Source organism: Clostridium cibarium, assembly GCF_014836335.1.
GTDB lineage: Bacteria > Bacillota > Clostridia > Clostridiales > Clostridiaceae > Clostridium > Clostridium cibarium.
The window spans coordinates 1-57,671 of record NZ_JACSRA010000026.1 but is presented as its reverse complement, the minus strand read 5'-3'; the positions used below and the strand labels follow the sequence as shown (position 1 = coordinate 57,671).

Genomic DNA, 57,671 nt, shown 5'->3' with positions numbered 1-57,671 from the left:
AATGCTTCATAAGCAAGATCTGTAATTATTACAGCTGCTACCATATTACCAAAAAGTCGTAGTGCTAAGGAAAAAGGTACAACAACTCTTTCCATAAGGTTTAGTGGTAACATAAATATACTAGGTGATGCTAAACCTTTTAAGAAACCTAACAAACCATTTCTTTTCAATGCATTTGCATTGATAACAACAAATGTTGATATTGCAAGACCGGCTGTTACACCTAAGCATGCTGTTGGTGGTTTAACTCCTACTAATCCTGTTAGGTTCAAAGCCACTAGAAAAACTATAAGTGTTCCTACATAAGGTATATACCCAACATAGTTTTCACCCATATTGCCTTTAACAAGATTTTCAACAGCCCTATATAAAGATTCAAGTGCTATTTGAACTTTACCAGGTTCTCTTTTTAAGTTTCTTGTTAAAAGAAAAGACACTACTGCTAAAATTAGCATTATTATCCACTGCCATATAACCTGTTTACCGATTATAGCTGTGAATCCACCAATGTCAAAAGAAAAAATAGGTTCTACTGCTTCCAACTCTTACCACTTCCCTCCTTCGATATTATACAATAGCCTAATACTATAAAATGTATCATATAGCCAACTAAATATGATATTATTAGTTCGAAATTATGTATAAATGGAAAAACACAAATGAGTATAAAAAAAATTCTAGCTATCCTAGAAATAACTAGCATAAAAGAACTTTTCCCCAACCATTTTGTTGTTTCAAACACACTTATTATAAAGTTGACCACTGATACAAATATTCCTAGTAAAAAAACTAATGCAACTTGTTGATTAAAGATCAGTCCAATAATTAAAGACATAAATAATCCACAAATCATATCATATTTTGCTACAATTGAAATAAGCTTATTCATCTCTTTACTCATCTGACAATCTTCATCCTTTCGACCTAGTAATTATATCTCCAGCTGAATTATTAAGAAAACCTTAATTATAAGCAAATCTACTTAAAAATGACCATTTTTTAAAAATAATTACCATTATTGCCTGATATCTTAAGTAAAGTTCTCCACAGTTCGTTTTGCATGAATTTGCTATCAAAAAATCATTTTTTTAAATATTCTGAAATATCATTTTTCTACAAAATATATGTGATAACATTTTCATTCTCATTATTTTATAATTTGCTTAAATAACTTGTCGAAATTTTTTCATATCGTTACTTTTATTGCTTATAAATCAATTCCCTCATAATTTATGCTACAAACAATTGACACTTCTTTATAGAATTTATTCATAAAATTCACTATAAAATCACTTTAAAATCTCGTCAAATGTTTGGTTTATCTCATAAATACTAGCCTTTAAGTACTCTTTATCCTTTCCTTAAACCTAATTAATTATTCATATTACTTAATATAAAAAAGTTCAGTAATAATCAACATTATTACTGAACTTGAATTTAAAATAGTATTAAACTCTTTCTACTATAAGTGCTGTTCCCATTCCGCCACCTATACATAAAGTAGCTAACCCTCTCTTAGCATCTCTCTTTTGCATTTCATAAAGTAAAGTAGTAAGAATTCTTGCTCCTGATGCTCCAACTGGATGCCCTAAAGCAATAGCTCCACCATTAACATTTACTTTTTCCATATCAAATTTAAGATCCTTAGCAACAGCTAAACTTTGTGCAGCAAATGCTTCATTTGCTTCAATTAAATCTAAATCTTCAACAGTTAAGTTCGCAGCTTCTAAAGCTTTCTTTGTTGCATGGAATGGACCATAACCCATTATTGCAGGATCTAATCCCTTAGAACCATAAGATACTATCTTAGCTAATGGCTTAACACCTAATTCTTTAGCTTTTTCAGCGCTCATAACAACGAAAGCTGCAGCTCCATCATTAATTCCTGATGCATTACCAGCAGTAACTGTACCATCTTTAATAAATGCTGGTCTAAGTTTTGCTAAAGTTTCTGCTGTTGTCCCGAATCTTGGGAATTCATCAGTATCAAATACCTTTGGTTCACCTTTTCTTTGAGGAATAACAACTGGAACTATTTCATCCTTAAATCTTCCTTCTTTTATAGCTTTTTCAGCTTTTTGTTGAGAAGCTGCTGAGAAAGCATCTTGTTCTTCTCTAGTAAGATTCCATTCCTTAGCTATATTCTCTGCAGTAACCCCCATATGATAGTTATTAAACGCATCCCATAAAGCATCCTTAATCATTGTATCAACTAGCTTTCCGTCTCCCATTCTTTGACCCCATCTAGCTTTATCTAAAACATAAGGTGCTGCTGACATGTTTTCCATACCACCTGCAACTACTATGTCTGCATCTCCAGCTTTAATGATTTGGGCTGCTAATGCAACTGTTCTTAATCCTGAACCACATACTTTATTTATTGTCATAGCTGGAACTTCATTTGGTAGCCCTGCTTTTATAGTTGCTTGTCTCGCTACATTTTGACCAAGCCCTGCTTGAATAACATTTCCCATAACTACTTCTTCAACTAGTTCTGGTTTAATACCAGCTCTATTTACTGCTTCTTTAATAACTAGTGCTCCTAAATCTGCTGCTGGAACATCCTTTAATGATCCTCCGAATGAACCAAGTGCTGTTCTTGCTGCACTTGCAATAACTACTTCTCTCATTATTAACATCCTCCTAAATTGCAAAATTTATACTTACGTGTTCGTTAAACAATTAACATACTTTTATTATACCATTTTTTATATATTTTACAATAGGATTTTGTTAAATTTTAAACAAACTATCTAAGAAATTCTTCAACTTCTTTATCACTTAATTCAAAATATTTTAATATTGCATCTGCAATTCTTTCTGAAGCCTTACCATCTCCGTATGGATTAACAGCTTTGCTCATTTTTTCATAAGCCAATTTATTGTTTAACAACAAATTAGCCTCCTCTACAATCTTCTCTATATCTGTTCCTACTAATTTCACAGTTCCATACTCAACAGCTTCAGGTCTTTCTGTTACATCTCGAAGCACTAATACAGGTTTACCTAAATGTGGTGCTTCTTCTTGTAATCCGCCTGAATCAGTCATAACCATAAATGACTTATTCATTAAGTTATGAGTTTCTTGAGTATCTAATGGAGGTAATAGATGAATTCTATCATTACCTCCTAATTTTTCATGCACTACATCTTTTACTACAGGATTTAAATGAACAAGATATACTAATTCAACATCTTTATTTGCTTCTACTATTCTGTTTAATGATTCACAAATATTTTCTATACCTTCTCCCCAATTTTCTCTTCTATGGGCAGTTATCATAATTACTTTTTTCTTCTCAAAATCAATTTTGTTTAATTCATCATTTTCAAAAACATAATCTTCTTTTACCGTATGAAGCATAGCATCTATTACAGTATTTCCAGTTATGTATATATGGCCTTCATTTACCCCTTCTCTTAACAAGTTTTCTTTTGACCCTTTAGTCGGTGCAAAGTGTAAATCAGCCAAAGATCCTGTTAACTTTCTATTCATCTCCTCTGGAAACGGAAAGTATTTATCAAAAGTTCTAAGTCCAGCTTCCACATGCCCTACTTTAATTTGTTGATAGAATGCCGCTAGCGCTCCACCAAATGTAGTCGTAGTATCTCCATGAACTAATATCATATCTGGTTTTTCTTCTTGAAATACACTTTCCAAACCTTCTAAAACTCTATTAGTTATTCCTGTTAATGTTTGCTTACTCTTCATTATATTCAAATCATAATCTGGTGTTATACTAAAATATTCTAGTACTTGGTCAAGCATTTCCCTATGTTGAGCTGTGACACAAACCTTAGATTCAATTTCCTCACGTCTTTCTAACTCCTTTACTAAAGGCGCCATTTTAATAGCTTCTGGCCTTGTGCCAAAGATTGTCAATATCTTTTTTTTCAAAAGTACTACCTCCTAATGTTATCCTTATATATGTATGTTTTATTAAATATACACTTCTATATTAAATATTATACCATTAATATCCTAAATCAGAACTTAAAGAATCATCATCTTCAATCCAATCACAAACATTTATAATTCTGTACTCACTTTTTGTATCTCTAATTATTACTCTTTCTATTCCAGAATTTATAATAAGCCTTTTGCACATTGTACATGAATTTGCATCTTTAACTAATTCCTTAGTCTTCATCTCTCTTCCAACCAAATATAAAGTTGCCCCTATCATATCCCTACGAGAAGCGCTTATTATAGCATTAGCTTCTGAATGAACAGAACGACATAACTCATATTGTGTACCTCTAGGAACATTTAATTTTTCTCTCTTACAGAAACCCAAATCATTACAATTCTTTCTTCCTCTCGGTGCTCCTGTATATCCAGTTGAAATTATTTCATCATTCTTCACTATAATCGATCCATAATTTCTTCTGAGGCATGTTCCTCTTTCTAAGACAGTTTCTGCTATATCTAAATAATAATTTATCTTATCTCTTCTATCCATGTCATAACTCTCCTAAATCATGTATTTATATTATTATACTATCTCTTTCTAATAAATACTAGATTTCTAAGATGTACATATTTAAAGGGATTAGAAAGAATACATTATTCTTTTTAATCCCCTCAATTTTCATAAAACTATTTAGTACCAAATAGTCTGTCTCCTGCATCCCCAAGTCCAGGAACAATATATCCATTTTCATTTAATTTTTCATCTATTGATGCAATATAAATATCAACATCTGGATGAGCCTTTTGTATTGCTTCTATTCCTTCTGGAGCACCTATTAGACAAGCAAGTCTCAAATTCTTAGCTCCTCTTTTCTTTAGCATTGTTAATGCATCAATTGCTGATCCACCCGTTGCAAGCATTGGATCTACAACAATAATTTCTCTTTCAGCTATATCTTCTGGTAACTTACAGAAATATTCTACTGGTTTTAGTGTAGTTTCATCTCTATATAATCCAATATGTCCAACCTTTGCTGCTGGAACTAACTTAAGCATGCCATCAACCATTCCAAGACCTGCTCTTAATATTGGCACTATAGCTAGTTTCTTTCCTTCTAGCATCTTACATTTTGTCTTACAAATTGGAGTTTCTATTTCTACTTCTTCCATACTTAGATTTCTTGTTACCTCATAAGCTAAAAGCGTAGAAACTTCACTAACTAGGTCTCTAAATTCCTTTGATCCTGTTTCCTTATTTCTTATAAATGCAAGCTTATGTAAAACTAATGGATGATTCACTTCAACTACTTTACTCATTATGACCCCTCCGTCTATTTATTATATTTCTTTTCAATCTCTGTTATTTTATTAATTCTTTTAATGTGTCTATCGCCTTCAAATTTAGTTTCTAAAAATGTTTTAACAATATCTATTGCTAGCCCAGCACCAACTACTCTTTGCCCCATTGTTAATATATTCGCATCATTATGTTCTCTTGTAGCATGTGCGCTAAATGTATCTGAACATAAAGCAGCTCTTATTCCTGGAACTTTATTTGCTGCTATACCAATACCAATACCTGTTCCACATATTAATATACCAAATTCAAATTCCTTATTAGCTACAGCTTCTGCAACCTTTAATGAATAATCAGGATAATCACAGGATTCAGCTGAAAAAGTTCCAAAATCCTTTACTTCATATCCATTTTCTTTAAGATACTTATTTATCTCTTCTTTTAATTCATAACCACCATGGTCCGCTCCTAAAGCAATTTTCATTTTTGCACCTCCTAAAGTTACTTAATAGATACACTAGCTTATTATACGCAATAATAAAGACACCAGCTCTTTAAATTATCATCTATGAAGATAATATCATTGTTTAGTAATTTTTACTTTTAAACTACTTAACAAAATTTAAAAAGAGCAACTGCCTCACATATAATAATATAACTTGGTTTTATATACTAGTCTATTTTTATGTTTTTTTATTATGCATTTTATATCCCTATAGGGTTTAATTAAACAGTTAGCATTAAGTTCTTCTATTTTAAATTCAATATAACTAAATAGTTTTTTCATTTCTAACTCCTTAACAAATGCTTAATATATCGTATCCAGCAGCTTTCTTCAATCTGTTCATTACTGCTATCCCCACGCCTTTTTCTTCAAAGGCTTCTGAAAGTATTATATCTACTCCCATATCATCAAAACTTCTAAGTGACTCAAATAAATTTTGAGCGACATCTTCAAGTTTAGAAACACTACCTATGACTATAATTTCTCCGGCTTTATATCTATTCCTATTCTCATCTGATGATAAAATTCCTACCTTTTTCCCATCATCTATATAATTGTGTACTAATTCATTAATTTTTTCAATAGTTTTTTCTCTATCTCCTGAAACTATTTTTACTTTTGCCTTTGGTGAATAGTGTTTATATTTCATCCCAGGTGCTTTTGGCTTAAAATCCCCTGTTGGTTTTTCCATAATAGCACTATCTAATTCAATTCTATCATCTAACTGTCGCAACATCTCTAAGGTTATTCCACCTGGTCTCAAAATTACAGGAGGATTTACTGTACAATCTACTATAGTTGATTCTACTCCAACCTTACTTCTCTCTCCACCAATAATATAATCTACTTTTCCCGATAAATCTTCAACACATCTTTCAACTTCTGTTGGACTTGGTCTTCCACTTATATTAGCTGAGGGTCCTGCTATAGGAGTATTAGATAACTCAATTAATTTCAATGCTATTTCATTATCTGGCATTCTTATTCCAATACTGCTTAAATTAGCACTAGTTACATTAGGAATTATATCTTTCTTTTTTAAAATTATTGTAAGTGGGCCTGGCCAAAACCTATCGATCATGTTTTGTGCTATATCTGGAACTTCTTCCACTAGTCCACTTATATCTTTTGAAGCCACATGAACTATCAATGGATTATCTTGAGGCCTCCCTTTAGCAATAAAAATTGCTTTAACTGCCTCTTCATTTAATGCATCTGCTCCTAATCCATAAACCGTTTCTGTTGGAAATACTACAGTTTTTCCTTCTCTAATTTCATTTGCTGCTTCCTTAATGAATTTTAAATCCTGATCTATATTCTTAACTATAGCTATTTTTGTATCCAAACTTAACTCCCTCTTTCCTCATACCAATGTTTGCCCTCTAGCTATTTTTATGTTTTGTATCCCCTCTGCTGTATAAACTGCTTTTACACAATTTTTGTATATTGTGTCTAATAATATGTACTTATTTAAGCCACCTCTTCTTATTATTTGATAATAATATATTCCTTGATTATTTTCTTTGATTTTTAAATAATCCTTTGTAAGTAATGGATGCCTCTTTAAAAATGATTTCACTATTGGTTTTAATGATCTATTTTTAAAGTTTACTGACGTTACTATTATTATTTCCATATCTTCTTCAATTTTCTCAGTATGTACAAGAACCACTTTATCACAAAAAATCAAACTTTCTTTTCCAAACAATCCACCTTTTATCTTTAACCTATTGTTACTACAAAAATAAGAAAGCCTAGTACTATTTATTTTGCTTATTGCACTGAGTAGTATTAACACCTCTATAAACAACAAATAACTTAAATAAAGAGGCGTGTCTAATCCCGTCAAGAACACAGCTAATGGTAATATTATAGCTATTGATGCCATAGTAATATAAAACATCTTGTGGAATTTTTTTTCACGTTTAAGTGCTTTATATATATTCACTGTGCCTCCCCCCTTTATGATGATATCTAAATATAAATATTCAAATTTAAAGCCCTACATTTCAAATGCAAGGCTTTAGATAAAGTCTTAATCAATAGTATTTCCCATATTTTTCATCTTTTCAGCTTGATCAGCTGTGATTAATGCATTTAAAATTTCATCTATATCTCCATCTAAGAAAGTTTCTAGTTTGTATAAAGTTAACCCAATTCTATGGTCTGTAACCCTTCCTTGAGGATAGTTGTAAGTTCTTATTCTTTCACTTCTATCTCCAGTACCAACTTGACTCTTTCTATCTTCAGCTATACCTGCATTTCTTTCTGCTTCAGCTTTTTCGAAAAGCCTTGCCCTTAAAACTTTAAGTGCTTTTTCCTTATTTTTCAACTGTGATTTTTCATCTTGACATGAAACCACAAGTCCAGTAGGTATATGTGTCATTCTTACTGCTGAATCGGTAGTATTTACGCATTGTCCACCATTTCCAGAAGCCCTAAACACATCAATTTTTAAATCTTTTTCATTTATTTCTATTTCAACATCATCCACTTCTGGAAGTACTGCAACAGTTGCAGTTGATGTATGTATTCTACCACTTGATTCAGTATCTGGAACTCTCTGTACTCTATGAACACCACTTTCATACTTAAGCTTTGAGTAAGCTCCACTTCCCTTAATCATGAAAACAACTTCTTTAAATCCACCAATATCTGTTTCATTTGCACTCATAAGTTCTACAGACCATCTATTGTTTTCTGCATATCTTGTGTACATTCTGAAAAGATTTGCTGCAAATAGAGCTGCTTCTTCACCACCAGCTCCCCCTCTAATTTCCACAAAAACGTTCTTATCGTCGTTAGGATCTTTAGGTAGCAATAATATTTGAATTTCTTTTTCCAACTCTTCTTCTCTAGCTGTTAAATCAGAGATTTCTTCTTGCATCATCTCTCTCATTTCTTTATCACTTTCTTCAGCTAGCATCTCTTTATTTGCTTGTAATTCTTCAATAACATTCTTGTAATCTCTATAAGCATTAACTATTACCTCAAGATCAGCATGCTCTTTACAAAGCTTTCTCCATTCATTTTGATTTGCCATAATTGAAGGATCACTAATCTTAACAGATAATTCATCGTATTTATTTTCTATAAAAGCTAATTTATCTAATAACATGATATCACTCCGTATTTCTTTTTTTCATATCTTTGTATTATATCACAAGTTATTAACCATAATCAACAAGGAAGCTTTCCCAACACAACTCTATCGTGGCCAGCTAGATCTTTTATTACTTTTATATCCTGATATCCTTCTGCTTCCATAAGTTCTTTTACACTTTCTCCTTGATCATACCCAATTTCAAACGAAAGTATTCCACCATCTAATAACACTAATTTGCTTTCTTCGATTATTCTCCTATAGAATACAAGGCCATCATCACCTCCACTTAAAGCTGTATGAGGTTCATATTCTTTAACATCTTCCATTAAATTGTTTATATCCTCATCTTTAATATAAGGCGGATTTGATACTATAATATGATATCTCTTCCCATTCTTAATTGCCTCACCAAGTAAATCACTCTTTATAAAATCAACTCTATCCTCTAGTCCATTTCTTTCAATGTTCTTTTTGGTTACCTTTTCCGGGATATCATAATAATCTATTGAATCTACCTTTATGTTTTTCCTATAATGAGCAAGTGAAATTCCTATAGCTCCACTTCCCGAACATAAATCACATACCATAATATTATCTTCTTCATCTATAAGTTTTAATACCTCTTCCACCAATACTTCCGTATCACTTCTTGGTATTAATACACCTTCTTCTATATAAAAATCTAATCCCATAAAATCACATTCTCCAAGAATATATTTTATTGGCATCTTCTCTTTTCTCATATTTATTAATTTTATAAATTCTTTTTTATCTTCATTCTTTACTTTTTCATCTTTATTAGTCATTAGGTAAATTTTATCTTTACTTATAACTTTCCCTAAAAGGAGTTGGGAATCTAACCTTGCAGTATCAATTTTCACTTCCGACAAAATTCTACTACCTGTATTAATCAATTCACCTATGTTTTTTTCTTCTTCTTCCAATCCTTCTGCAGCCATTAAAGATGCTATCGCTACTTCAATTTGTTCTCCATCTGGTTCCCTAGTTGTTAACTTTTGAAGCTGTAGCCCCGGATATGCAATGATTTTTGCCATAATACTATCACTTTTCCCAAGCCATTTAATTACTTCATAAGTTATTCCTGAAATAATTGGAATTAAGATTATCCTTAAAACCAATCTTTCTAAGAAACTCCCCCATCCAGTAAATGAAATTATAAATACACTTACAAACATAATTAAAAACAAAAAGTTAGTACCACACCTTGGATGAAATCTTGAAAATTGTCTTACATTTTCAACTGTTAATGGTTTTTCTGATTCATAACAGAATATTGTCTTATGTTCAGCTCCATGATATTGAAAAACTCTATAAATATCATCAAGTTTACTTATTCCCCATATATAAAGTATAAGTATAATTATTCTTATCATAGCCTCTATTAAGTTTAAACCTACTGGTGAAAACCCATATTCTCCAAAGAGAGTTGCAGCTGCTGTAGGTATACCAACAAATAATCCTACCGCTATTATAAAAGCAAACACCATGGTAATTCCTATAATTACATCATTAGCTTTTTCTCCAAACTTTCCTCTAAGCCAATCTTCAAACTTTGAAGGTTCTGTATCCTCAAACAAAGATGCAGAATAGTTTAAAGAATTAATTCCTATTCTTAGCGAATCTATCAATACAAATATCCCTCTTACTAAAGGGATATTTAACATTTTATATCTTTTCGTAATAGGTACAACTTTTTGAAAATCTATAACTATTTCCCCATCTTCTTTTCTTACAGCTGTTGCCAGTCCTTTAGTGCCTCTCATCATAACTCCCTCGATAACAGCCTGACCGCCTACATCACTTTTTTTCATTCACTCATCCCTTCCAAATTATTCTTCTTGTTTATACTTATAGTAACATTTACCACACAACGATTCATACTCCACATTATCTATATTATCTATAGCTACTTGTTCTCCAGCAAACACAAACTTATTATTTATTTTTCGCGCATTCAATATAGCCTTGCTTCCACATTTACAAATAGTTTTCATCTCTTCTATACTATGAGCTAATAATAGTAATCTTGTACTTCCTTCAAATCCTTCCATAAGAAAGTCTGTCCTTAATCCATAGCATATTACAGGAATATTTAATTTTACTGCTATTTCAAACAATTGATCTATTTGATATTCTTTAAAAAACTGAACTTCATCAACTAATATGCAATCTAAGTTTTCTGCTTTTTTTAATTCCTCTTGAATCATTTCAAAAATATTATCTTCACGTTTTATCAACATGTCTACTTTTCTAGTAACTCCTAGCCTTGAAACAAGCTTATTTCCACCCTTTTTATCTGTAGCTGGTTTTAAAAGTATAACCTTCAATCCTCTTTCTTCATAATTATACGCAACCTGCATAAGATGTGTAGATTTGCCCGAATTCATAGCTCCATATCTAAAGTATAGTTTACTCATTTATTTTTCTCTCTCCTTAAAGTCTTATTACCCATGATTATAGCATTATAACAATATCTAAAAAAGTGTTTTTTCTTTTTGAATTTCTTGACTGGAAATAGGTGCTATGATATACTCTAGTAGTTATAAAGAAGTATACAAAGTATACTATCGAAAGAGGTGAATTAAATGAGAGAAGGCATACATCCTGAATACCATCACGACGCAGTGGTTAAGTGTGCATGTGGAAATACTTTTACAACTGGTTCTGTTAAAGAAGAACTAAAAGTAGAAATATGCTCTAAATGCCACCCATTCTTCACTGGTAAGCAAAAAATCATGGACGTCGGCGGTAGAGTTGATAAGTTCAATAAGAGATTTAACCTTAACCAAGGTAAGTAAGAATAAATGGGAAAGACTTAGTCTTTCCCATTTTCTTTATCTAAATTATAAAAATTTTAGATTAAAAATTAAAATAGTGTTAAACTATACTATATATTATTTTAATAGAAGTGAGTGGATTGAATGAAAAAAGTTTTAATCTTGACTACCTCAACAGGCCAAGGTCATAACCAAGCTGCCAATTCATTAATTGAAGCTTTAACCGATGCAGGCTTTGAGTGTGTTAAACACGATTTTTTGGCTAGTGATAATAAATTTATAAACAAAATCGTAGTTTGGAGTTATGAATTTTTTGCCGCAAAAATTCCGCATATTTATGGATTCTTCTATAAATTAACCGATAATAAATACATAAATAATTTAAGTAGCATTTTCTTTTCAAGTGTTAGATGGAAAATATCAAAATTTATAGAAAACGAAAAACCAGATTTAATAATTGGAACTCATCCTTTTACAGTTAACATAATTACAAAATTAAAAGTTAAAGGAATGTCGATTCCTTTCATTGCTGTAGTTACTGATTTTAAAGCTCATTACACCTATATTAGCCCTTTAGTTGATGCATATGTTACAGGAAGTAAAAATACTAAGGACTTTTTAATATCTGTAGGTATCAAACCCCAAATAATCTATCCTATTGGGATACCGATTAAAGAAAGTTTTTTTGAAAAAGATATAAATATTCCTTCTATAAAAGATGATGAATATTTTAGTCTTTTGCTAATGAGCGGTAGCATGGGTCTTACAAGTATCTCATATGTTTTAGATGAACTACTAAAAAATGAGCACAAACTTAGAATAACTGTAGTTTGCGGTAATAATGAAAATTTAAGAAAATCTTTATTAAAAAAATGTGAAAACGGTTATCCAAATAAGAAAATTCATATTTTCGGGTTCTCAAATGATATAGCATCATTTATGGAATACTCTGACATAATAATTTCTAAACCTGGCGGACTTACAGTTACTGAGGCAATAATTAAAAACTTACCTCTTATAATACCATTTGTAATTCCTGGTCAAGAAAAAGATAATGCTGATTTTCTAGCATCCAATGGTTATGCATATTATGTCCATGATATTAAATCTATTAACTCCATAGTTGATAAAATTATTGAAAATCCAGAACTTTTAAGTGAAATGAAAAAAAACTTAAAAGATCTTTCTTCAACCTATTCTAGCAAAGCTATAATAGATATATCCAATAATCTTATAAATACGAATGGCAAATAACACCTTAAATTATATTAACTATAAAAAAGCAGTAAATAGCTTATCTAATGCAAGCTATTTACTGCTTTTGTCTTATATTTCTAATAAGTAATTATTTAAATATTATAGATTATTTTCTACCTATATTCGTTTTTTCAAATGTTCTTACAAACTCAACATTATTTTTAGTTTTATGAAGCATATTGATAAGATTTTCAGTTATATTTTCTATATTACCATCTCTATACATTGTCTTTCTAATTGAATATGATACTTCTTTTTCCTCATCTGAAAGCAATAAATCTTCTTTTCTTGTTCCTGATTTATAAATATCGATGGCTGGGAAAATTCTTCTTTCTTGAAGTTTTCTATCTAGGTGCACTTCCATGTTCCCAGTTCCCTTAAATTCCTCAAATATCATATCATCCATTCTTGATCCAGTTTCAACAAGGGCAGTTGCAAGTATTGTTAAACTTCCGCCTTCTTCTATATTTCTAGCTGCTCCAAAGAATTTTTTAGGCATTATTAAAGCTCCTGGATCTAACCCTCCTGAAAGAGTTCTTCCTGTAGGAGTAATTGTTAAATTATATGCTCTAGACAATCTTGTTAAACTATCTAATAATATAACAACATCCTTGCCTTGTTCTACTATTCTTTTAGCTCTCTCTAATACTATTTGAGAAACTTTTGCATGATTTTGTGGTTCTTCATCAAATGTAGAATAGATAACTTCTCCTGCAATGCTTCTTTGCATATCAGTTACTTCTTCTGGTCTTTCATCAATTAGTAGTACGATTAAAACTACTTCTGGATGATTTTTAGTTATACTCTGTGCTACCTTCTTAAGTAATGTAGTTTTTCCAGCTTTAGGTGGAGCTACAATTAATCCTCTCTGTCCTTTTCCAATTGGACAAATTATATCCATTAATCTAGATGAAAGGTCAGAAGAATTATTTGTTTCAAGTTTTAACCTTTCTGTAGGATATATTGGAACAAGATTTTCAAAAGCTTTTCTTCCTATAGCTTTCTCCGGACTCTCTCCATTTACTCTTTCTACAAAAAGTAATGCTTTAAATTTCTCCCCCTCTTTAGCCTCTCTAACCTTACCTACAACTTCATCTCCAGTTTTAAGATTAAATCTTCTAATTTGAGAAGGTGATACATATATATCTTCGCTACTCGTTAAATAATTTTTACACCTTAAAAATCCAAAGTTATTGTTTTCAAGAATCTCTAAAATTCCCCTAGTGCTATTGGAATCATTTATCATAGCCTTTAACTGTTCTTTTTTTTCAGCAGTTTTTTCTGCCGGCCTTGCTGTTTCACTAATTCTATTATTTGATGGTTTAGGAGCTATTTTTTCCCTAAGAACTACTCCATCTTTTTCTATACTATTTGATTTTTTCGAAACTATCTCTTCAATTAATTCATTCTTCTTAAATTTTGATATATTTTTTATACCTAACTCCTTAGCAATTTCCTTTAATTCTGCTAAGGTCATTTCTTCATATTTTTCCTTTGTCAAAATGACACCTCCAAAAACTTTTATATTTCTAAACAATGAAAATATAAATCGAATGCATTTGAAATGAAACTAGACATGTGTTTTCATGACTTCTGTTATAATTATAGCTTTAATTGTTTATTTTAACAAGCTTTCTTCTATCTCGAAAAACTTGTCTCTAAATTCTTTATTAATTAACAACTTCTCTTCTGCTTTCTTTATATTATTGGAAATACTCTTTTTACTCTTATAATTGAGGATGCACATTAAAGTTTTTTCATCCATACATTTATATTTCTTTAATAATAACAAAAGAAGATATTTATTCTCTTTTTCTCTTAAAAGCAATATAAAATTTTCTTCATCAATTCCATAATACAGAGAAATAGTTCTTAATATCTTTAAATACCTGTCTCCAAGCATATTCCCTGATACCACCTTTGCCTTAAATATTTCTATATTAAAAGTATTTCCACATAATATAATATATAAACCTCATAAATAATTAATAAGAAAAAAAACTATCAACGATAGATTCATTGATAGTTACTTATCTTTACTGAGTTCTTATTTTTAATGATAAACTAGTATCCAAAGGCAGTTGTCCTGCAACTCCTAAAGAATAATCAATCTTTAATTCTCCTCCATCCTCATTCATGTCAACAGTAAGTTCTTTTGTATTAATGCTTATCTCTAACATTCCATAAGGAGTTTGATACATAGAAACTGAAGGTTCCGCTTTATTAAACTGCATCTTTGTTGTTGTTGTACCTTCTCTTTCTAAAATAACTTCTTTATCTTGTATTGTTAATGTAGTTGTTGTCCCATCCATACCAGATATTTCTGTCTCTTCATAAACAGCTTTATATCCATTATCTAATTTTATATATTTACCTGGTGAAACTACTTCAATAACATCACCATCATCCATACTTGCATTGCTAATTATACTGATAATAGCTTTTTTATCCATAATATCCTCCTATGACTACTTACCTTGAATCAAATATTCATTAATTTCTTCATCTGTAGCTGGTTTTATATCAAATATATCTTTAAATTCCGTTCCAAATTTTCCTGATTTAATAGTAACCACATCTGCATCTTTTCCTTTGCTATATCTAGCAGTTATTCTAGCTGCTATTATTGCATCTTCCTCCGATGCTTGTCCTTGGATTACTCCTAATGCACCCATATGACTTGAAGGTAAAAATACTGTATCTTCTTTATTAAGAGCTTTCTTAATAATTTCACCCTCTTCTCCTGTTCTTGAAACTATGATTTTTGTCCCTGATTTAGTTAAAAAATGTCTTCCAAATCTTAATAAATATATTTCTTTTGCTGTTAAATCACCGTTCCTATCTAGAGCTTCTTTAAGACGTACCGAATAATTTGGCTCTGTTAGCTTACATCCTCCTGCTGGTGATGGATAATCTGTAATATTCCATTTCTCAGCTAATTCCATTTGTGCTTTTCTACTTCTTCCAGATATATCAAGTAACTTATTTCTATCAACAAGTCCTGAAAGTTCCATTTCTGTAGGTTCTAAATTTAAAGCACATAATGGTCTTAAAATTTTATCACTAAAACCAGATTCATTCTTTACAGTATTTAGTGCTTGTTTATTCTGAGACATAGGTCTTTGGTTTAGCACTTCTCCTGTAAGAATAAAATCAGCGTCAAATTTCTTTAATAATTCTCCAGAATACCTCATCATCATAGCATGACAATCTATACAAGGATTCATATTTTTGCCTCTACCATGCTTAGGATTCTTCACCATTTCAAAATGTTCTACTGAAAAATCTATAACTTCAAGTCTTATTCCAATTTGTTTACACATTCTCTTAGCATTATCTTCACCAAAGAAATAAGATTTAAAACATATTCCTATAACCTCTATATTTTGATCTTTTATAAGCTTTGCTGCCAAAGTACTATCCAATCCCCCTGACATCATAGCCAATGCTCTAGTCATATCTTTACCTCCAAATATTCTTGCGTTATATTTTATAGTTTATGGTTTTTATTATTATTAATCAAGTAGAAATTTATAATAACATTGGATTTTAACTGAAAATATCTTTGAAAACTTCTACAATTTTAAACTTAACCTTAGGACTTTCTTCCCCCTTAGTATTCTTGCTCTTGTCTATCTCTTGATCCAATTCTTCCTTGCTCTTTTCTTCTTCTACGTTTCCTTTTGTTACATCTATAAAGCAAAGTGGCGGAAACATTACACACCACCAGTTTTGACCTTGTCCATTCCCAATTATAACTCTAAAAGCTTCATAATTACCTTGAGGAAGTGTTATATTCCCATAAGACTTTTCCGGAAAATTCTCATGTGATAATTCTACCTTTACCGGATATGAATAACCATTATTCTTAATTACTCTTAGTGCAATACTTCTAACATCATCTTCTTTTGATTTTATTATATTTCTAGACTCATCTAAAGATTTTGATTGTTTTAAATAAGGGTATAAATAATTTATAACTTCATCTCTAACCTTTAATTTTAAGCTTTGATCCGCATCTGTATCACTATTTGCTATAACATGAAACCTTATTAATATATCTTTCACATCATCATAATTATATATGTTATTTTTCTGTATATTCGGAATGCTTGTACACCCAATAAACAAAACATTTATTAATAATATAGTAACCATTAGAAATCTTATATTTTTCCTCATAAAAAACCTCCTTGTATAGTAAGATTATTACCACAAGAAGATTTTCTATTCACAAAATTAAATTGTTCTAGTTAAAAATACATCATCATACTTATTTTTCATCTCATCATAGCACTTTAAAGCAACTTGCATATCATCAAAAAATGCAAATACTGTAGGTCCACTGCCACTCATCATTGAACCAACAGCTCCTCTGGCTACTAAGTTCTCTTTAATATTATATATCATCTTATGTTTTCTTACTGTAACATTCTCTAATAAATTTTTCATATTACTTGCCACATAATACAAATCATTCTCTTCCATCTTTTTTATAAGACTTTCCGTATTAGGATGAATCCTTGCTTTATTGATATCAAAAATCTTATAAACCTCTTTCGTCGATACTCCAAAAGGTGGTTTTATTAAAATTAGTATATGATCTTTAAATGACTTTAACGCAGTTATTTTCTCCCCAATTCCTTCACATAATGCAGTACCACCTTTTATACAATAAGGAACATCTGCTCCTAATTTAACTCCTAAATCCATTAATTCCGTCTCTGACGCATTTATGTTAAACATTTTATTTAACATTTTCAAAACTGTAGCACAATCTGCACTTCCACCAGCTAATCCAGCTGCTACTGGTATATTCTTTACTATATCAATAAATACTCCTGATTTTATTTCATAAGTTTCAAGGAATAATTTCGCTGCCTTATATGCAAGATTTCTTTCATCTGTAGGTATAAAAGGTTTGTTGCATTTTATTTTTATACCACTAGATATCTTTTCTATTCTTATTTCATCATATAGCTCAATATTTTGCATTATCATTTTTAATAGATGATACCCATCTTCTCTTTTCCCTACTATATCTAAAGATATATTAATCTTTGCATATGCTTTCCCCTTCATGTAATTCTATCCTTTCCACATCATTTATTATATTATTCATAATTTTAGCATAGCCCTACTAATTAATAAAGGATGAGTATAAAAATACATAAAAAAGATTTGCTTTTGTTCTATTTGTAAAAAAAGTATCAAAAACAGAAATTTATAGTTTCTATTTTTGATACTCACCTCGCATTACAAACTTGCTATATTTAACCCTTCATTAATGTTATTATATTCTTTTATCTTTTCTAATAAAGGCTCTAACTTCTCATAAAATACAATTACATAATCGCCTGGTTTACCAAACTTAATAGCTTCTTCGAAAGCTTCAACTTCATTTAAACAAATTTTATAGCTCTCACTTTTCCCTTTTATTACACCTTTTTCTAAAACAGCTGCAATTTCTCCTTCTCTTCTTCCTCTTCTATCCAGGTCTTCTTTAATAATTATTCTATCCATAGCTTTTGAGCACATATAACCTATGGATTCAGCCATTTTATCATCTCTATCACCTGGTATACCTATGACTCCAATAATCTTCTCTTTCTTTATCTTAGAAAAACAATTTAATACCGCTCTATACCCTTCTATATTATGTCCATAATCCAATATTATTTTAACCCCATTAATATCAAAAATATTGAACCTTCCTGAATTGCATTTTTCATCTAATTCAAAAGTCTTAAACCCATTAGAAATCATACAATAATCTATTCTCATTCCAACGAGTATTCCACATGCCGCCATTGCATTTTCTATATTGAATTCTAAAATTCCTCCTAATGTAATAGGTATATTATCAATATCTAAAATTTTATACTTTTTTCTATCATTTGTTACATATAATGTATTATCATCTATATAAACAGCAATTCCTCCATTTTCAATATTATTAACTATATAATCATTCTTCTTATCCTTCGAAAAGAATATTTTCTTAGCTTTTATTCTGTCTAATATACTAATACTCCATTTATCATCAGCATTAATCACTACATAGCCATCTTTTTTAACTTCTTCTGCAACTAGTGATTTAACTTTTGCTAACTCTTCCATAGAATTAACTTCATCTATTCCTATATGATCTTCCGTAATATTGGTTATTGCTGCAACATCAGCTAAGTCATATGCTAACCCTTTTCTTATTAATCCTCCCCTAGCAGTCTCTAATACAGCTACTTCTACATCTTTATTAAGGAGAACCGATTTTGCACTATAATAACCAGTATCATCTCCTTTATCTATACACTCACCATCTATATATATACCATCAGTACAAGTCATTCCTACCTTATGACCCATGGATCTTAATACATGAGATACTAGCCTAGTAGTTGTGGTTTTGCCATTAGTTCCTGTTATTGATACTACCGGAATGTTTGTTGGATTACCATTATACTGTAATTTCAATATAGCTTCTCCAACATCTCTACTCTTACCTTTGCAAGGATACATATGCATTCTTATTCCTGGAGCTGCATTTACTTCCATAACTACTCCATTTGTATAAATAGATTTACTTATGTCAGAAGCTTTTATATCTATTCCACAGATATCTAATCCAATAGCTTTTGCAACCTTTGTACAAACTTTCTTATTCTCCTCAGATATCTCATCAGTGCAGTCAATTGCCATTCCTCCTGTAGATAAATTGGCCTTTTCTCTTAAGCTTATCTTATCTCCTTTTTTAGGAATAGTATTTAATGATAACCCTTGGTTATCTAAAAAATTTATTAAATCATTATCTATTTTAACCTTTGTCAAAGGTTTTTCATGATCAAAGCCTCTACTTGAATTTTCATTTAATTCTCTAATTAACTCTTTTAAATTATTCTTTCCATCACCTATAACGAAAGGAGGTATTCTTAAAGCTACAGCAACTACTTCATAATTTACAACACAAACCCTATAATCATTTCCTGTTATATACTTCTCAATGATTATATTAGAGTATTTACTTTTCATGCTGTTAAAGTCTTTTACTAGTTCCTTTTCACTTTTTATATTGAGTACAACCCCTTCGCCCTTATTACCATACCTTGGCTTCAAAACTAATGGATATCCTATCTTTTCCCCTGCTCGTAAAAGGTCTATTATATTACACACTTCCCTACCTTCTGGCACAGGAATATTTTGACCTATAAGCAATTGTTTAGTTAACTCTTTATCTGAAGCTATATCTGCTGCAACGCAACTAGTCTTATTTCCTATTGTAGCTTCTATAATTCTTCCTTGCTTTCCATAACCTATCTGGTAAAATCCATTGTCGCCAATAGGAAATACTGGCATTCCATATCTTTCTGCAGCATCTTTTATCCCCTTTGTACTTGGACCTATTGATTCTTTACATAGAACCTCTTCTAATATTTTCATTCTTCTATCTAAATTTAGTTCTTCTTCATCAATTAATGAATTTATAATATCCACAGCTAATCTAGCTGTCTCTATAGCAAAATGCTCGTATTCATATTCGAAAATAATATAATATAAATCCCCCTGCTTCTCCCTAGCTTTTCCATAACATACGTCTACACCAAAAAAATTTTGTATTGCTATAATTATATGCTCACAAATATGAGCCAAATATGTCCCTTCTTCAAGCCTTTTAACAAAGCCACCTTCTTCATCTATTCCACACCTGTGTTTTTTTAGTTCTGGAATCATACTAACTAATCTAGAATTAAAATCCTTGATATCTTTACTTGGTATTTCACAATATCCACATAAATCAACATCTAGTCTAATACACTTTCTATGAGAGTATATGTTTCTACCTCTAAACACTGTTTGTTTTTCAATTTTCATTTTTCGACTTTTCCTCCTCAAAAGGTAACTTTCTTATAAGATCAAATTTATTTCCCTCTTTTAATACATGTAGCCTAACATTGAATATACTAAGGACTTCATCTGAATGTTGCTCAGATACATTTGTATAAGAAATTTGGCTTCCATCTACAAAATATACAGCCCCAACTCCTGCAACTTCTGCAATTCCATCTGCATTTACAATAATTGCTGTATTTTCATCTATTCCAACCCCTAACACCTGAGGATTTTGAGCTACGCCTGTTAACAATCTTCCTATTCTCCCTCTTTGGGCAAAATGTTGATCTATAATGACATTCTCTATAAATCCTATTCCAGGCGACATCTTTAAAGCGCATTTTCTAGGAGCTTCTTCTTCAACTCCCTCTACAACCATGGTATCACTCATTACTGAAGCTCCTGCTGATGTTCCAACTATGTACTTTCCTTTTTTACCAGCCTCTTTAAGAGCATCATATACTGGTGATCCCCCAATTAAACTAGTAATTCTAAGTTGATCTCCTCCCGTAAAAAATATAAGAGATGCTTTTTCTATTAATTTACTATTTCCTTCAATAAAAGCATCATCTCTAACACTAATATCTAAAATTTCTATATTCTTAACGCCTAATTCACCAAATACCTTTCTATACTTTGTTGCAGCTTCTTTTGGATATTCTGTAGCTACAGTTGCTACTAGTAACATATCATTCTCTTTATCTAAGCATTCACATACTTTTTTTAATATCTCTTTTCTCCCTTCTTTATCTTCTGCTCCACCAATTATGATTAAATTTCCATTTAGTTCTACATTTTTCATCTAACCACCTCAAATCATTCATTTTCTATTGTTTCCAAAGAAATTCTCAATTATTCATTTCTCAAATTCTTCAATAATAAAAAAAGTTTGCCAAATATCTATTTATATTTGACAAACCTTACCATTTATATTGCTTAAAATATTAATCTTTAATGAAGCTCTATAATCTTATGAACTATTAGTTAAAAACAGCTCTTCCAGGTATGATTAATTTTTCTCCTACCGCTATATTATCAGGATTCTCTATCTGATTCATATTAATCAATTCTTCTACTGTGCAATTATACTTTTTAGCCAAATTCCATAACGTGTCATCATTGCCCACTATATATATAGTTATACTTGCATTCTTTTTAGGAGGTTCCCCTTCTAATTCCATTACATCAGAAATAAATTCCTTTGCTTTTTCATAAAATACTGTTGCAGTAATTGATATAGTTCCTTTAAATGCTATAGTATTCGCCTCTAAGCTTGCTTCTTCATTTTCTAAAGAACTTTTTACTATGGACTTCATTCCTTCTTTAGCACCAAGCATATCTATTATTGAAGTAAAGGGAATATCTGCTGACACTTCACTAAATCCCACTTCTTCATCTGCTGCTCTATACATGATATTTGCTCTTATAATCCCTTCTATTGTTATTCTATCATCAGATATTTTTTTATCAGTAATAATTAAGTTTCCAGATGCCGCTATTATACGCTCTGGTTTTATATCCCCTTCTTTTAAGTATATATTATCTTTTATTATACTATCATTAGTTTGAGTTCCAAGAATTGCTCCTATTTCATAGCTATCTTTTCTCAATTCAATGGGAAATTTTGGTGAATAAGCATCTTTAATAATATCAATATTCTCATCAGAAAATACTTTTATTTTTGCTCCAATCAAAAATTCTGAATTAATTATTCTAGATTCCCCTAAATCATCTTCTTCAATAGCTATATCGCTGTTTTTAATTTCATATGTCACTGAAGGAATCATATCTATAGAAATGCCCACTACCTCTTCTTCTTTTGAAATATAAACATCATCTTCTAGACTAATAATTTCATTAGTTTCATCACCTAAATAAAGAATATTTAGTTTACAATAGCATCCTAAATAAACCTTATCTTCTCCAATCTTAGCTTCTCTTTTATGAAGCCTCATAGAACTTTTTAGTATTTTGCCAATCTGTGGTTTATCCATACCAACTCTTAACATTGATTTCCCAATAAGTTCTGTTTCTTTATTAGCTACAAGTCTATTAATTGATTCTGTTTGCTTTAATACCTCAACACCTTCACTAGCTTCAATATTCTTTACAAAATCAAATTCTGTACTCTTATACACCTCCCAATTTAACCCAACCACTCCTTCGATTGCTATCTTTCTTTCATTCATGATTTTTGCATCAATATGTTCTACCTTGCAATCTACTTCACACACTATTTTATGTTCATCCTCACCAAGGTCTAATGAGTTCGTAAACTTTTCATTATATATTACTGAGTTTACTACCATATTATCGTCTCTAGGAATATACAACGCATTGTATTCTAATCTCCCTTCAATCACAACCTTGCTTCCAATAATCTCTTTGCTAGTGATTAAAGGTCTTGCTTCCACTGATAAAATTGCTTGAACATCTGGATGGGTATCTGGAATTAAATACTCATCTCTTAAAATAGCAGTCGAACTATTTTCATGTAATAATTGTTGAAACTGTAAACTTTCTTTTACTATATCTATCCTTGACATCTTTACCTCCTATAAAATTCCTACTATTAAATATATAGCATCGCCTACAAGAATATTACAGATGATTGAGGTAATATATCATATTTTTTTTCATTTTCTCCTATAATCCGTTGTTATTTTCCACTCGTGATATATTTTTAAAACTTTTTTCACAAAACATGTTGACAAAGTAATTAATTTGTCGTATCATTAATCTTGGTTATTGACCATATAACCTCTCATAAATTCTCAATACCCTTTTATACCATAGTTGAAAGATGGAACCCACCATCTTTCTTTTTTTATACTTATTTTTAGAAATAAAAAAACTTCGATAATATCGAAGTTTTATATTTAACTAGGAAAAACTAGCTGTACTGTCTTTGTCAAAACATCTGAATAACTATATGTCACTGTCCTTTGGGTGTCACTTTCTAATCTAATTACAAAAATACTAGGGTACGCACTTTCTAATACTCCATCATTAACAAGAATCTTTTTGCGTCCACCATTAGCTTTCAATGTAACCTTATCTCCTATATGTCTTTCAATATCCTTCTTAATGGTAGCAATTGTTTTTATCTTCTCCATTACAACACCCTCTTTCCTTATTTTATTGTATCTTAACAGAGCCTTTATGTCAAGCAAATTAATTATTTTATCACTTATTACTTATACTTGTCAATAGAATTTGTTAATAATATAATTTTTTCTACTTTAATATTGTTAGTATTTTTTATTATTTTTATTCAATAAAGATGTTTTTTTATTATAAGAAAACAAAAGAGAATGAAATTATTTTAAATCTCACTCTCAAAATTCTTCCAATATCTTAAATTGAATTTTAAATTTATATTACAAAACTATCAAACCATATTTTCAAACATTTTAAGTATATCTAAAATTCCATATCCCCACTGTGCATTAGGGTATATATCTCCTTCTCTTTGAAAAGTTCCTTTTGCAAGATAGGCTTTAACAGTTTGAGAATATATATATGGATCATTTCCATCAATTATTCCCCACTGAAGTAGCATAGCACATGCCCCTGCTACTACAGCAGCTGCTACGCTAGTCCCACTTACTACAGCTGTTTGATTATTTTGAGCCGTTGTCAAAGCGTTTAAACCTCCAGCTGCAACATCTACTACTTCAAAATCATATATAAAAGCTCTTCCAGAGAAAGTTAGAAAATTATTATTATTTTGATCATACGCTCCTGCAGTAATAACATAATCTGAATCACTAGGATTTGTTAATGTTCCATATGGATCTGTCAAATTAAATCTGGTCCCTCCCACAGTTATTCCTGATTGAGGTATCCAGGCATTAAATCGACCATTCAATAATGTTCTTGGCACTAACCTAAATCTCCATATTCCTGGTTGTAAGTTGTACATTCTTATTCTTATCAACTCATCACCAGTAGTTTCCTCTGGCAGATAATAATTAACTCTTACTGAAGTTTTCTCAAATACAAACGTATATCTTTCCGTTGCATTTATCTTAGCTGGCAGCACTCCAGTATTTTCTCCAGAAGGAGAAATTATATCTAAAGAAAATACATTAGGCAAATCAGCCCAAATCTCCACCCATATATCCTTTTGCTTAGGTGATACTACTAACTCAATCAATGCTAAATCACTAACTTGCGATATTATACCTGAAGTGTGAGTCCCATTTCCCCCTTGATTCCCTGTTCCGCAAACTGCCACAACACCGCTATTACTTGAAATTGAATCTAAAAACTCTTCTAATATTCCACCACCTTTATGATTTCCAAAATTACTTCCAAGAGGAAAATATATAACCATAGGTTTATTGGTCATTAGAGCATACTCATATAGAAATTCTAACGAAGAAAAAATTGACGTTATATTAAATACAGGTGTTTCAACATAAAACCGATTTTTAAACCCAGCATCCTCCATAAGCTTTACAACCACAAAATTACAATCAGGAACAACACCTCTTAAATTCGGATTCTTTCCTATTCCTCCAATTATTCCAGCCATATTAGTTCCATGTCCAATTTCGTCTTTACTAGGCACAACATCATAAGCCGATCTACCAGCTCTATATTCTCTTATAGCAGCATTTATTTCATCTCTAGAATATGTAGTTCCATAGGGAACTGTTATTAAAGTATTTTCTTTATCTGACATTATAGTTTGATCCCAAATATATTCAATTCTTGTCTCTCCGTTTAAATCCATAAATTCCTCGTTTAAGTAATCAATACCTGTATCAATAATTCCTATATTAACCCCTTTTCCAGTTAAATTTAATGGTGAATCCAATTGCAAAAAACTAGCTCTAGAAGCTTCAACAGGAGATATTTGTTGAAGGGTATACATTTCTGCAGGCTTAACATAAACAATAGCTGATAAATTAGGACTAGTAATATCTATCTCTGTATTTTCTTTCGGAGTTAAGAGTATAGCGTATCTATCATTAACTAAAGTAACATAATATTTCTCTTGTTGCAGAATTTCATTTTCCAAATTACCTTGATACTGAACAATATATTGATAATAATTTGGATCTCTAAACAACGTCTCTGAAAATTCACTACTCTTTTTCATTTAAATCCTCCACATCTTATCTTGGAATCCTTATAAATAGTCTATTATAATAATATTCAAAAAACTCTTCATTCTGTACATTATTTCTTCTAAATGTTCTGCTAATAATATCAAAAGTTCTCAGTAAATCAAAACTTCCATATCCAACATCTCTACTTGGATACCTATATACAGCATTGCTCCTATCAGCCCCATAAATTAAATAACTTCTAATCTTTGTTGAATACATCGTTAAATCATTTTTTTCCACTATTCCCCATTGCAGCAAAAGAGCACATGATCCTGCCACTACTGCTGCAGCTACTGAACTACCACTTTCTGTAACAATCCCTCCACCTACCTTTGTAGTTAAAATACCTACTCCTGTTGTTATTATATCCGGGTTTATTAAATCATTACTATTAAACCCTTTACCAGATGAAGCCACCAATGCATTATTAACTCCAAAATAAGCTACTGTAACTACTTTCCTAGCTGTAGATGGAATAGTTAATGTTATATATGGATCTGACTCTAAAAAATTAGTGTCTGGAGGTAGAGTTTTTACTGGAGGTAACCAAATATCAAATCTACCGCTACTTATATACTCGCCTCTTAATTGAATCTGCCATATTCCTGGTTTTATAGACTCAAGAACTACATTAATAACTTCATGACCTGTATAATGCTCAGGAGAAAAATATTTAACTGTTAATCTAGTATCAGTAAAAACATATTTAATTTGTTGCACTTTCTTTGTAGAAGCTTCAATAAACTTCGATGACTCTCCTGTTGGTGAAATTATATTAGCAGACGCTCTATTAGGTTTTTTCACCCATATATCAAATGCAAAATATGCAATTTCTCTCGGAATTCTTAGTTGGACTGTTGCAATATCCCCAACAGCCCTTATAACTCCAGATGCATGTCCTCCTGATGCGCCCTCATTTCCAACTCCAATCACAGTGACAATCCCTCTTAAACTTCCAATTGATGTTATATATCTTGAAATAAGGTTATTTCCATCATGACTTCCTTCTGTAGTCCCAACTCCAATATATATGACCATAGGTTTTTTCGTTCTTATAGAGTAGTTTTTCAAATAATCTATAGCCCCCAAAACTTCTGCTGCATTATAAACTGGCGTATACTCAATTCTATTTGATTGCAATCTATTTTTAAAATTGATGGACTCAAAAAGTTTAACTATTACAAACTCGCAATTATGTGCAACCCCTTGAAATTCTCCATTATACCCTCTAGCTCCAATAATTCCAGCCATTTTAGTTCCATGCCCTATTTCATCTTTAGACGGAACTATTTGGTATGGGTCTTGATTGTTTTTAGATGCTTGGATAGCATTATTTATTTGTTCCCTAGAAAAAGTTTTTCCAATATATACTGACGTATCTGTTGTATCTTGAATTGATTGATCCCATATACTTTCAATCCTTGTAGTTCCATCTTCCTTAATAAATTCTTGATTTAGATAATCTATACCTGTATCAACCATTCCAACAAGAACCCCTGTACCAGCTAAATTTAAATATGGATTTATTTTAATGTTATTTATATTATCAACATTAGATGGAGAAATATCTTGCAACACATACATGCTTCTAGGATCAATGAATATAATAGAAGGCACATCCTTTACAAGTTCATCTAGATGCTCATATGAAACACTTACAATCCCTATATTTTCAGTTATAATATCTCCACAAGCATATGGAACTTTTTCTATCTCTTCCTTAAAACTCCCTCTATATTCAACTAAGAAGTTTGGCGAATCTATATAGTATAGATTACAATTCTTTAAGTTAGGCACTTCAATCTCCTACATTAGTATTCCATATTAAGTAATATTTCTAATAATACTTAAATATTCATCAAATCCATAAGTAAAAATGAGATAACCCTTAAGATTCAAAATCTTAAGGGTTATCTCATTATTTTTATTTCCCTGATGGATACTTACGAACAATAGAAATTTCAACTCTTCTATTTTTAGCTCTACCATCTTCTGTTGAATTATCATACTTAGGTTTATATTCAGCGTAGGCTTGGACAGTTACCTTGTTAGCATGTACACCTCCTGCTGAAACCATAAAATTCATTACATTTACAGCACGCATCGAACTCAAATCCCAATTTGAACGATATTTACTATTACTAATAGGTACATTATCTGTATGTCCTACAACTTTTATTTCATTATCTAAATTCTTAATCATATCAGAAATTTTTAAAAGTAACGGGGATACTCCTCCAACCACTTCAGCATCTCCTGAGTTGAAGAGTACAATATCCTGTATAGCAATTTCCAATCCATCACTATTCAATTCTGCTTTAACCTTATCAGAATATCCTTCCTTAGCAATTTCTTCATCTATTTTCTTTTTAATTTCAGTCATTCTTTGTTCTTCAGTTTGAGCATTGGTAAGTGCCTCATCTTGACTAGCTTCTCCTGATTCCATATCACCAGCTGCTTCTGTCCCAGTACCTTCTAATACTCCATTACTTCCTGCAAAAACTTCATTAAATGATTGTCCTGCAGCCTTCATCTTTTCTTGGTCAACTTTACTCATTGCAAACATTACAATAAATAGGGCTAATAGAAGTACTAACATGTCAGAGTAAGGAATAAGCCATGTTTCATCCATATGCTCTTCATGGTGTTCTTTTTTCTTCCTCATTGCTAATCTTCCTTTCTTTAAACCCCACCGTTACTATTCTCAAGTTCTTTTCTATCCTTTGGTTCTAGCATACTTGTAAGTTTTGTTTCTATATTTTTTGGATTTGCACCTGATTGAATGCTTAAAATTCCCTCAAGCATAATATTCATATTTGCTATTTCTACTGCTGATTTTCTTTTTAATCTTGATCCAAATGGATGGAATATAACATATCCAAAGAAAATACCATAAAGAGTTGCAACGAAAGCTGCTGCTATCATATGCGCAAGTTTTTCTGTATCACTTAAATCTCCAAGTGCACCTATAAGACCAACAACAGCTCCTAGAACTCCAAGTGTTGGCGCTGCTGACCCTGCTGTTGTAAAAATTGTAGCTCCTGCACGATGTCTTTCTTCCATGCTATCAATTTCTGTCTCTAAAACTTCTCTTATATATTCTGGCTCTACACCATCTACAACCATCTCTAGACCTTTTTTCATAAACTTATTGTCCATTCCTTGTACTGTACTTTCTAGTGATAGTAATCCATTCTTTCTAGTATTTTGAGACATTTCAACCAATTGTTTTATAATCTCAACTGGGCTCTCATCTTGCTTTTCTTTAAAAAGAACTCCAAATATCTTAGGTATGTTAAGAAACTCCTTCCTCGGAAAGGAATTCATTACAGCCATCAATGTACCTATAAGTATTATTATCGCAGCTGCTGGGTTTAATAAAACTGCTACATTTGCACCTTTTACAATCATTCCTACAACTATTGTAACAGCACCACCCAAAACACCTATAACTAAAAAAATATCCACAACCTATACCCCCTGTATACTCTTTTTGTATGCAAAATTGGAAAAAATAAATATTTCACATTTTTTATAAAAGAAAATAGTGAATCTAATTTTCTATTTACTAAATAATTATCGCCTGAATAATCGTATACTTTAGGATAATATATTTAATTTTACAATATAAAAAAATAAAAATTAACTATTTTTTTATTTATCTAACTATATTAAGATATAATAAGACAAATATCCCACATTTTTTCATTTTCTATTTTATATATATCCTTTTATTTTTCATCACATTTTGCAATATTCTACAATCTATATAATACCATAATATTTGCCAATATAAAACCACAGTATATAAATAGTTTCGACAGAAATATTTACATAGTACCAATAATCAACCTGTAATCCTATTCATAAAAAGTTTAATTTAGACAAAAAAGCTTTTAGATATTAATATCTAAAAGCTCACTTCATAATCATATTTTTATTATATATATGAAGATCTCGGATATCCCTCCCTATATTTACCTCTAGTTTGAAGTCCTCCAATCCCCTTAATTCCTGTTATTGTATTTTCAATTACTTCGGTAATTGATATTACCTGATCTATTCTCGTATATGCTATCTTTTCACAAATAAAAACTGGATCTAAACAATGTATAAGAACTCTACTAGGACTTGATGCAAAATTGGCTCCAGCATCTAACATGCACTCATAGCAGCTTTGACAAGCTCCAGCAAAAATAACTAACTCATCATAACTTGCATTATAATCCCTCAAAGCTTTAACTGCATCCATATAATATCTTGAATTTCTATAACACCTTAAATCCAGATAATCAGTTGAATCCTTCATAACACCATCATGACCTGTAAGAACTACTATATCTGGCTTAATTTCCTTTACTAAATCTACTATTACAGCTGGCTGTTCTCTTTCAGGTATTGCTCTTCCAATGGCATCTAAGGATAACTGTTTGTACACTTTCAAGCATGTTTCCATATATTCACTGTCTCCATCTACATGAAGTATCTTTCCTGGCCTTCCAAACATCATCTCCTTATTGGGTACAATTTTTGATGGTTTATTGACCCTAGTTAGAACATCTCCCCTTAAATAAATTGCATTTTCAATTGCCTTTTTTACCCTACTGTTTAAAATTTTCTCCTGCTCACCAACATAATCATCACTTACTTCCTCTAAGTCATCCTCAATTGAATCGGCAATTATTCTTATGCTAATCCCCTTTAATATATAAACTAATTTATCATCATCTTTTTTTATATCTATTATTTTAAAGGTAATATCTTTATCATAGGACTTTCTAACAACCAAATCACCAAGTTTCATAAACGCCCCTCAAATATAAGTATTTCTACTTACTTTATATGATTTACAATAAAAAGGTGTTCCTAGGTCACTACCTAAGAAACACCTTTTTATTACAAATTATATTCTTCTTTAAATTCTCCTAGTAATTCTAGGAACTTCTCTTGCTCATTTATTATACCTTGTAATTTAGAAGCAAAAGTGCCTTGTCCCCAATTAACTTCATTATAATAATACCTATTGGCAAGTCTCCAGTATCTTTGTGGAAATTGAAGATAAGCATATAAAACTTTCATTTCATCACCATCTAAAGGCGATATTGAATTATAAGATTCTAATATAGCCTTTGCAAAATTTATATCCCAATCTACCCTTTTAAGTACCTTTATCATAAAATTCGATATGTCAAAAGTCCTAACTTCCCTTTTGCAATAATCAAAGTCTATTATACGAACACCTTCATCATTTAATATTATATTATGGTAGGTATAATCGTGGTGACAAAAGCCCTTGTCCTTTTCTGCTATAGCACAAAGATCATAATACGAAGAATTCTCTAGAGTTTCAAGACCCTTTCTTCCTATTTCCTTATAGAATTCCATAGATTTTAGATATAACATATCAAAATCACTCTTCACACTTTTCTTTCTTATCATGTCCCTCATTTTGTCTAAGGACTTAATTCTTTTTGCCATTAAATGTGGCCATCTTCCTAAATCACTTTTTAATTTTGAATTATCAGGTGGATCGTAGCCCTTGGATGCTTCATGCATTGTTGCTAAAGTCTTTGCTGCTGTTTTCACTTCTTCTATATTATGAAAGTCGCATTCTCTTCCCTCTAACCATTCAGAAAGAGTGTATAGATCTTCATTTACCAATGCATATGGTTCACCCTCTATATTTAAAAAATATCTATCAACCTTATCAAAGCCATTCTTAATTAAATGCTCTTTTGCACCGTAAACGAATAATAGCTTTTGAGGTCCATAGTTAATTTTCTTTAGGCAACGTTCCCCCTTGTTTGTCTTAAGGTAATAAACTCCTTTATTTGCCTTAAGAACTTCAATCTTAATGTCAAACTGCCTCTCAATTTCAAATTCCCTCATCATAGTCCTCACCTCCTTTATATTTATATGTGGTCTTTATTTCTTTTATTAACAAAAGTTAAGGTAATTTAATATAATAAACAGAGAGTACTAGGAAAGGATACATCATGAAAATTGGCATAGATGGCAGAGCGGCTAAATGGTACAGGGGAACTGGTATCGGAACTTATACACATGAACTTATTTCAAGTTTAAATGAAGTTGATTGCTATAACGATTATCTTATTTTTTTGCCAGAAGGTTCTTCCTTAAATAACTTAAATGAAAATTTTAAGATAGAATCAGTTAAATCTAATTTAAAAGATAACTTTTGGGATGAAGTACGTGTTCCAAACATTCTTGATAATCAAAATATGGAACTTTATCACGTTCCTCAAAATGGTGTTGGACTTTCACAAAATATAAATTGCTTTAAGGCCATTACGTTACACGATATAATTCCTTTAAAAATGCCTGAAACTGTAAGTGACAAATATCTTAGAATTTTTAACAATGAATTACCGAAACTATTATCAGATTGTGAAGGTATTATAACTGTATCTGAATTTTCCAAACAAGATATTGCTCATGAATTTAATTTTCCTGAAGAGAAAATATATGTAACACATCTCGCTGCTGAAAATATATATAAACCTATGAGCAAATGTAAATGTAAGCGAATTATAAAAGAAAAATATTCTATTGAAGATGATTTTATTCTTTATGTTGGTGGTTTTAGTCCTAGAAAAAATATAATTGGATTGATAGAGGCTTTTTCTATAATTCCAGAAAATAATAGAAAGAATGTTAAGTTAGTTATTACAGGCAAAAAAGGGCTTTCATATCCTAAGTATAAAAAAAGAGCTGAGGACTTAAATATAAATAATGATGTTATATTTACTGATTTTATACCGTTAGAGGATTTGCCTATATTCTATAACGGGGCTGAAGTTCTAGTTTATCCATCTTTTTATGAGGGATTTGGACTTCCCCCTCTTGAAGCTATGGCTTGTGGAACTCCTGTAATAGCTTCAAATGTTACTTCCCTTCCAGAAGTATGCTACGATTCAGCGCTATTAATAAATCCTCATAACGTTAATGATCTAAGCTATGCTATTGAGAAAGTTTTAAATGATAGCCTACTAATGTTAACCATGGTTAAAAAGGGGTTAATGCGAAGTATAAACTTTTCTTGGCATAATACTGCCATTAAGACAGTAAACGCCTATAACTCCATGTTAAGCTAACAAATAAAATAACTTCTTAACTCTTTTAATCTAATAGAGTTAAGAAGTTATAAGTCAGCTAATCAAGCTTATCTTTAAAAATTTCTTTATATTTACTTAAAAATCCTCGCCTGAACTCTTCGTTAATTAATTTCATTTTTAGTCTATTTATAAATACTTCTTCTTCCCAGCCCTTCTGTTTGTGATAATAATCTTTTCCAATAGTATATATATCCCTAGGAAATAGCAATAATATATATATATATTTGTATTCTTCTTTATCTAATGTTGCAACACTATCATAAGCTTTAATAACATCTGCAGCCTTATTAAAATCAAAAGCAGCATCTTTTATCCCTTTAAGGATCAAATCACATATATCCATTATTCTTAAGTCTATTGAGCAATAGTCGAAATCAATTAAGTACATTTTCTCATTAGAGAAAAGGAAATTATGTTCTGCTAAATCATTATGACATACAACTATATTTTTCATATTTTCTCTATATAAACTGTACCCACTTAATGTAATTAGTTCAATTGCTTTCTCCATATCGCTAATGCACTCATCTATATAATTATCATATAGACAATCAAATTCGTTTTTAAACTTGTAACTCTTTATTAATTCTTTAATTTTTTTTATATCTGCTAAAGCTTCCTTATATTTTTTAACAACACTTTTCTCTAGATTAACATGCAAATCAAACTCACCTAATGTTTTTCTAGATGCTATATGCATGTTTGCAAGAGTTTTAGCACACATGTTTAATTCTATTGGATTTGTAAATGTCGCCTCTCTCCCTGGAATAAGATCCATTACAATGTAATTACCTCCATCCCATTCCTTGTATTTCTTACCACTTTTAAAACTATTATATGAAATGATATATGGAAAATTTTTTTGAATGCACTCAATACATTTGTTAATAAATTCTATCCTATCAACTCCATAATCTACCTTTTTTAGAATCTTATTTCCTTTTTCTGTTTTCAATATATAAACTTTTCTTAAAGGGGTTATATCTACAACCTTTATTCCTAACTCTTGAAAAAAACTGGAACTTAATTCATAAGTAGATAAATATCTTTTTTCTGGATATCTAAGTTTATTCATTCTAATCCCCCTTTTTAATATTCTTAATTTCATAAACTAACGTAGATTTTATGCTCTCTAAATATTTATCAGGTGAAACATTTCTTTTTCCTTGACTATATCTATACCATTGTTTCAGACTATCACTGGGCACACGTAATAATATTTTTATATATTCTTTGCTGACATTTGTAAGTCTTGCAAGATTCACAAATTCATCTATATAATAGTCTTCTCTTAATAAATTTTGCTTTTTCTTTGCCCTTTTTAAATATTCGTAAATATCTTCTTCCCTAAGGTTATAACTTACATTTCTTAGACTTCCTATTTCAATTTTTTTATCTTCTTTTAAATTTTCTTCTCCTACCTTTCCCAAACATATTTCATTTTCCTTCATACTTCTTTTTATAATGTTTAAATAATCAATTTCATTAATTAACTTAATACTCTCTTCTCCTTGAATTAATATTTTTTCACCAGTTTCTAATAAAAACTTATCCATAAAATTTAAATTTTTTTTCTTTTCTCTCTTTCTCAAATCGATTCTTAGTTTACACATGTGTACCTTTATGCTCTCTAATCTTTTCCCTACCCTACTATTAATTCTTGTTATTCCATCACCATAGTATCTGCTCATAATACAGTCTACCTTATTGATTAATACTATTTGATTTAACATTTTTTCCTCACTTATACTTATCTCCTCTTTAAAGTATCCTCCTTTCACAAGGATATTTTGCTCTAACAAATATTCTTGTAGAGTTAAATTATTTATGATAATCACTCCTTTATGAGAAAAATTCCTCAATAAACGCTTCTCTCTCTTCTCTATCCTCTATATATCTAGTAAGCCTATTTAAAAAGAATTCATCTTCCCAAGGTTGCTGCTCCCAATATTTTTGTATTCCTATTTGCCAAAAACTTTGAGGAAAGTTTATAAAATATTTCATTAACTTCATCTCATCTTGAGAAATTCTTTTTACCTTAGAATAACTATTAACAATTATTTCTGCATTTTTGTTATTCCATTTTCCATTTTTCATAGCCCTTATTAACAATGATGCTAAATCATGTAGATGAGTATCCATAATACAATAATCAAAATCAATTATATATATGTCTCCTTTTTCACTAAAAAGTATATTATGGTGTGCATAATCATGATGACAAAAACCTCTTTTAAGCACTTCCCTTTCCATAAGTTCTATATAATTTGAATCTTTTAATCCCCTTATACACTTATCTGCCCTGTCAACCTCTTCATCTATGCAACTCTTGTACAATAAATCAAAATTAGATTTATACGCTTTTTGATTTATCCTTTTTTCAAAATCTCTTATTTCTTCTTTTCTAGTATTAAATACATCAATCCAAGAAAACCATCCTATCCTTGGCTTCATATCCTTAGTTACTGAAAATCCTTCACTACATTCATGTAATTCTGCTAGTTTTTCTGAAACTTTTGCAAGTTCTATATCATCATCAAAATTACTTTCCCTGGCTGGTATCCATTCAGTTAAGTATGCATAATATCCTAAAAATTCAATGTAGTATTCTCCATCTTTAGTCTTTAATATATCTGGTATTTTGCTAAACCCTCGTTTTTGCAAATACAAAATTGCAGACAATATAAAATAAAAATGAGAGAACTGATATTTTATAATTTTTATACAATATCTTCCCTCTTCAGCATCTATTTTATAAGTATTTTTTACCTGTTCTATAGATTTAATATTTAAATTATATTTCTCTTTTATTAAATTTTTAATTATTTTTTCCCCCAATTGTATCACCTCAAAATTAGTTCTTTTTATTATATGTTTAAAATCTTTTTTATGTGAACTTTTTATTCACAATTTGAATTAATTTATAGTATTTTATTATATATAATTTTTTTGAGGTGTTTTATGAAACTTGGAATAGACTCAAGAAGCATTAATCTCCATTCTGGATCTGGAATAGGAACTTATACTAAAAACTTAGTTTTGAATTTGTTAGATATAGATAAAGAAGATAATTTTAATCTAATTTGGACTGGTAACGAACTAGAGGAATACAATAAAAGTAATGTTACAATTACACATTTATCTGGTCGCTATAGTGGATTTTACGAAGCATGTTATATTCCTCACCTACTGCAAAATAAAGGTATAGATTTGTATCATATACCTCAAAATGGTATTGGATTTCCTTTCGATTGCAACCTTAATGTTGTTGTAACTATACATGATTTAATTCCATTTATAATGCCCGAAACAGTAGGAATAGGCTACTTAACCAAATTTCTTAAAGATATGCCTAATATAATAGAATCCTCTAAGGGAATACTCACTGTATCAGAATACTCAAAAAAAGATATTTTAAGATTCTTCCCTAGCTTTCCTGAAGAAAAAATTTTTGTTACCCCACTTGCTACTAACCATATTTTTAAACCAATTTCAAAAAATTATTGCAAGAAATATTTAAAAGAAAATTACAATATAGAAGATCCATATATCTTTTATGTCGGAGGGTTTAGTAAAAGAAAAAATGTTAAAGAGCTTATCACTTCATTCTCTGCAATAAAAAATGAATTGAAAGTACATCATAAATTAGTAATTGCAGGCTCATTACGTGATGAAGGAGAATTATTAAAATCTACAGTCCACTCCTTAGGCCTTCAGGATAAAATTATTTTTACCGGTTATCTGCCTGATGAATTACTTCCTATATTTTATAGTGGTGCTGAAGCATTTGTTTATCCTTCTTTATATGAAGGGTTTGGACTCCCACCTTTAGAAGCTATGAGCTGTAAAACTCCTGTTATTACTTCTAATTTAACTTCTATTCCTGAAGTTACATCTGATTCAGCCATTTTAATTAATCCATCCAATTCTGATGAACTGCAATATAATTTAATAAAATTACTAAACGATGAGTCATTAAAGGAAGAATTAAAAGAAAAAGGGCATAAAAAAAGCCTTGAATTTTCTTGGATTAAAACTGCCGAGAAAACTCTTCAAGCTTATAAATCTCTAATTTAATGAAAAAATAATTACTCACTTCTATATTATTAAAAGATGAGAATATACGAAAACTTTATCTCATACATTCTCATCTTTTTATTTAATATATATCTAATTATAATAATTTCTTATTTTAAAATACAAATCATAATCATCTAAAGTTGGTGCCTTTCTACTTATATTATCCATGACTACGATAGGGTTTTTATCTATAAAATTATTAATAGAACCTTCTATTGACTTATTTTCGTAAGCTGATAAAAAACTTAAAAAGAAATTTCCGTTCAAAATATATTCAGATTTACTTTTTGTATTAGTAGATAAATACTCAATAAACTTTTTTGTTAATTTCTGATTCTTATCATTTTTATCTAAAACTACTAAATTATCTCCTTCTCCTAAATAAAATCTATTACTTCCTTTACTTTTGGCTGGAACATTATTAGAAGTCCACTGACAATTTTCACTTATTTCCTTTAGTTCTCTCATTCCATTTATAGATGATATCCTTGCAACAAATTGCCCTTCTCTATTTTTATTTAATATATTGTCATTAGTTAATTCTGCTATTCTTTTATCTACATTACTTTTTATTTCTTCTTCATTATCTGTTAATTCCATCTCTTGCATAATTAGTAATGATACTAAATCACAATAGTCTTGACCTACAGCATTAAGGACATTTACTTTTCCTCCACTCTTTGCATATATATCCTTCCCCATATTAATAAGATCTTCCCAAGTAACTATATTTTCATATGTATACCCATAAATTTTAAGCATATCTTCTCTTAAATACATTACCAAAGGTCTAGAAGTAAATGGAATTCCTATAACTTTCCCATCTTCTTTTACTTCTGATATCCTTCCTTTAGTATAATTTTTAGTATAATCTTCAATAATACTTTCATCTTGCTTTTCAGGTATAACATTCTGGTATTTTTCTCTTATTTCTCTAATATATTTGCTATTTAATTGTGCTACATCTGGTAAAGTTCCGCCTTCTATAGCAGCTTTAAATTTTTCGTTAAGATTATCTGAATAGATTTGAACAACATCCACTTTAGTTCTACTATTTAACTCCATAAATTCCTGAGCAGATTTATTTAAATATTCGAAAGTACTACTATCTGCCCAAACAGTTATATTCCCTTTAACTACATCATCCTTTTTTCCTTCAACTACATTTACTACAAGAAGTGAAAAAATACAGATTAATATTATTGATATAGCATATTTTATTTTACTTTTCAAAAACAATCACCTCAAATACCTTGTTTATGCTTAAGTAGCATTTTAATCAGTATTTCATATACTTAGTATATATTATATCATATATACATTTTTTAGTTATTCACTTAAATAAATTATATTCGCTTCTTTCTAATGTTTTCTTCTCTATGCAATAAAAATATTGCAAAAGCAATTGCTAATATACCTGATATTAATTTTGTAAATACATAAATATTAATCATATCAGGCTCAACTCCAGCTACATATCCTAATTGTCCTCCAAGCACATATGCTCCAGAAACTGAGAAAGCGCTGCACACTATCTTACCTTTATAATCTAATTTTTCAAAATTGGAAAACACTATAATTGCAGTTGCTAATGATCCAATAAGAACAGTAATATTCTTACTACTCATATTTAATCTTTTCTCTAAGAAGCCTAATTGCTTCTTTAAAGCTCTTTGTATAAATTCAAGCATTACATAAGCTCCGCCCAAGAATATAGCAATTTTGCCAACTATTAATATAGTATCTTTTAATGGCATCATATCGTTTAAAATTTCATAGGATGAAATAGAATAAACTCCCTGTAGAGCTAATCCAACTATACTTATTAACAAAATAATTTTCTCGAAAATAGAAAATATTTTAATACACAAGGAAGGCTTGTACATTATTCCTAAAGATAATGCTACTGAAAGTATAATTATTGGGGTAAGATTAAATATCAAAGTCAATATATCTATTCTTAATAGTAATCCTCCACAAAAAAGACCAATTGGAATTGTAATTACCCCACATACAATTCCTTTAGATAATGCTTCCATAGATTCTTTTTTTATAACACCTAATGCAAAAGGAATTGTAAAACTAAGAGTACATCCTAGTATTGATGCCATTAGAATTCCTGAAAACTCAACAAACTTATCTGTTGTTGAAATATCTACTGCCATATTGTATGCTCCCATATCGACAGCTATAAGACTTGACGTAAAAATGGATGGATCTAATCCAATGTTTTTTAAAATTGGAACTACTGCACTTTGTAACCCTTTAACGAATAAAGGCGTAATAGACAATATACCTATCATTGATAAAGCTAATGATCCCATAGTCTTTATTCCATCTTCGAAATATTGTCCATACTTGAATCTGTTGTTAAAAAAGTAATCTACAACCCCAATGACAAAGAAAAATGTAACTATGTATAATAAAATATTCCCCATATAAATCATCACCTTATCCTCATAATCATTATTAACTATAATAGTATATAACACAGCTTAAATAATAAAAAGCCCTTTTCCAAGGGCTTTTTTAATTTTTCGACTGAAATTTTAACAATCACAATTATCAAAATCACTATATTTTTCTTTGCTCTTTGGCTGACATGGTGGACAATTCTTAACTCCTATACATTTTCCTTCATAACAATCAACATCTAATGGTAGACATTTTATTTTAATAGTATCTTTATAAACTTTAAGCATATATTTCACATTTGGACATAAAGGTCCTAATAAAAATTGACCATATTGATCTGTAAATGTGTGAGTTAATGGATAAGGTAATTTACACCCATCTACAACTTGAAGTAACTTAACAACAGCATCAGCTACTGGATTTCCATTAGCATCTAAAACTGTACCATGAATAACCGCTCTTTTCTCTACTGGTAATTTAATAATAGCTTCAATCTGTTGATTTTCTTTTGGACATACTGTGCAAACAGCAACTTTCCCGCTCATAACTTTACCTCCATTGTTCATTATACTTTATATTATGCATGTCCAAAAAAATTGTGCTATTATTTCAGATTAATATTTAAACATAATAAAAAAGCTGTCCAAACATATTTGAACAGCTTTTTTCACTATAGCCTAGCGTAAATTTCTACTAATTCTTTTGCTAAATCTTTAAGAGTCATAGAAGTCATGAAATGGTCTTGTGCATGTACCATTAATAAAGTCATCTCTATTTTTTCTCCCCCAGCCTCAGCTTGAATTAAGCTTGTTTGCATATTATGTGCTTCACCTAGTTCTTCATCAGCTTTTGCTATTAACCCCTTAGCTTCTTCCAAATTCCCCTCTTTTGCAGCTACAATAGCTTCCATTGCATAACTTCTAGCTTCTCCACTGTGAATGATTAACGTCATTATCTTTTCTTCCATTATAAATCTCCCTTTCAAATGTGTAGTATATTTAAATTTACCCTTCCCATAAACCCCATGATAAAGTATCTATTTATTTTTTGCCATTTCTAAAGCTTTAGCTAAAACTTTAGGTCCGTTCATTGTTCCATAATCAACTGTAGGAATAACATCTACAGGTATTCCCATTGGTTCATATTTTTCTTTCATCTTCTTCAATAAGAATCTAACTTGTGGTCCTAATAATAATACATCCATCTCACTTTCGTGATTTTTAACATCAGCTTCACTCATAGCCTGAATTGAAGTTTCAACCCCTTGTGCTTTTGCCGCTGCCTGCATCTTTGTAACTAATAAACTTGTTGACATTCCTGCTGAACAACATAAAATAATCTTTGTCATAATGTTTCCTCCTTGAAATATTTATTTAAAATATTAATTTGCTTTTGCACTATATTATTAAGCAATAATCATGCCAACTTATTAACTAAAACTTTTATTAATAAATTAAGGCTCAAGTTACATATTTACTATACTTCATCACATTGTAAAAATAAAAAGACTGTGTAATTTTATTACACAGTCTTTTTGCACACTTTCCTTATTTACACACTAATACTATTTTCAGTTACCATTCTTACTATAAATGCTAATTCATTATCATTAATGTTTATATTATACGCAAGCTCTAAATCTCTCAAACTTTGCTTTACAAGAATAAATTCTTTACTATGAATATCTCTATATTCATTAAGTTTATCAAAATTCATTCCCTTTCCTCCATTTATTATCTTTTCTATTAGGAAACATAAATGAATAACAATTCCAACTTTAACTTCATGAGATATCTTAACTTCAATTCTCTCCTCAATTTGACTTACAGCTTCCCTAACTAAAGCTACAAGTCCTATTCCATCTATATCTTCTATTTGAGAATTCATAGACTTAGATATCCTTACAAAATCTTCTTCTTCATTTATCCACTCATCTAATCTCTGCAATCCATCTCCCGCTAGAATATCAGGAGCAGGAATAAATGGTATATCATCTGTATTTATATTTACAGTTCCAACTATAGCTACTATGTTATACTCTACTTTAAATACTTCCACCTTTTCAGCAAATTCTTGCTTATCTAATATATTTAACGGAATTATTTTAACCTTATCTCTATTTGTTAAGTTATGACTTAAAATTTGTTTAATTCTCTCTGCAGAACCTTCTCCAGTGAAACAAGCTGTTATAATTACATTACCTTTCATCTCACTAGATATTTTCTTTATTTGAATACCACTTCTACTTATTTCTATACAAGATTTATAAATATCATCTAAATCTCGCCCATTTAATGCCTTTCTTCCCGCCTCAATAACAATTAACGTACTTGTCATATCTATTGCTTTTACACTTATTCCAGTCTCTTCTTCTATCATATCTCCAAAGTTAGTTAATGATCCCATATCAACTAAAAGTAAAACTCCTTTTCCAGAATTCATTTCAACAACTTTACTTCTCGCCAATTCATACATTTCTTCAGCTCTCATACTTAAAGGCATGTCCAATGATTCTACATAGCTTTCACCAATTAAACTATTAGCAACATCTACCATACTTGTAGCAGTGCTATGTCCATGCATAATTACAAGAACTCCAACTTTACCAACTTGTTTATTTTCTCCTTCACAATCCCTTGTTGCTATAAACATAGTTAAATAACCTATTTCATCTAAAGGTACTTGTATTCCAAACTTTACATCTATTATATGCGCCGCTTCCATCGCTATTAAAAATTCTTCTGAATACTGGATTCTAACATAATTCAACTTTGGATGATATATTTTATTACCTTGTTTTATTCTCTCTAAACTTCCCTGTAAATGAAGTGCTAACCCAAAATAAACTTTTTCATCATACTGTCTATTTAACTTTCTAGAAGATAAGGCTAATATCTCCTCAACTGTATCAACAATTGATACATCTACTATCTTTACAATTTCATCTTTTCTATATTCTCTTGGCAAATCTCTTATGTATTTTTTAAAATATCTATCTATATCAATATTCAAGATATCATTTATCTCTTTTTCCTCTAATCCTCTTTTTTTTAGATCATTTAATTTTCTTTCTATAATATCGTAGAAATAATCTCCTCTAATGTTATCCTCTTCTTTTACCATGCTAAACCTATTCTCATGGTCTTTATAAGAAAATCTTAATACATCACCCATATTATCCAACAATTTATTTATTTCATTTCTATGATCTTGCAAACTCATTAGTCCTTTTTTTACCCTTTGATGTAAATCAGACTGCTCAATTAATATAAAATTCTTTCCATTGGCTTTATAATTCAAAAATGCTTTTGCACAAGCTAATTGGATATCACTTTTTAGTTGCCCTATATTATTAGGGCAATCATAGAGCAAAAAGGAAATTAATGCATTTTTGTTAAAATAAATACTCTTTTCAAGTCTTACTGATTCTCCTCTAATAAATTGCTCTAATAAATAATATCGCTCTTCTATAGTCCTTTCTTTCAAAGATGGCAATGTAATAGTCATTGGAATTCTTCTTGTAAAAGTTCGAAGCATAAAAGATTGCGGATCTTCAGTTGTAGCTGCTATAATCTGAGCCTCAACATGTACTATATTTTCTGTATCTCCTAATGGTCTAAATGAACCCTGATCGATATAAGTAAATAACATCTCCTGTGCTTGTGGTGAAAGCCTGTGTATTTCATCTAAGAAAATAACACCCCCGTCTGCCTTTTTTAAAAGTCCCTCTTTATCCTTTTCTGCTCCTGTATATGCTCCTTTTTTAACTCCAAAAATCTGAGCTATTAAAAGTTGTGGATTGTCTGCATAATCAGCACAATTAAATCTTACAAAAGGAGCTATACTTTCAATTACTCCAGATTCTATAGCAAACTTATACATAACTTCAGCAAACATAGATTTACCTACTCCTGTTTCACCAAGTATTAATGTATGTAATCCATGAGGTGGATATAGCATTGCTGCTTTTCCCTGTTGAATTGGCACTTGTAAACTTAAATTTACTCCTACTATTTTATCAAAACTATTACTATCAAACTCATCCTCCTGAGTTTTTTGATTTTTCACTGTACAAGAAATAGAGTAGATAACAGGTCTACCATCTGTCTTATCTACTCTACCTTCTTTATATAAACTATTTAAATATCTAGAAATATTTGCTCTATCTAAATTCATATACTTGCTCAAATCAGCTGCTGATACTCCACTCTTTTTTTCACTTTGAAGCTTAGCTAAAGCTGCAAGTACATCATCTAATTTCCTCATATTAACCTCCTAAATTTGGAATAGTTAATATTATTATACTATAAAACCATTTACTTTTGTGCAAGTTCTACTTCTAGTTCAACTTCTTTCTTGTCCCTTGATACTGTGATTTTAACCTTATCTCCAGCATTCTTCTTTTCTTTTAACTCATTCAATTCTTTTCCTGTTTTTATTTTAGTACCATCGAACTTAATAATGATATCACCTTGCTTCATTCCTGCTTTAGCTGCTGGTGAAAAATCACTTATTTCTTTTACATATACTCCTTCTGGAGAATCATACTTCTTAGCTAGTTCTGGAGTTAAATCAAATACCTTTATGCCTAAGCTTATAATTGGTTTTGATAAAGATTCCAATCTACTTTTCGCTTCATTTATAGGAATTGAGAATCCCATTCCTTCTATGGAACTTCCTTGTGACCCTGCTGCCGCAGATCCCATCTTCATAGAATTAATTCCAATTACCTGTCCTTTTGTATTAACTAATGGCCCACCACTATTACCAGCATTTATAGCTGCATCTGTTTGAATTACCTTAATACTAGTTCCACTTTCTGATTCCACATCTCTATTTACTGCACTAACTATTCCCTTTGTCATTGTTTGAGCAAAACTTTTTGATAATGGTGTTCCTATTGCTATTACATCTTCTCCAGGATATAAAGCATCTGAGTCACCAAGTTCTGCAACTCCAGGAACCTTAGTCCCATCAGCAAGCTTTATCATAGCTAAATCTTCATATGGATCAGTATTTATAACCTTAGCTGAAACTTCGCTACCATCACTTAGAAGAACTTTTACATCATCACTTCCTTGTACAACATGGTTATTTGTAAGAATATATCCATCTTCATTTATAATAAACCCTGACCCTAATCCTTCAACTTCTTGTGAGAACAAGCCATTATTAGTTGATTGTATACTCTTAGTTGAAATTGTTACTACTGCTGGCTTTACTTTTTCAAAAGCCTGAGATGCAGTTAATGAACCTTCAGAAGCACTTGTAAACTCAGGTGCCGCATACGATGTTGATCCAACTACTTTATCTTTAGCCATAATCTTATAGGTAACAACTCCACCTAATAAGCCACTAGTAATTGTAAGTAATAGCGCTCCTACAACTACTCCTGCTATTTTGGCATTCTTTTTTCTTTTCTTTCTCTTTTCTTCAAAATCTTCTCTTGAAAAATTAAAATTATTATTCATACCACCCATATTATTGTTATATGAATTGTTATTATCGTTTCCGTTATACATATAATACCTGCCTCCTAAATAAATTTATTTTCTATAGTTAAGAGTATATTATTAATTTGTGACAAGTATATGTCATAATAACCCAAAAACTATGAGTTCATTATTTATTTGATTTTTTTTCAATTCTACGTGCTTCTTTAACAACATATGTTATTGCATTCTCTACAGAAGTACTATCGGTTAATGAAATTACCGCATTGTCTGACTCAGTTTTATATTGAGTTGTGTAATCAGCTGTTCCTAACCTTGATAGTAAATTATTATCATCATTTGATATTATATATAAAGGTTTTCCTGCTATTAGCCCAGTTTGCTGAGAATCATCACTATATGTAAATAAGTTCTTCAATTCATTACTTATAGCATCTCTATATGATTTTTGATTCTTATGGACTTTAAATTCCTCATCCGCCCCATCAGACAAATTTTCTTCAAACCCATCTACTTTTATCGTCATATTTAGCTTATCTAAAATTCTAGTTAAACCAAATCTAGTTCCTATACTCTCAAACTTACTCTTATAATATTTCCATTTAAGTTCATTTTTAAACTCATCCGATTTTAAAGTATCCTCTAAAAATGGTTTAATAAGAACCAACCCCTGCACTGATTCAGGATAAAGTTTTGCAAAGTTTGTAGCTACTAAACTACCATATTCTTCTCCAACAAAAATTAACTTACCTGATACTCCAGCTTTTCTAAGAAGTATTTTTAAATTCTGTGCTTGTTTATTAGGAGTTTCTCCATCTAAACTTTCATTAAATCCATATCCTCTTCTATTGTAAACAAAAGTTTTTACCCCAAGTTGACTTTGTATTTTTTCACAGACTTTATCCCATTCATAAAGATTAGCTCCAATGGCTCCATCAAAAACTATTGTATAATCTCCACTTCCACCAGTTTTATACTCCATTTTTTTACTTTCAATTTTTGCATAGCTAAGCCTAGAACTTATTTTTTCATTTCCAATAAAATCAGTTACTGTTTGAAATAAAAATCCGAGAATAAATATTCCTAAAACAGCCATAAAAACATTTCTTATCCATAGACTTTTGCTAAATTCTTTTTTCATATTAATCTTTTTTAAACCGTTTGACTCTGGTATAAGATTCATTTTCCCACCTATCTTTCACCTAACTTTAAATTAGGCTTTGCATTTAAATCAAAAGAATATTTTTTATTATGTATCAATTCAAAATATGCTGCCGATCCTATCATAGCTGCATTATCTGTGCATAATATTGGCTCTGGGAATAAAATTTCTATTCCCTTTTTATTTCCTTCAGCTATAAGGGCCTCTCTTAAAGCTGAATTGGATGCAACTCCCCCTGCTATTGCAATCTTTTTTAAATTTTTCTTCTCGCAAGTTAAAAATACATTATCTTTTAACACATCAACAACAGCTCTTTGAAAAGATGCCGCTACATCTGCTTTATTTATTTCTATATCTTGCATTTTTGCCTTATTCAAGTAATTTAATACCGATGATTTTAAACCACTAAAAGAAAAATCTAAAGTATCTTCATGGAAATTTGCTCTTGGAAAATTTAAAGCCATAGGATTCCCTTCCTTAGCAAGTTTATCTATTTTAGGACCACCTGGATAACCAAGTCCTATAGCTCTTGCTACTTTATCATATGCCTCTCCAGCAGCATCATCTCTTGTTTGTCCTAATACTTCAAAAACTCCATAATCCTTCACATGAACTATAAATGTATGTCCTCCTGAAACTACCAAAGACACAAAAGGAGGCTCTAGATCTTTATGTTGAATGTAATTTGCACATATATGCCCTTCTATATGGTTTACTCCAATTAACGGTTTTTTAGATGCAAAAGCCAATCCTTTAGCATATTGTAGCCCTACTAACAGTGCACCAACTAATCCAGGTCCATAAGTAACACCTATTGCATCTATTTCATCTAATGTAACATTAGCTTCTAGAAGTGCTTCCTTAACAACACCATCCACTGCTTCAATATGCATCCTAGAAGCAACTTCTGGAACTACTCCACCAAACTTTTTATGCGTATCGATTTGCGATGCTATTACATTTGACAAAACCTCTCTACCATTTTTAACTACAGCCGCTGAAGTTTCATCACAACTTGATTCTATGGATAATATTAATTTCCCTATCATTATACAAATCCCTCATTTTTCTATTTTTAAACTACTAAGTATTATACTTTATATAAGTTTCCATATCAATGGATTGCCTTGTACATAATTTAATTATAGAGTATATTTTATATAAGATTCTTAATTTATTATAAAGAATCCATTAAAATTTAATTGTAAATTTTAACTTACAAATTAAGGAGATAATTTATTATGTCAACATATGCCAAAATTATTGTTTTAGGATCCCCTATAACTAAATCCAATTTCAAATTACATAATGATAATAAAAGAGCCATACTTCCATCTAATTCTGGCAGTTATCATGATAGATATGCGCTTTATGAACAAGAAATTGCTTATATAGCAAGATCTCAAAACCCTAATATAGTATTAGAAGAAGGTCTAATCGCAATACTAAAAGTATATTATAAAAGCGAAAAACGCCATCCTGATACTATTAATATCACAAAAAGTATTTTCGACGGCATCGAAAAGAGTGGACTTATCGTTAATGATGCTCAGATTAGAAGTATTATTGTAGAAGAATTCTATGACAAAGAAAACCCTAGATTTGAGTTAGAGTTATTTGGAGAAAGTGATTATTCACTTTCTTATTCAATAAAAAAGAATAATGTTAAAAAAGAAAAAAAAATATATACTTCCTTAAAAAGAAATATTACCGTACCTAAAACTAAAACAAAAATAGAAATAAACTCTGGAAACAGAAAGACTTGTAGCATATGTAATAAAGTAGTTAATCCTAATGAATTTATAACAGCTGACAAAGGGAAAACATTAATCTGTAATACTTGTTTTAAAAAATTATATTAGGAGATGATTCTTTTGAATAAAAAACTTGTACTAATAGGTGATAGCATAACCTTTGGATATGGGGTTAACAAAAAAGATTCCTGGGTTTATAACTTATCTAAAAATTTACCATTAGAAATAATAAATAAGGGAATTAATGGAGATACCACCCCTTCAATGCTTAATAGATTTTATGAAGATGTAATAGCTTTAAATCCTGATTACATTTTTATTATGGGTGGAACAAATGATTTACTTTGTGGAAGATCTATTTTTTCAATTAAAGATAATATTAGTGAGATGATAAAAGATTCACTTGGTAAAAATCTAATTATAGGAATTCCTCCATGCATAATAAAGGAGATGGCTGAAAACTTATTTATGCCATCCACTCATTATACTCATTGTAAAAATTCTCTACCAATCTTAAGAAAGGAATTAATAGATTTATGCCAAAACTATTCAGTAAAGTACATAGATTTCTATAAGTTAACTTTTGATAACATAGAAAAGAGTATATTTATTGACGGAATTCATCTTAATTCCCTAGGAAATAATATTATGCTAAATGAATTTCTAAAAGTTTTTACTCTTTGATTTTATATATTCTGCTGCTTTTTCTCCAGCTTTAAATCCACATATATCCTTTTCCTTTAAAGCATTTACCCCATAAATCAAATTTCCGCAAGCAAATATTCCTTCAATAGATGTTTCATATTCTTTAACTTTGGGGCCTTTTGTATACATATTAACTTCAAGACCTAAATTCTTAATAGCATCCTTTTCTGGAAAATATCCTACTGAAAGTATAAGACAATCACATGGGACATCTGTGATAGTATTTGTACCATTTTCCATTATCTTTACTTCTTCTATTCTTTCTTCCCCTAATGCCTCTATCACTTTATGATTTTTAATAACCGAAATGTTAAATCCCTCTAAAAGCTCTTTCATTTCTTCATCAAACTTAAAATTTTCATTTTCATCTATTATTAGCCCTTGGATCTTTCCTCCTTCTATAACAAACCTTCTTGCAAGTATTATTCCCCATTTACTATTTGCAACAATTACTGGATATTTCCCAGGCATATATCCTTCTTGAACTATTGTTCTATGTGCATTTCCAACTGTATATATACCTGTAAAACTATTTGTTGGTATAGCAATATTTCCTGTATATCTTTCCCTGCAGCCGGAAGCTAAAATTATTGTCTGCCCCTTTACTTTAATTACTCCATCTGGTGATACATATCTTACTAACATATTTTCTTCTATCTCTAATACGTTCGCCTGTAGTTTGATATCCACTGGATGTTCTTTAAGTTTTTCTTCAACTAAACTTATATATTCAGGTCCTGTTACACTAACATTTAAAAAACTTTCACCAAACCCATTATGAATGCATTGGTTGAGAACTCCCCCCAATACTTCTTCTCTTTCTAATATTAATACTCTATCTATACCTTTATCTAAAGCAGTCAACGCTGCTGTCATGCCAGAAATTCCTCCACCTACGACAATTAAATCATATTGCTCCATTAGGCTTCCTCCTTATAACACATTAAGCATCCTAAAAAATTTTATGTAAATCTATAATTTGATAAGATTCTCTGCTGAATTCATAATTTCAACAATTTCAGTCATATCCACTCTTTTACCTATTAATAACTTATCATCTAATTTGTAATCTTTTAAGCATGTTGCTGAACAATATATTTTAACTCTCTTTTCTTCTAACAACTTTATTCCTTCTATAACTTTAGAACCTTCGCATACTAATCTAACCCCAGAATTCAGAAATATTAAAGCTGTAGGCAACTTTTCCTCTTCACTAATCACATCTATGTACCTCATCATTAATGTATCTCCTACTTTATCATTGCCTTCACCCAATTTATCTGATGATATTAAGATAGAGACTTTCTTCTCTTCTTCAAGAATTTCTAAACATCCTCGTTTTTCTATAACTACCTCATATACACTATCTTTTTCTCTAGATTCCACATGATAACCATGGCTCATAGCATATCTTGTTACATTCCCATTTGCTATCTCATTGTCTAGTAAGACAATTGCTTCACCTTCACCTATTGAATCAAAATATTTTTTCACCTTCGATACAGGTGTAGGACATTGAAGACCCGTGCAATCAATTTTCTTCATACTCTCACCTCGTACAATATTTTTCTTATGAAAACTAATCTTTATACAATTATATCATTTTTACAATTTTATTAAACATTTCTTACAATTATTTTATTGAATTTGTTTGATTGGAACTATCAATTATAATATAATTGTTAAAGGTTAATTAATAATTGATTAAAAATTATTAATGCTTATTAAAGAGAGGTGTTTCATGTTTAACTTACTTTATAAAATTAGAAATTATTTTATTTCAACAACAAAACATACATATATAAAACTTGGATTGTTTCTAATACCTATTGTCGGAATAATTTTTAAAGGTATAGTTCTTCAAAGTTTTATACAAAACCATAATCCATATGACTTTGATTTTATGCTAGGACTTTCGAAATCTCAGTATTTCTTTTCATATTACTTAGCATTTGCTCTATTATTTTTAAGTTTTTCTTTACTTTTTAAAGGAAAAGGAAGAATAATATTTATATTTATAATAGATATTTTCATAACATTATTAACACTACTAGATGTTATGTACTTCAGAGGATTTTTAACAGTCCCTTCAGTTTTAATATTATCTCAAACTGCTAACCTTGATCACTTAGGTGGTACAGTTTTATCTATGTTAAGTAAGTATGATTTCATCTTATTTTTGGACTTAATTATACTTGGTGTATATGTATATTTCACAAGAAAAAGTTATAAAGAAGCTCCAAAAAGAGCTGTTAAATCATTTTGCTTTACATTTATTGTTCCATTGTTATTTATAGGATATATTCCTTTTAATTTAGATGTATTACATAACAAAGATGTAAGTAATGCTTATTTATTTGATGATTATGATCCAACTAATACTTCTAAGTATTTTTCTTCAATTGGATATCACTTAAAAGACCTTTATACTGTATACAAAGATTCAAGACCTTATACTCTTACTGATGAAGAAAAAGCATCTATTAATGATTACTATAGCTGGAAAAAAGAATCTTTACCTGACAATGAATATGCTGGAATATCTAAAGGTAAGAATTTGCTTGTTATACAAGTAGAATCACTTGAAAGCTTCTTAATCGGCAAAGAAATCAATGGTAAAAAAATCACACCTAACCTTGATAACATAATTAGTAAAGGATTTTATTTTCCTCATATTTATGAACAGGTTAACGAGGGTACAAGCTCTGATTGTGATTTAATGATAAATACTTCAATGCTTCCACTTAGAAGAGGTGGCACATTCTTTAGATATCCAAATGCTAATTTTAATTCTTTACCAAAGATTCTTGAAGCTCAAGGATATGATCCAATATCAATTCATCCTGATAAAGGTTCATTCTGGAACTATGCTAATGCACTTAAAGGTGGTATAGGATTTAAAACATTTGTTGATTCCTTCTCCTTCGATATAAGTGATCAAATTGGAATGGGAATTAGCGATAAGAGTTATTTTGAACAGGTAGTTCCTAAACTTAAAGCACTAAATTCACCATTTTATGCTCATACTATTACATTAACAAGCCACGGGCCATTTGACCTACCAGCCGAGCTAAGACAATTATCTCTTGATAATGAACTTAATGCTAGTGAACTTGGTGGATATTTTGAAAGTGTTCATTACACTGATGCTCAAATTGGTAACTTCTTAAGTACATTAGACAAAGAAGGGCTTCTTGATAATACAACAGTAATAATTACTGGCGATCATACTGGAGTTCATAAATACTATGACCATAGCATTAATAGTTTAACTAATAAGGAAGATTGGTATGTTAATAATGGTGAACCAACTGTACCATTTATAATTTATGACAAAAATATAAAGCAGAGTAAAACATTTGATACTATTGGTGGACAAATTGATATAATGCCTACGGCACTTTATATGTTAGGTATTGATAGCAGCAAGTACGAAAATACTGCACTTGGAAGAAATCTTTTAAACACTAATAGAAACTATGCTATAATTACAAACGGAACAGTAAAAGGAATTGATCTTACAGCTGAAGATGAAAAACAATTGAAAAATTCATTAGAATTATCAGATAAAATGATAAGATCAGATTATTTTAATAATAATAAATAGCTAACAAAAAGCTTTCCATAGGAATAAGTCCTATGGAAAGCTTTTTTATCTCTATTCTCCTGCTACAGAAAGTTCTTTAATAATAACCGAAGGTGATCCCACGCTACTCATTGGAAACTTCAAGTCATTTCCTATCTTCTCAATAGATTTCAATAACTCAAAATAATTTCCTGCCACAGTTATTTGTTCAACTGGATAAGATTTTTTCCCACCTTCAATATAGAATCCCTTCGCTGCTAGAGAAAAATCTCCTGTAACCATATTAGCTCCTGAATGAAGTCCAGCAAACTCAGTTACAATTAATCCTTCACCTAAATATTTAATAAGTTCTTCAAGGGTATCACTACCTTTTTCAATATAGAAGTTTGTAGGAGAAATTCCAACAGTAGATGCATAAGATCCTTTAAACCCATTTCCAGTAGTCTTTATCCCAGCTTTATTTGCAGTCTTTAAATTATGAAGCAACGTAACAAGTTTTCCTTTTGATATAACTTCCTTCTTAAAAGTTGCTACTCCTTCATCATCAAATGGAGTAGATGCCAATCCATTATCTAAAAGTGGATTATCTACTATTGTTAAAATATCAGAAGCAATTGTTTCGCCTTCCTTTCCTTTTAGTAAAGAAAGTCCTTTTTGAGCCGCATCACCATCAAAAACTCCTGAAAATGCGCTTAATAATGACACCATTGCTTCATTATTAATAATAGTCTTATATTTTCCTGACTCTAATGATTTTCCATTAACTCTAGCTAAAGCCTCCTCTACTCCTTCCTTAGCTATCTTTTTCGCATCAACTTCTTCTATTGAATTAGCCGTTACGTAACCTGTACCATCGTATTTTTCACCATCAACTTCTATGATAGGTACTACATAAGCTGTAAGAAGATTAACTTTGTTCGTTAATTCAAGCCCTTTAGTGTTGTAAATCCCATAATATGAATTTCCATAACCTACACTACATGCACCTATATTTACGACCTTATCAGATTCCTTCTTCGCTTCTTTTTCCATATCTAAAGCAATTTGTATTAACTTCTCTGCATCAATATTCTCCAAATCTTTTGAGTATGTTCTAACTTCACTATATTCTTTGTCTCCATCATAAATAAATTGAACATCTTCGCTCTCTATAGCGCTGGCTCCCTCTTTAGCATTCTTTATTAGCATATCAATAGCATCATCATCTAGAATTTCTGTATATGAATATCCCATTTTTTCATTTATTTTTCCTCTAAAAGAAAGCCCAAAAGTCTTATTTAAATTATACTTCTCCACTTCTTCATTATATACTGATATACTTAAATTCTCTCTATCGCTAAAATATATCTCACATTCAGCAAAGCCTTCTTTTTTTGCTTTGCTAAATAATAAATCTTTAAATTCTTTGAACTCCATAGCTTTTACCTCCTATCTTCCACCAACTGTCATTTTTTTAACCCTTATCATAGGTTGCCCAACATTTACTGGAATACTACCTGAAACTGACCCGCACATGCCTTGAGACTGAAGTAAATTACTTCCAACCATATCTATATTCATTAATACTTCGCTGCCTTTTCCTATCAGACTAGCGCCTCTAACAGGTTCTTGAATTTCTCCATTTTTTACAATATACCCTTCTGAAACAGCAAAGTTAAATTCTCCTGTAACCGGATTTACTGATCCCCCACCAAGTTTTTTCGCATACAAGCCATCAGACATAGACTTAATAATATCTTCTGGTTTATCATCTCCATTGGCTATATAAGTATTTGTCATTCTTGAAGTTGGAGCAAATTTATAGCTCTGTCTACGAGAATTTCCTGTTGGACTCATGCCCATTCTTCTACCATTAAGTTTATCTATCATATAAGATTTTAATATTCCATTCTCAATTAAAACATTTTTCCTAGCTAAATTTCCTTCATCATCTATGTTTATTGATCCCCACGAATTTGGAATTGTTCCATCATCTATTGCTGTAACTTTAGTTGATGCTATTTGTTCACCTAATTTATTAGAAAATACAGAATTTCCTTTAGCTACTGATGTTGCCTCTAACGAATGTCCACAAGCCTCATGGAATATTACACCACCAAATCCGCTATCAATTGCCACCATCATATTACCTGCAGGACAATTCTTTGCATTTAGCATTGTATAAGCTGTTCTTGCTGCTTCTCTTCCATAGTATGCTGGATCTATTTCTTCAAATAATTCAAATCCCTTATGTGCTCCTGGTCCTTCAAAGCCTGTTTGATTTTCATTTCCCTTTGATGCTATAGCACTTATTGCAAGTCTAGTTCTAACTCTTCTATCTTCAGCATATATACCTTCTGTATTAGCAACAAGTATTTTTTGATCTTTATCTAAGTATGATACACTTACTTGGGAGATAGCTGAATTAAATTCCTTTGCATTTTTATATGCAATTTTCATTATATCTATTTTCTTATCATACCCTACTACATTGGGATACTTCTTTATCTTATGCACATTATTTATTTCTACTATATTATTTAATATTATGCTTTTCTCTTCTTTCAACTCGCCTAAAGCTAATGCTGCTTTATAAGCTGTATCTAATAATCCATTAGTTGAGCTGTCATTAGTATAAGCATATACACTCTTAAGGCCCTTAAATATCCTTATACCAACTCCGTAAGATCTTCCCCCTAGCGCATTTTCTACTCTGTTATCTATAATACCAATTCCATTGCTAATGGAATTCTCCTCAAATATTTCTGCAAAATCTCCACCTGTAATAAGGCACTTTGATAATATAGTTGATGCTATGTCTCTTGATATCATTTTTTTCCTCCAATCTCATAAACTAATATATTTTATTAGTATTATACCATTTTTTTGTTAATCTAACTCCAAATATTAATCTAAAAAAAAAATCTATCTTAATTTAAAGATAAATTTTTTTTATAACTATTTCATTGTTCTAAATTCAAAGCCTTTTTCCTTAAACATATCTATTATCCTTTGCAATGCATTAACAGTTTCTCCTTTTCCATAAGTATCATGCATTAATATAATAACACTATCAGCATTGGGCCCTAATATTTGAAGATCTTTTTTGCATACTTGAAATAATTCATCTGCATTCTTTGGTTTTCCTTCAGAATCTTTTGTTTCAGCATTCCAATCTATACTTGCGTAACCTTTTTGCTCCATAATAGGTTTAATCTTATCAGTACCTCTCCACGAAGTAAACCCCCCTGGGAACCTTATTACTCTAGTTGAAAAATCTTTCCCCAATATACTTTTTAGAGTTTGATTACACTTATCCACATCTGCCATAAAGTTATTAACATTTAAAACTCTAACTTTCCCCGAATAAGGATATAAGTAATTATAATCATGACCGTAAGTATGGTTACCTATAGCATGTCCTTCTTTCACAGTTCTCCTTAATATTTCTTTTGATTCCTCAGACTTCTCTGCATTTTTTCCCATTATCATAAATGAAGCCTTTATATTATTTTCTTTCAATATATCTAATATCTTAGGCGTATTGGTTGTAGAGGGTCCATCATCAAATGTTAAATAGACAACTTTTTTACCATCTGTACGCACTGGAAAGGACTTAGGTCTTACTATCTTTTCTAATGAAATCGCATCATCAGCATTTGGATCTTTCTCTAATGCTGTATATCCTGTATTGTCCAAGATAGGTTCTTCTACTTTTGACTCGTTTGATGTTTCAGAGCTTTCTACTATTTCTGCCTTTGTATAAATCTTATCCTTGTCCCCTTCAAACTTAATCTTTGCCAGAAATCCTCCACCAACAATAGCTACTATGATTACTATAAACAAAACAACTTTCTTTTTTTTAGTTTCTTCACGTCTATTTCTTTTTTGCTGTACGTTACTTTTTCTTCTCCTATGTTTCCCCATATTTTCACACCTCTTTAAGTATTGTTTACCACTAATAATTATACCTCCTCATGGGTTTACACTCCACAAATATATATTAAATATATATTACAAACTTATTAATAAATTTTTCCTTAACCTAAGTTTATGAAAAACTTTATACTATCTTATAAAACTTACTATAATATCATATTAAAAACAAAAAAGTTATCTACTTCTACAAGATAACTTTTCTTCAAATATTCTTTATTTAATTGTTCTAAACTCGAAACCTTTTTCCTTAAAAATATTTATTATTTGTTGCAATGAATTGGCTGTTTCCTCTTTGCCATAAGTGTCATGCATTAAAAATATTACACTATCTGCATTTGGTCCCAACTTATCTAAATTTGTCTTAGTTGTTTGAACTAATTCTTCTGCAGTTTTGTTTGGTTTTCCCTGAGCATCTTCTGATAAACTATTCCAATCAATAATTGCGTAACCATCTTGATCAATTATAGGTCTTATATTTCCTCTACCTTCCCAAGACCAATATCCCCCAGGAAATCTTATTGCTCTTGTTGAAAAGTCTTTACCTAAAACGTTTTTTAAAGATTCATTACATTTTTCTATATCACTCATAAAATTATTTACATTAATAATTCTACTTGGGTATAAATAATTATAATCATGGCAATAGGTATGATTTCCTATTGCATGTCCTTCTGATGCAGTTCTTTTTAATATATTCTTTGCTTCTTCACTACTGTCTAACTGTTTTCCCATTATAAAAAAAGTAGCCTTAATTCCATTCTCCTTCAATATATCTAATACCTTAGGTGTATTTGTTGTAGATGGACCATCATCAAAAGTCAAATATGCAACTTTCTTTCCATCCGTACGTACTGGATAATGTATTTCATTCTTTAGTAGCTTCTCCGTAGTATGAAACACTGTTATTACATCTTCAGCATTTGGGTCCTTATCTAATGATATATATCCATTACTATCTTCTAAAGCTTCCTTCTTACTACTATTATCCACTTTCGTTCCATCTTTGGCTGTAGAATCTTCTACTACTTCCGCTTTTGTATAGATCTTATCTTGATCTCTTTCGAACTTTACTTTTCCAATAAATCCACTTCCAATAATCACTACCACAATGGCTACAGTTAAAACAATTCTTTTCTTTGTAAATTTTTTATATCTGTCTCTTCTCTGGTTTATAATTCTTTTTTTCATTTTATACATCTCCATACATGTATATCCTTCTTATTATCAATTACTTTACACTGATAATTATACATCTTTTCATTTCCATACTCCATATGTAAATTATAAATATATCTTACAAATTTACTAAATAAATTCTCCTAAACAACAAAAAAAAGCAATAGTTTCACTATTACCTATAAAAAAAATGGCTCCGCGAAGAGGACTCGAACCTCCAACCTATCGGTTAACAGCCGAGTGCTCCACCATTGAGCTATCGCGGAACATTTATTCAGAGTTATTCTCTGAAAATTGCACATAGTTCCTTGTTGTATTCCTGTATCTTATTTGGTCAAGCCCTCGACCTATTAGTATCAGTCAGCTAAATATGTTACCACACTTACACCTCTGACCTATCAAC

At 30.3% G+C, this 57,671-nt stretch carries 53 protein-coding genes and 1 tRNA gene (1 of these 54 running past the window's edge); 7 read left to right on the top strand and 47 right to left on the bottom strand.

Translation table 11 applies throughout. The features are described 5' to 3' along the window. The 12 genes from H9661_RS14905 to H9661_RS14850 all read right to left on the bottom strand — a co-directional run. A protein-coding gene (locus tag H9661_RS14905; protein WP_143317438.1) for a F0F1 ATP synthase subunit A crosses the window boundary here: on the bottom strand, positions 1–542 show its 5' portion. Its footprint begins 142 nt before the window's first position; only the first 542 of its 684 coding nucleotides appear in the window; its start codon is at positions 540–542; the stop codon falls past the left edge of the window. Next, positions 530–901 (bottom strand): ATP synthase subunit I, encoded by a 372-nt coding sequence (locus tag H9661_RS14900; protein ID WP_143317439.1) that lies wholly within the window; start codon positions 899–901, stop codon positions 530–532. Before H9661_RS14900 ends, H9661_RS14905 begins: the two co-directional genes overlap by 13 nt. A 547-nt stretch (positions 902–1,448) precedes the next feature. Next, positions 1,449–2,630, bottom strand: coding sequence for an acetyl-CoA C-acetyltransferase (locus H9661_RS14895; RefSeq protein WP_191769605.1), 1,182 nt, complete (start codon positions 2,628–2,630; stop codon positions 1,449–1,451). 119 nt (positions 2,631–2,749) lie between these two features. Continuing rightward, on the bottom strand, positions 2,750–3,847 hold the full coding sequence (gene wecB / locus H9661_RS14890) for a non-hydrolyzing UDP-N-acetylglucosamine 2-epimerase (protein WP_143317489.1): 1,098 nt from the start codon (positions 3,845–3,847) through the stop codon (positions 2,750–2,752). A gap of 127 nt (positions 3,848–3,974) precedes the next feature. Next, a complete protein-coding gene (locus tag H9661_RS14885) occupies positions 3,975–4,463 on the bottom strand; it encodes a deoxycytidylate deaminase (RefSeq protein ID WP_143317441.1) in 489 nt (162 codons plus the stop codon). 137 nt (positions 4,464–4,600) lie between these two features. Continuing rightward, positions 4,601–5,230, bottom strand: coding sequence for a uracil phosphoribosyltransferase (upp, locus tag H9661_RS14880; protein WP_143317442.1), 630 nt, complete (start codon positions 5,228–5,230; stop codon positions 4,601–4,603). Between the two features lie 14 nt (positions 5,231–5,244). Continuing rightward, complete coding sequence (gene rpiB / locus H9661_RS14875) at positions 5,245–5,694, bottom strand: ribose 5-phosphate isomerase B (protein WP_143317443.1); 450 nt, start codon at positions 5,692–5,694, stop codon at positions 5,245–5,247. Positions 5,695–6,007: 313 nt separating this feature from the next. After that, positions 6,008–7,060: an L-threonylcarbamoyladenylate synthase gene (locus tag H9661_RS14870; RefSeq protein WP_191769603.1), complete on the bottom strand. Its 1,053-nt coding sequence runs from the start codon at positions 7,058–7,060 to the stop codon at positions 6,008–6,010. A gap of 18 nt (positions 7,061–7,078) precedes the next feature. After that, complete coding sequence (locus tag H9661_RS14865) at positions 7,079–7,663, bottom strand: 60S ribosomal protein L22 (RefSeq protein ID WP_143317445.1); 585 nt, start codon at positions 7,661–7,663, stop codon at positions 7,079–7,081. 87 nt (positions 7,664–7,750) lie between these two features. Next, the gene (prfA, locus tag H9661_RS14860; RefSeq protein ID WP_191769602.1) at positions 7,751–8,833 is read right to left on the bottom strand and encodes a peptide chain release factor 1; all 1,083 of its coding nucleotides are present in this window, start codon (positions 8,831–8,833) and stop codon (positions 7,751–7,753) included. Positions 8,834–8,895: 62 nt separating this feature from the next. Next, the gene (prmC, locus tag H9661_RS14855; RefSeq protein WP_143317447.1) at positions 8,896–10,653 is read right to left on the bottom strand and encodes a peptide chain release factor N(5)-glutamine methyltransferase; all 1,758 of its coding nucleotides are present in this window, start codon (positions 10,651–10,653) and stop codon (positions 8,896–8,898) included. Between the two features lie 18 nt (positions 10,654–10,671). After that, the gene (locus H9661_RS14850; RefSeq protein ID WP_143317448.1) at positions 10,672–11,259 is read right to left on the bottom strand and encodes a thymidine kinase; all 588 of its coding nucleotides are present in this window, start codon (positions 11,257–11,259) and stop codon (positions 10,672–10,674) included. A 168-nt stretch (positions 11,260–11,427) separates the two neighbouring features. Between H9661_RS14850 and rpmE the strand changes: the two genes are divergently transcribed. Then, positions 11,428–11,640 (top strand): 50S ribosomal protein L31, encoded by a 213-nt coding sequence (gene rpmE / locus H9661_RS14845; protein WP_090012081.1) that lies wholly within the window; start codon positions 11,428–11,430, stop codon positions 11,638–11,640. Between the two features lie 123 nt (positions 11,641–11,763). Further along, positions 11,764–12,873 carry an MGDG synthase family glycosyltransferase gene (locus H9661_RS14840; RefSeq protein WP_191769601.1) on the top strand — a complete coding sequence of 370 codons (1,110 nt, stop codon included), beginning with the start codon at positions 11,764–11,766 and terminating at the stop codon, positions 12,871–12,873. A gap of 109 nt (positions 12,874–12,982) precedes the next feature. Here the strand turns inward: H9661_RS14840 and rho are convergent, their stop codons facing one another. The 16 genes from rho to H9661_RS14760 form a co-directional block, all read right to left on the bottom strand. Further along, positions 12,983–14,377, bottom strand: coding sequence for a transcription termination factor Rho (rho, locus tag H9661_RS14835; RefSeq protein ID WP_191769600.1), 1,395 nt, complete (start codon positions 14,375–14,377; stop codon positions 12,983–12,985). Positions 14,378–14,494: 117 nt separating this feature from the next. Continuing rightward, positions 14,495–14,779 (bottom strand): hypothetical protein, encoded by a 285-nt coding sequence (locus tag H9661_RS14830; RefSeq protein WP_191769599.1) that lies wholly within the window; start codon positions 14,777–14,779, stop codon positions 14,495–14,497. Between the two features lie 133 nt (positions 14,780–14,912). Beyond that, positions 14,913–15,329: a YwiB family protein gene (locus H9661_RS14825; protein ID WP_143317451.1), complete on the bottom strand. Its 417-nt coding sequence runs from the start codon at positions 15,327–15,329 to the stop codon at positions 14,913–14,915. A 15-nt stretch (positions 15,330–15,344) separates the two neighbouring features. Next, entirely contained in the window at positions 15,345–16,334 is a 990-nt protein-coding gene (locus H9661_RS14820) for a tRNA 4-thiouridine(8) synthase ThiI (RefSeq protein ID WP_143317452.1), read from the bottom strand. A gap of 91 nt (positions 16,335–16,425) precedes the next feature. Beyond that, positions 16,426–17,058 carry a stage II sporulation protein R gene (gene spoIIR / locus H9661_RS14815; RefSeq protein WP_191769598.1) on the bottom strand — a complete coding sequence of 211 codons (633 nt, stop codon included), beginning with the start codon at positions 17,056–17,058 and terminating at the stop codon, positions 16,426–16,428. A 57-nt stretch (positions 17,059–17,115) separates the two neighbouring features. Then, positions 17,116–17,958 carry a 4-(cytidine 5'-diphospho)-2-C-methyl-D-erythritol kinase gene (ispE, locus tag H9661_RS14810; RefSeq protein WP_191769597.1) on the bottom strand — a complete coding sequence of 281 codons (843 nt, stop codon included), beginning with the start codon at positions 17,956–17,958 and terminating at the stop codon, positions 17,116–17,118. Between the two features lie 174 nt (positions 17,959–18,132). After that, positions 18,133–20,745, bottom strand: coding sequence for a cyanophycin synthetase (cphA, locus tag H9661_RS14805; RefSeq protein ID WP_191769596.1), 2,613 nt, complete (start codon positions 20,743–20,745; stop codon positions 18,133–18,135). After that, positions 20,735–21,565: a cyanophycinase gene (locus H9661_RS14800; RefSeq protein WP_191769595.1), complete on the bottom strand. Its 831-nt coding sequence runs from the start codon at positions 21,563–21,565 to the stop codon at positions 20,735–20,737. Before H9661_RS14800 ends, cphA begins: the two co-directional genes overlap by 11 nt. A gap of 178 nt (positions 21,566–21,743) precedes the next feature. Continuing rightward, the gene (locus tag H9661_RS14795; RefSeq protein ID WP_191769594.1) at positions 21,744–23,309 is read right to left on the bottom strand and encodes a DUF3794 and LysM peptidoglycan-binding domain-containing protein; all 1,566 of its coding nucleotides are present in this window, start codon (positions 23,307–23,309) and stop codon (positions 21,744–21,746) included. A gap of 333 nt (positions 23,310–23,642) precedes the next feature. After that, a complete protein-coding gene (locus H9661_RS14790) occupies positions 23,643–23,879 on the bottom strand; it encodes a Veg family protein (protein ID WP_143317458.1) in 237 nt (78 codons plus the stop codon). A 275-nt stretch (positions 23,880–24,154) separates the two neighbouring features. Further along, the gene (locus tag H9661_RS14785) at positions 24,155–25,873 is read right to left on the bottom strand and encodes a S8 family peptidase (protein WP_191769593.1); all 1,719 of its coding nucleotides are present in this window, start codon (positions 25,871–25,873) and stop codon (positions 24,155–24,157) included. Between the two features lie 16 nt (positions 25,874–25,889). Continuing rightward, positions 25,890–27,680, bottom strand: coding sequence for a S8 family serine peptidase (locus H9661_RS14780; RefSeq protein WP_191769592.1), 1,791 nt, complete (start codon positions 27,678–27,680; stop codon positions 25,890–25,892). Positions 27,681–27,807: 127 nt separating this feature from the next. Further along, a complete protein-coding gene (locus tag H9661_RS14775) occupies positions 27,808–28,548 on the bottom strand; it encodes a flagellar motor protein MotB (protein ID WP_191769591.1) in 741 nt (246 codons plus the stop codon). 17 nt (positions 28,549–28,565) lie between these two features. Next, the gene (gene motA / locus H9661_RS14770) at positions 28,566–29,351 is read right to left on the bottom strand and encodes a flagellar motor stator protein MotA (RefSeq protein ID WP_143317462.1); all 786 of its coding nucleotides are present in this window, start codon (positions 29,349–29,351) and stop codon (positions 28,566–28,568) included. 472 nt (positions 29,352–29,823) lie between these two features. Beyond that, positions 29,824–30,687, bottom strand: coding sequence for a sporulation peptidase YabG (gene yabG, locus H9661_RS14765; protein WP_191769588.1), 864 nt, complete (start codon positions 30,685–30,687; stop codon positions 29,824–29,826). A gap of 92 nt (positions 30,688–30,779) precedes the next feature. Beyond that, the gene (locus H9661_RS14760; protein WP_143317466.1) at positions 30,780–31,775 is read right to left on the bottom strand and encodes a CotS family spore coat protein; all 996 of its coding nucleotides are present in this window, start codon (positions 31,773–31,775) and stop codon (positions 30,780–30,782) included. A 104-nt stretch (positions 31,776–31,879) separates the two neighbouring features. On the opposite strand from H9661_RS14760, the gene H9661_RS14755 reads away from it, so the two are divergent. Beyond that, positions 31,880–32,998 (top strand): glycosyltransferase family 4 protein, encoded by a 1,119-nt coding sequence (locus H9661_RS14755; protein WP_143317467.1) that lies wholly within the window; start codon positions 31,880–31,882, stop codon positions 32,996–32,998. A gap of 58 nt (positions 32,999–33,056) precedes the next feature. On the opposite strand, the gene H9661_RS14750 is transcribed toward H9661_RS14755, so the two are convergent. The 3 genes from H9661_RS14750 to H9661_RS14740 form a co-directional block, all read right to left on the bottom strand. Continuing rightward, a complete protein-coding gene (locus tag H9661_RS14750) occupies positions 33,057–34,094 on the bottom strand; it encodes a CotS family spore coat protein (protein ID WP_191769586.1) in 1,038 nt (345 codons plus the stop codon). Position 34,095: 1 nt separating this feature from the next. Continuing rightward, the gene (locus H9661_RS14745) at positions 34,096–34,752 is read right to left on the bottom strand and encodes a hypothetical protein (protein WP_191769584.1); all 657 of its coding nucleotides are present in this window, start codon (positions 34,750–34,752) and stop codon (positions 34,096–34,098) included. Positions 34,753–34,861: 109 nt separating this feature from the next. Beyond that, positions 34,862–35,863, bottom strand: coding sequence for a CotS family spore coat protein (locus H9661_RS14740; RefSeq protein WP_191769611.1), 1,002 nt, complete (start codon positions 35,861–35,863; stop codon positions 34,862–34,864). A 117-nt stretch (positions 35,864–35,980) separates the two neighbouring features. Here H9661_RS14740 and H9661_RS14735 point away from each other — a divergent pair, with 117 nt between their 5' ends. Beyond that, positions 35,981–37,096, top strand: coding sequence for a glycosyltransferase family 4 protein (locus H9661_RS14735; RefSeq protein ID WP_143317470.1), 1,116 nt, complete (start codon positions 35,981–35,983; stop codon positions 37,094–37,096). A gap of 93 nt (positions 37,097–37,189) precedes the next feature. Here H9661_RS14735 and H9661_RS14730 read toward each other — a convergent pair whose 3' ends face one another. From H9661_RS14730 to tsaD, 9 genes are all read right to left on the bottom strand, one after another. After that, positions 37,190–38,332, bottom strand: a complete 1,143-nt coding sequence (locus H9661_RS14730) for an ABC transporter substrate-binding protein (protein WP_191769582.1) — start codon at positions 38,330–38,332, stop codon at positions 37,190–37,192. Between the two features lie 113 nt (positions 38,333–38,445). Beyond that, the gene (eutH, locus tag H9661_RS14725; protein ID WP_191769580.1) at positions 38,446–39,537 is read right to left on the bottom strand and encodes an ethanolamine utilization protein EutH; all 1,092 of its coding nucleotides are present in this window, start codon (positions 39,535–39,537) and stop codon (positions 38,446–38,448) included. Positions 39,538–39,648: 111 nt separating this feature from the next. Further along, entirely contained in the window at positions 39,649–40,059 is a 411-nt protein-coding gene (locus H9661_RS14720; RefSeq protein WP_243129625.1) for a carboxypeptidase-like regulatory domain-containing protein, read from the bottom strand. Between the two features lie 125 nt (positions 40,060–40,184). Continuing rightward, positions 40,185–40,481, bottom strand: coding sequence for a PTS lactose/cellobiose transporter subunit IIA (locus tag H9661_RS14715; RefSeq protein ID WP_143317473.1), 297 nt, complete (start codon positions 40,479–40,481; stop codon positions 40,185–40,187). Positions 40,482–40,550: 69 nt separating this feature from the next. Further along, positions 40,551–40,862 (bottom strand): PTS sugar transporter subunit IIB, encoded by a 312-nt coding sequence (locus tag H9661_RS14710; protein ID WP_143317474.1) that lies wholly within the window; start codon positions 40,860–40,862, stop codon positions 40,551–40,553. Positions 40,863–41,065: 203 nt separating this feature from the next. After that, on the bottom strand, positions 41,066–43,780 hold the full coding sequence (locus H9661_RS14705) for a sigma-54-dependent transcriptional regulator (protein WP_143317475.1): 2,715 nt from the start codon (positions 43,778–43,780) through the stop codon (positions 41,066–41,068). 50 nt (positions 43,781–43,830) lie between these two features. Beyond that, positions 43,831–45,036 (bottom strand): S1C family serine protease, encoded by a 1,206-nt coding sequence (locus H9661_RS14700; protein WP_143317476.1) that lies wholly within the window; start codon positions 45,034–45,036, stop codon positions 43,831–43,833. 100 nt (positions 45,037–45,136) lie between these two features. Further along, complete coding sequence (locus H9661_RS14695) at positions 45,137–46,150, bottom strand: alpha/beta hydrolase (RefSeq protein WP_191769578.1); 1,014 nt, start codon at positions 46,148–46,150, stop codon at positions 45,137–45,139. Positions 46,151–46,158: 8 nt separating this feature from the next. After that, on the bottom strand, positions 46,159–47,178 hold the full coding sequence (tsaD, locus tag H9661_RS14690) for a tRNA (adenosine(37)-N6)-threonylcarbamoyltransferase complex transferase subunit TsaD (protein WP_191769576.1): 1,020 nt from the start codon (positions 47,176–47,178) through the stop codon (positions 46,159–46,161). Positions 47,179–47,370: 192 nt separating this feature from the next. Between tsaD and H9661_RS14685 the strand changes: the two genes are divergently transcribed. Both H9661_RS14685 and H9661_RS14680 read left to right on the top strand, forming a co-directional pair. After that, complete coding sequence (locus H9661_RS14685) at positions 47,371–47,991, top strand: RusA family crossover junction endodeoxyribonuclease (RefSeq protein ID WP_191769574.1); 621 nt, start codon at positions 47,371–47,373, stop codon at positions 47,989–47,991. 3 nt (positions 47,992–47,994) lie between these two features. Beyond that, positions 47,995–48,567, top strand: coding sequence for a GDSL-type esterase/lipase family protein (locus H9661_RS14680; protein WP_191769572.1), 573 nt, complete (start codon positions 47,995–47,997; stop codon positions 48,565–48,567). Here H9661_RS14680 and H9661_RS14675 read toward each other — a convergent pair. Beyond that, positions 48,547–49,509 carry an NAD(P)/FAD-dependent oxidoreductase gene (locus H9661_RS14675; protein WP_191769570.1) on the bottom strand — a complete coding sequence of 321 codons (963 nt, stop codon included), beginning with the start codon at positions 49,507–49,509 and terminating at the stop codon, positions 48,547–48,549. The two genes, H9661_RS14680 and H9661_RS14675, sit on opposite strands and share 21 nt — an antisense overlap. A gap of 51 nt (positions 49,510–49,560) precedes the next feature. Continuing rightward, a complete protein-coding gene (gene yedF, locus H9661_RS14670; protein ID WP_143317482.1) occupies positions 49,561–50,133 on the bottom strand; it encodes a sulfurtransferase-like selenium metabolism protein YedF in 573 nt (190 codons plus the stop codon). Between the two features lie 196 nt (positions 50,134–50,329). Between yedF and H9661_RS14665 the strand changes: the two genes are divergently transcribed. Next, positions 50,330–52,195: an LTA synthase family protein gene (locus H9661_RS14665; protein ID WP_143317483.1), complete on the top strand. Its 1,866-nt coding sequence runs from the start codon at positions 50,330–50,332 to the stop codon at positions 52,193–52,195. A gap of 51 nt (positions 52,196–52,246) precedes the next feature. On the opposite strand, the gene H9661_RS14660 is transcribed toward H9661_RS14665, so the two are convergent. The 5 genes from H9661_RS14660 to H9661_RS14640 form a co-directional block, all read right to left on the bottom strand. Next, on the bottom strand, positions 52,247–53,590 hold the full coding sequence (locus H9661_RS14660; protein ID WP_191769568.1) for a TldD/PmbA family protein: 1,344 nt from the start codon (positions 53,588–53,590) through the stop codon (positions 52,247–52,249). Between the two features lie 12 nt (positions 53,591–53,602). Continuing rightward, positions 53,603–54,985 carry a TldD/PmbA family protein gene (locus H9661_RS14655; protein WP_191769566.1) on the bottom strand — a complete coding sequence of 461 codons (1,383 nt, stop codon included), beginning with the start codon at positions 54,983–54,985 and terminating at the stop codon, positions 53,603–53,605. Between the two features lie 126 nt (positions 54,986–55,111). After that, positions 55,112–56,080 carry a polysaccharide deacetylase family protein gene (locus H9661_RS14650; RefSeq protein ID WP_191769564.1) on the bottom strand — a complete coding sequence of 323 codons (969 nt, stop codon included), beginning with the start codon at positions 56,078–56,080 and terminating at the stop codon, positions 55,112–55,114. A 225-nt stretch (positions 56,081–56,305) separates the two neighbouring features. Then, entirely contained in the window at positions 56,306–57,280 is a 975-nt protein-coding gene (locus H9661_RS14645) for a polysaccharide deacetylase family protein (protein WP_143317487.1), read from the bottom strand. Positions 57,281–57,459: 179 nt separating this feature from the next. Beyond that, positions 57,460–57,534 (bottom strand) — tRNA-Asn (locus tag H9661_RS14640). Positions 57,535–57,671: the final 137 nt, after the last annotated feature.

Bases quoted from the DNA above. Each gene is read 5' to 3' on its own strand.
- H9661_RS14800 (WP_191769595.1), bottom strand. From the start codon at position 21,565: ATGAAAAATGTAGAACTAAATGGAAATTTAATCATAATTGGTGGAGCA.
- spoIIR (WP_191769598.1), bottom strand. From the start codon at position 17,058: ATGAGGAAAAATATAAGATTTCTAATGGTTACTATATTATTAATAAAT.
- yabG (WP_191769588.1), bottom strand. From the start codon at position 30,687: ATGAAACTTGGTGATTTGGTTGTTAGAAAGTCCTATGATAAAGATATT.
- H9661_RS14660 (WP_191769568.1), bottom strand. From the start codon at position 53,590: ATGGAGTTCAAAGAATTTAAAGATTTATTATTTAGCAAAGCAAAAAAA.
- H9661_RS14830 (WP_191769599.1), bottom strand. From the start codon at position 14,779: ATGCTTGGAGACAGGTATTTAAAGATATTAAGAACTATTTCTCTGTAT.
- cphA (WP_191769596.1), bottom strand. From the start codon at position 20,745: ATGAAAATTGAAAAACAAACAGTGTTTAGAGGTAGAAACATATACTCT.
- rpiB (WP_143317443.1), bottom strand. From the start codon at position 5,694: ATGAAAATTGCTTTAGGAGCGGACCATGGTGGTTATGAATTAAAAGAA.
- H9661_RS14680 (WP_191769572.1), top strand. From the start codon at position 47,995: ATGATTCTTTTGAATAAAAAACTTGTACTAATAGGTGATAGCATAACC.
- H9661_RS14785 (WP_191769593.1), bottom strand. From the start codon at position 25,873: ATGAAAAAGAGTAGTGAATTTTCAGAGACGTTGTTTAGAGATCCAAAT.
- upp (WP_143317442.1), bottom strand. From the start codon at position 5,230: ATGAGTAAAGTAGTTGAAGTGAATCATCCATTAGTTTTACATAAGCTT.
- wecB (WP_143317489.1), bottom strand. From the start codon at position 3,847: ATGGCGCCTTTAGTAAAGGAGTTAGAAAGACGTGAGGAAATTGAATCT.
- H9661_RS14900 (WP_143317439.1), bottom strand. From the start codon at position 901: ATGAGTAAAGAGATGAATAAGCTTATTTCAATTGTAGCAAAATATGAT.
- H9661_RS14675 (WP_191769570.1), bottom strand. From the start codon at position 49,509: ATGGAGCAATATGATTTAATTGTCGTAGGTGGAGGAATTTCTGGCATG.
- H9661_RS14895 (WP_191769605.1), bottom strand. From the start codon at position 2,630: ATGAGAGAAGTAGTTATTGCAAGTGCAGCAAGAACAGCACTTGGTTCA.
- H9661_RS14885 (WP_143317441.1), bottom strand. From the start codon at position 4,463: ATGGATAGAAGAGATAAGATAAATTATTATTTAGATATAGCAGAAACT.
- tsaD (WP_191769576.1), bottom strand. From the start codon at position 47,178: ATGATAGGGAAATTAATATTATCCATAGAATCAAGTTGTGATGAAACT.
- rpmE (WP_090012081.1), top strand. From the start codon at position 11,428: ATGAGAGAAGGCATACATCCTGAATACCATCACGACGCAGTGGTTAAG.
- H9661_RS14820 (WP_143317452.1), bottom strand. From the start codon at position 16,334: ATGACTAGAGCATTGGCTATGATGTCAGGGGGATTGGATAGTACTTTG.
- H9661_RS14795 (WP_191769594.1), bottom strand. From the start codon at position 23,309: ATGTCAAGGATAGATATAGTAAAAGAAAGTTTACAGTTTCAACAATTA.
- H9661_RS14645 (WP_143317487.1), bottom strand. From the start codon at position 57,280: ATGAAAAAAAGAATTATAAACCAGAGAAGAGACAGATATAAAAAATTT.
- prfA (WP_191769602.1), bottom strand. From the start codon at position 8,833: ATGTTATTAGATAAATTAGCTTTTATAGAAAATAAATACGATGAATTA.
- H9661_RS14825 (WP_143317451.1), bottom strand. From the start codon at position 15,329: ATGGATAAAAAAGCTATTATCAGTATAATTAGCAATGCAAGTATGGAT.
- H9661_RS14715 (WP_143317473.1), bottom strand. From the start codon at position 40,481: ATGGAAGAAAAGATAATGACGTTAATCATTCACAGTGGAGAAGCTAGA.
- H9661_RS14760 (WP_143317466.1), bottom strand. From the start codon at position 31,775: ATGATGAGGGAATTTGAAATTGAGAGGCAGTTTGACATTAAGATTGAA.
- H9661_RS14735 (WP_143317470.1), top strand. From the start codon at position 35,981: ATGAAACTTGGAATAGACTCAAGAAGCATTAATCTCCATTCTGGATCT.
- ispE (WP_191769597.1), bottom strand. From the start codon at position 17,958: ATGAAGGGGAAAGCATATGCAAAGATTAATATATCTTTAGATATAGTA.
- H9661_RS14850 (WP_143317448.1), bottom strand. From the start codon at position 11,259: ATGAGTAAACTATACTTTAGATATGGAGCTATGAATTCGGGCAAATCT.
- H9661_RS14745 (WP_191769584.1), bottom strand. From the start codon at position 34,752: ATGTTAAATCAAATAGTATTAATCAATAAGGTAGACTGTATTATGAGC.
- H9661_RS14705 (WP_143317475.1), bottom strand. From the start codon at position 43,780: ATGAGGAAATTAGATGATGTACTTGCAGCTTTAGCTAAGCTTCAAAGT.
- H9661_RS14655 (WP_191769566.1), bottom strand. From the start codon at position 54,985: ATGATATCAAGAGACATAGCATCAACTATATTATCAAAGTGCCTTATT.
- H9661_RS14775 (WP_191769591.1), bottom strand. From the start codon at position 28,548: ATGAGGAAGAAAAAAGAACACCATGAAGAGCATATGGATGAAACATGG.
- H9661_RS14685 (WP_191769574.1), top strand. From the start codon at position 47,371: ATGTCAACATATGCCAAAATTATTGTTTTAGGATCCCCTATAACTAAA.
- H9661_RS14840 (WP_191769601.1), top strand. From the start codon at position 11,764: ATGAAAAAAGTTTTAATCTTGACTACCTCAACAGGCCAAGGTCATAAC.
- H9661_RS14710 (WP_143317474.1), bottom strand. From the start codon at position 40,862: ATGACAAAGATTATTTTATGTTGTTCAGCAGGAATGTCAACAAGTTTA.
- H9661_RS14695 (WP_191769578.1), bottom strand. From the start codon at position 46,150: ATGAATCTTATACCAGAGTCAAACGGTTTAAAAAAGATTAATATGAAA.
- H9661_RS14750 (WP_191769586.1), bottom strand. From the start codon at position 34,094: ATGAATAAACTTAGATATCCAGAAAAAAGATATTTATCTACTTATGAA.
- H9661_RS14790 (WP_143317458.1), bottom strand. From the start codon at position 23,879: ATGGAGAAGATAAAAACAATTGCTACCATTAAGAAGGATATTGAAAGA.
- prmC (WP_143317447.1), bottom strand. From the start codon at position 10,653: ATGAAAAAAAGTGATGTAGGCGGTCAGGCTGTTATCGAGGGAGTTATG.
- eutH (WP_191769580.1), bottom strand. From the start codon at position 39,537: ATGGGGAATATTTTATTATACATAGTTACATTTTTCTTTGTCATTGGG.
- H9661_RS14720 (WP_243129625.1), bottom strand. From the start codon at position 40,059: ATGAGCGGGAAAGTTGCTGTTTGCACAGTATGTCCAAAAGAAAATCAA.
- H9661_RS14650 (WP_191769564.1), bottom strand. From the start codon at position 56,080: ATGGGGAAACATAGGAGAAGAAAAAGTAACGTACAGCAAAAAAGAAAT.
- H9661_RS14755 (WP_143317467.1), top strand. From the start codon at position 31,880: ATGAAAATTGGCATAGATGGCAGAGCGGCTAAATGGTACAGGGGAACT.
- yedF (WP_143317482.1), bottom strand. From the start codon at position 50,133: ATGAAGAAAATTGATTGCACGGGTCTTCAATGTCCTACACCTGTATCG.
- H9661_RS14665 (WP_143317483.1), top strand. From the start codon at position 50,330: ATGTTTAACTTACTTTATAAAATTAGAAATTATTTTATTTCAACAACA.
- H9661_RS14700 (WP_143317476.1), bottom strand. From the start codon at position 45,036: ATGTATAACGGAAACGATAATAACAATTCATATAACAATAATATGGGT.